Here is a 54110-nt window from a genome sequence, read left to right on the forward strand (position 1 = left end):
CCAGGTGTCGATGCCGCTGCGCCGCCAGATCGGTCCGGGCTGCAGTGCCAGGTCCTCGGCCACGAGGTCACGGACCTTCAGGTGCGCCTCGGGTTCGTTGATTTCCGGGGAGTCGACCAGCGCGCTGATGCGCCGCACCGAACGCAGGGCGGTGGTCCCGGACCAGCCCACGGTGCCCTCGCCGGGTCGCATGCGTGCGCTGAGCCCCAGGGCCAGCGCGGTGCGGGTGGGCTGGGGTTCGGCCGCCACCAGCAGGAGTTCGCCGCGCGCAACGGCGAGGCTTGTGGGGTTCAGTAGGGGCAGGTGGCGTCCGGCAATGGCCAGGTTATCGGCGATGAGCACAGCTAAAGCGTAAACCGAACTGACCGATCAGTACAAATAGCGTGGATGTCGGATTCGTCCCCTCGGCGCGTGGCGCCAACCGGGACCAACGACACGATCGGGCAACATTTCATCGCCGGCCACCACATGGGCGGGGCGGCGGGGGAGGATTGGAGGTATGGACAAGAGGTTTTGGGTCGGAGGCTATTCGCCCGACGGCGGCGGAACAAGCCTGGGCATCCGGGCCATCGGGATCCGCAACGGCGTGCTGAACGACCTGGGCCTGGCCCACGCCGCCGATTCGCCCTCGTGGCTGGCAACCCACCCGAAGCTGCCGGTGCTTTATGCGGCGCTCGAACACCGCGGAGAGGTCGCTGCCTACAACATCATCGGCAGGGATCGGCTCGAACCCCTGGGCAGGCCCGTGCCGGCCGGGGACCTGGTGTGCCACCTGGCCGTTGCCGCTGCCGCAGGGACACTGGTTGCCAGCTGCTACGGGGACGGGAAGGTGCTGGCCTACCCGATCAACCCCGACGGGTCCCTGGCGGGACCGGCCCCGGCCCCGGCCTCGGTCGACCCCTTTGCCGTGCCCGGGCACGAAAGGCGCGCCTCGCGGTCGCACCAAAGCACGGTGCTGCGCTCGGGCCGGGTCATCACCACCGACCTGGGCCACGATTCGGTGCGGATCTGGGACCTGGTCGACGGGGAGCTGCAATTGCGCCAGCAGGTCGCGTTGCGCAAGGGGGACGGTCCGCGCCACCTGGTGGAGCATCCCTCGGGACTCATCTATGTGGTCACCGAACACAGCGCCCAGGTCATCGCGCTGGGCGCCGATGCCGCCGGGGACTACCGGGAAGTCTCCCGGAGCGCCCTGGGCGAGTCGATCCGGGCCGGCGAGCATTTCCCGGCGGAGATCTCGTTGGACCTGCCCACCAACAGGCTCTACATCGGGGTCCGGGGTGCCCGGGTGATGGCGGTGCTGGGCCTGAACGCCGGGTGTCCGGTCTTCCTGGGCAGTGCCCCGTGCGCGGGGGAGTGGCCCCGGCACCACGTGCACGTCGGCAACTCCCTGTTGGTGGCCAACCAGCTCTCGAACACCATCGAGGCCATCGGGCTGGACTCCGCGGACGGGTTGCCCAGCCGGCGTCTCAGCTCCCTGGCGCTGGAAAGCCCCACCTGCATCGCCGCGCAAGTGACAGCCTGACGCATGGAGTCCGTCCGGCGCCGTGGAAGCGGGGATGGGTCCGGTCCACTGGTGCGCCCCTGGTGGTGGGCGCTGGACTATGCATACGCCGGATGGCGGCAGCTGCGGTCCGTGATCCGTCGCCTGGGCCCGGAATCGTTCAGCGACGGAGACCCGAGGCTCCCCGCCATCGTATTGCTGCCCGGCGTCTATGAGACCTGGGGGTTCCTGGAACCTGCGGCACTGCGCCTGAACGGGGCCGGGTACCGCGTGTATGCGGTCCCGGAACTGGGGGCCAACAGGCGCGCGGTTCCCGAATCCGCGCAACTGGTGCGGCGGCGCCTACGGGAGCTGTTTGAGGTCCACGGGATTGAGCAATGCATCTTGCTGGCGCACAGCAAGGGCGGGCTGATCGGCAAGCATGCGATGCTCGATGAGCTGCTGCAGCAGTCGCAGGGATCCTCCGCGGGGGAGACCGCCCGGATCAGGGGACTTGTCGCCATTGGCACCCCGTTTGGCGGATCCGTTTATGCCCGATACCTGTTCTCCCGCACATTGCGCCAATTTTCTCCCCGGGATGCGGTCCTGCTGTCGCTGCAGGCACAGGAAGACGTCAACGACCGGATCGTTTCCATCTTTGCCCAATTCGATCCGCATATCCCGGGCGGAAGTGCGCTCGCCGGGGCAACGAACGTGCGACTTCCGGTGGCCGGGCATTTCCGCACGCTGGGAGATCCTCTCGTGCTGGCTGCCGTCGAGGAAGCCGTGGCGTCCTTGGGCGGCGGCAAACGCTAGCCGGGCGGGAACCTGCGGGGAAACGACAAGAGCCGCAATCTTTCGATTGCGGCTCTTGTGCGATGTGTGCGCCCAAAGGGATTCGAACCCCTGACCTTCTGTTCCGTAGACAGACGCTCTATCCAGCTGAGCTATGGGCGCATATTTTGTTGTTGCCCCGCCTCACGGCTTGACCTCGAACAACTATACATACCTTTGGCTGGCTGGTCGATCCAGGAAAGTGAATCGTGCGCGAACTCACGCCCGGTTGCGGGGATTGGTCTTCCGTCCTGTCTCCCAGTCGCCATCGCCGCGGCCCAAACCTAGCGCGGGTTCGGTGGCGCGCCCATAATGGGAACCGTCAACGCCGGCTGCGCTGGTGCGGAAGGGGGAACGGATCCGATGTCCACTGCCGATCCCGCCTTGCCGGGCAGCCCCGCACACGAACGGCCGGATCGGGATGAGAGGCCCGTTGACTGGTATGAACTCTTCTTCGACCTGGTCTTTGTTGCAGTCATTGCCATCTCCGCCCAGGCCCTCGAGGAAGGTCCCGGCCTGTGGGTGGTGATCGAGTTCGTGCTGCTGTTCTTCCCCTTGTGGTGGGCCTGGGTCAACCTGATGATCTCCAACAACCTCTACGGAAGCCGATATCCGTCCATGGGCGTGTTCGTGGTGGCGGCCATGCCCGGCCCCGCGGCCATGGCGATAGCCATGGCCAGCGGAATCGAGGAATATGGGTGGCTGTATGCCTCCGGGGCTGCGTGGATCCGGCTGGTGCTGCTGCTCATCTGGCTCATCCCGTATGGGGCAAGGCTCGTGGCGGTTCCGCTGTGGCGCCCGCTTGGGTACAACCTCGCCACTGCCGCACTGTGGATGGGGTCGATAACGGTGGAGACGCCCTACCGCTATCTGCTGTGGGTGGCGGCGGTTGGCGCAGAAATGATCTTGTTGGTGTTTCGCCGCGGATTCGCCTTCGAGGTGTACGAGCAAGTCTCCATTTCGCATTTGCTTGAGCGCATCGGGCTGTTTGTTGTCATCGTGATCGGCGAGGCCGTCTATCTGGGCGTGACCGGCCTGGCGCGGCATCCGACCATCGGTGGTGCGGCCGCGGCGCTTTGCGGTTTCCTTGCCTGTGCCCTGTTGGCCCGCGCGTTCTTTCGCGGGGGAGTTCCCCGGACGGCGTCCGGACTGGATGCGGCCAGGCGGGCCGGTTCCTATTCGGCAATGCGCGATGTCGTCATGTACTTTCCGTTCATTGCCGTTGCCTCGCTCACGCTCATCGCAGCGGCCGTCGGCAGCGCAGTGGCCCATCCGGTGATTCCGTTGTCCGGCGGCGCCCGGACGTTGCTCGCCGTGGGTGTTTCCGGCTTTTACCTGTGCAATGCGGTGATCGGATTGCGGCTTGGGCGCAGGGTTGGCCGCGTTGCCGTCTTGTTCGGGCTGGCCATGCTGTTGCCTACGCTGGCCTGTCTGCTGACCGGAGGGCTGCAGGCGTGGGCGACCGTGGGATTCGTTGCCTTGGCCCTGCTCGCCCTGGATGTCATCAGCGGTGCACTTGGAGCCCACTGGTATGCCCGCCGATAGGGGGGGAGAAAGCAGAAAGGCCACGATTTCTCGTGGCCTTTCCTGTTGGTGCGCCCAAAGGGATTCGAACCCCTGACCTTCTGTTCCGTAGACAGACGCTCTATCCAGCTGAGCTATGGGCGCATATTCTATTTTTGGTACCAACCTTGCGGTTCGACCTCGAATAACTATACATACGATTGCCGTCGGCGCAAAATCCGGGGCACCAGCGGGTGGGTGGGTGCCCCGTCGCGTTGCGTGAAGTATACCGGTCTACGTGTCCTTCGTCACTTTTGTGGTTTGATGGGGAAAGGGCGGAGCCCGGAAAGCCGCGCTTTTCGCTGAAGCTAAATCAAATACGGGGATTTTTGGCGATCTGAGTCACAGGGGCCCGCGGGATTCGCCCCATAGCATCGAACTATTGCAAATTCAGCCCAATGGAGGGAATGGACATGAGCGAGAGCTCGGACCAGAAGGTCATCGACGCAGCACCGACCACGCACGCAAAGCTAGCCGCTTGGGTGCAGGAAATCGCGGAACTGACGAAGCCTGACCGTGTCTATTGGGTAGACGGCACGCAGGAGGAAAACGATCGCCTGACCGCCGAGCTGGTTGAAACCGGCACGCTGAAGCGCCTCACGGATCCTTCGTTCCCGAACTCCTTCGCAGCGTTCTCCGACCCCAAGGATGTTGCACGCGTCGAGGAGCGCACCTTCATCTGCTCGGAAGACGAGAAGGATGCTGGCTTCACCAACAACTGGGAAAACCCGGTCAAGATGAAGTCCATGCTTACCGGCATCTTCGACGGCGCCATGCGCGGCCGCACCATGTATGTCATTCCGTTCGTCATGGGACCGCTCGATGCCGAGCAGCCGCAATACGGCGTGGAGATCACCGACTCGGCCTACGTTGTCGCCTCCATGCGCATCATGGCGCTCATCGGCGACAAGGTCCTGCGCCAGATCGAGGCAGAGGACGCATTCTTCGTCCCCGCGCTGCACTCGGTTGGCGCCCCGCTGGCTCCCGGCCAGCAGGATGTGGCCTGGCCGTGCAACGAAGAGAAGTGGATCGTGCACTTCCCGGAAGAGCGCTCCATCTGGTCCTACGGCTCGGGCTACGGCGGAAACGCCCTGCTGGGCAAGAAGTGCTACGCGCTGCGCATCGCTTCGGTGATGGCCCGCGACGAGGGCTGGCTTGCCGAGCACATGCTCATCCTCAAGCTGACCAACCCCGAAGGCAAGAGCTACAACATTGCCGGGGCCTTCCCGTCTGCCTGCGGCAAGACCAACCTGGCCCTGCTGGATCCGACCATCGAGGGATGGAAGGCCGAGACCCTGGGCGATGACATCAACTGGATGCGCATCGGCAAGGATGGCGAGCTTCGCGGCGTCAACCCGGAATACGGCCTGTTCGGCGTGGCACCGGGCACCGGTTGGTCAAACAACCCCAACGCCATGAACGCCATCACCAAGGGCAACTCGATCTTCACCAACGTTGCTCTCACCGACGAAGGCGGGGTGTGGTGGGAAGGCATGACGGACGAGGTCCCGGCGCGCCTGACCGACTGGTTGGGCAACGACTGGACCCCTGAGTCCGGTCGCGTCGCGGCACACCCGAACTCCCGCTTCTGCACCCCGATCGACCAGGTCGATATGCTCTCGCAGGAGTACTACAGCCCGGACGGCGTGGAGATCCACGCGATCCTCTTCGGCGGCCGCCGCAAGACCACCATCCCGTTGGTCACCCAGGCCCGCAGCTGGGCCCATGGCATCTTCATGGGTTCGACCCTGTCCTCGGAGACCACTGCCGCTGCCGCAGGTGCCGTGGGCGTGGTCCGCCGCGACCCGATGGCCATGCTTCCATTCATCGGCTACAACGCCGGCGACTACCTGAAGCACTGGGATTCCATCGAGTCCAAGGCCAACCCGGCGCGACTGCCCAAGATCTTCCTGGTCAACTGGTTCCGCCGCGATGCCGATGGCGGATTCGCCTGGCCCGGGTTCGGGGACAACTCGCGCGTGCTGAAGTGGGCCATCGATCGCATCGAGGGCAAGGCCGACGCCGTGGAGACCCCGATCGGCTTCGTCCCGACCGGCGACTCGATCGACCTGACCGGCCTGGACATGACCCCGGCCGACGTCGAGGCCGCCGTGGTCGTGGACAAGGACGAATGGGCCACCGAGCTGGCCAGCATCCAGGAGTGGTACGCCAAGTTCGGCGAGGCGCTTCCCGCGTCGCTGCGTGCCGAGCTTGAAGGCCTGAAGGAGCGCTTGGGGGCATAGGCTTCCCGGCGCAGCAACCTTCGTGAAGGGCCCCGCTGCCATCACCCGCCACCCGGTCACGGGATGGTTGGGGGGATGGCCGGCGGGGCCCTTCCGTTTCCCCTTCCAGATCCCGGTGGCGGCCTCATCGCCAGTGGTCGGGCACGGTTTCGACAGGAAAATGCGTGGCTGCTGGAACAATCCCCTAGGGGATGTGTCAGGATGAAAGCATGATTCTTGCGCGTTTGATCCTCGGGCTCTTGAGTTTGGCGCCCATGACCGGGTATGAACTGAAGAAGCACTTCGACTCGTCCATCAATCACTTTTGGAATGCCGACAAGGCGCAGATCTACCGCACCTTGGCCCAATTGGTGAGGGACGGGCACGCCACCGTCACCACCGTTGCCCAGCGAAACTACCCGGACCGCCAGGAACACCACATCACCGACGCCGGGCGGGCGGCCCTGGTGGAATGGCTGGGCGGCGAGGTCACCGCGCACACGCCCCGCGAGCCGTTCCTGGCCCGCGTGTTTTTTGCCGCCGAGCTCGACCGCGAGTCGGTGCTTGACCTGATCCGCGCCCGGCGCGAGGCCACGCAGGAAGTGCTGGACGACTACCTCTCCCAGCGTGAGGACATTGACATGCGAGCAGCAGCGGACCGACGCAGCTTCCTGATGGCCGCAACCCTCGACAACGGAATCCGGCATGCGGCCGCCGAGCTTGAATGGCTGGATGCCGTGACGGAGTACCTGCCATGAGCCAGCACGAGGACACCGCCGGCGGCGACGCGGGAGCCGACGAGGAATTCGTGGACCGCTCGCTGTCCGAGGAGAACACGGAGCACGCCCAGGAACGCGGGGAAAAATCGGCGTCCAAGGCCGACAAGCCGGCCCGGCCGGCAACCCCGAAGCGAGCGCCCCAGGAACACCGGCCCCGCCCCGAACCCGGGCAAGCCAAGGACACCGCGAAGGACGAGGCGAAGCCCGCAGCCGAAGCGTCCGCGGTTCCGGCCGGCGGCTCGGCGGGCCCGAAACCCCCGGAGCACCGGCCGCAGGTTCCAACCAGGGAAAAGACCGCACGCCCGGCCAAGGCTCCACGGCAACCCCGTCCGGCCGTCCCGCACACCCGCACCGAGCAGCAGGATCCGGCGGCACCGTCGGCCACCCCCGTGTCGGCCAAGCCCGCAGGGCCGCGCGATCCGGGAGGCTACCCGGAATTCCATGCGCCCACGCGTGCCCGTCGCGACGGCAAGCCGGCCCAGACCATCGTGTTCCTGCACGGCGGAAACGTGGCTAACTGGACCTGGGACCCGCAGGTGCGGGCCTTTGGCGACTACGAGGTGCTCACCCCGCACCTTCCCGGGTTCGGTGCCCGCTCACAGGAGGACTGGGCGGGACTGGACAGCGCCGCCGACGACGTGGCCGCGGTCATTGCCGATGAGGTCTCCAACGGCGGCGCCCACCTGGTGGGCCTGTCCTTGGGCGGCGTCGTGGCACTGCGCGTGCTGGCCCGGCATCCGGAGCTGGTTGATTCCCTGCTGATCTCCGGGGTCCCGGCCGCCGGGGTCTCGGCCTCGATGCGCACCATGAGCCGGATGCAGCTGCGCCTCTTCGGCAGCGAATGGTACTGGCGCTTCCAGGCCGGCGCCTACGGCATGGTCGCCGACGAGAAGGACCTGTTCACCGAGCACGGAACGCACCTGCGGGCCGACAACATGCGCGCGATCATGGACGAGGTCGACCCCGGAGGGGTCCCGGCCAAGCTCGGGGACTACAAGGGACCGGTGCTCGTGATTGCCGGCGGCAAGGAGCCCAAGCTGGTGGCCAAGTCCTTCCCGGCCTTGGCCCGCGCTCTGCCGCAGGCCCGGTTCCGCACCGCGGCCGGCATGCACCACCAATGGAACATCGAGGACCCGATCCTCTTCAATGCGACCGTACGCGCCTGGATCGAAAAGGGCACCGCGCACCCGCGGCTGCAGGACCCCGGGGCGCTCAAGACCCCGTAGGGCACCAAGCACGAAGGCCGCCACCGAGTGATCGGTGGCGGCCTTCGCCCCCCCAAGCGGGTTCCGCTGATATGCCTATCGTCGCGGAACCCGCGGCTTGCGGTCGTTAGGCTGCGAGCCACAGGTCGGGGCCGAAGACCTCGTAGTGGATGTTCGTGGCCGGGATGCCGGCATCGATGGCCTGGGAGCGGACAGCGCGCATGAACGGCAGCGGGCCGCACAGGTACAGGCGGGCATCGGCCGGCAGCTCCAGGTTGGCCAGGGACATGTAGCCCTCGGTGGCTTCGGTGCCCTCGGCCTTGGCGTTGATGTCCTCGAGCCACAGCTTCAGTTCGGCGTTGGGCAGGGACTCGACGGATTCGAGCATCTGCTCCTTGAGCGCCCAGGCGTCCTCGGTGGCCTCGGCGTGCAGCACCATGACCCGGCGGTCGGAGCCCGCGGCGGCGAGGGTGGCCAGTGCGGAGGCGCTGGGGGTGCAGCCGATGCCCGCGGTGGCCAGGATGATCGGGGCGCCGGTGGTGTCGATGACCAGGTCGCCGTACGGGTTGGAAAGCTCGATGACGTCCCCGACGTCCAGGTGCCGGTGCATGAACGGGGAGACCTCGCCGCCGCCGTCGAACTTGGTGGTGATCACGCGCTCGGTGGTGGAGGTGACCGAATCGCTGAGGGTGTACTGGCGGCACTGGCGCAGTCCGTCCAGCAGCGGGACCCGCACCGAGACGAACTGGCCGGCCTTGGCGACCGATACCGGGGTGTCGTCGGCCGGGACGAAGCGGAAGGTGACCGAACCGGTTCCGGCGGCTTCCTTGGCCACGAGCTTCCAGTCGGTCCAGATCTTGTCGTTGGCCTGCTGCGCGTAGAGGCCCTTTTCGATCTTGACCAAGGCGTCGGCCATGAGCCAATAGACCTCGGACCAGGCCTCGGCGACCTCGGGGGTCACTGCTTCGCCCAGATCGTCGACGATGGCGGCGAAGAGGTGCTCGTAGACGATCGGGTACTGTTCCTCGACGATGCCCAGCGAGGTGTGCTTGTGGGCGATGCGGGAGAGCACCGCCTCGGGCAGGGTGCCGGGGTTGTTGACCAGGTGGGTCGCGAAGGCCGCGATGGAGCCGGCCAGGGCCTGCTGCTGCGCACCGTTTTTCTGGTTGGCGCGGGAGAAGAGTCCGTCAAGGAGTTCCGGGCGGGCCGCGAACATCCGGTCGTAGAACTTCGGGGTGATGTGGGAGATGCGCTCACCAATGATTGGCAGCGTGGCTTCGATGACCGGGCGGGACTTCTCGGAAAGCATCTTGTGGCTCCTTGACGAAGGGTGGCTCTTATCTTGCATCTGTCACGCAAGATTGATACTTCATTTCTACATGGCGTAGAAGTTGGATGCAAATCGGCCCGTCGGATTCGTGGAGGAAGGTGTCGTTTTGGGTCGTCAATCCCGGGGCCTTCGCGCCCGCGCAATGCGCCGGAAGCCGCTACAGGGCCCGGAACCCCGGCGCTTGCGGCAGTCAGGGCAAGGCGGGGAAAGGCAGCGGTGCCTTGGTGGAAACAGAGGTGAGATCCTCGACACTCAGCAGGTCCAGCTCCGCATAGAAGGCCTCGCGCGCCCGGCGCAGGGCGCTGCGCAGCTTGCACGCGGCAAGCAGCGGGCAGGGGACCCCGGCCTCGGAGACGCAGTCGACAACATCCTCGCGGAGATCGAGGTCGCGCATCAGGGTGCCCACGCGCTGCTCCAGTCCGAGGCCGGTGATCTGCGATCCGCCGTAGCGTCCGCGCGCCACGTCAAGGGCACCGCGTTTGCGCAGCTCAACGATGGCCTTGGCCACGTGGTTGTAGGGCACGCCGATCTGCTCGGCGATGTCCTTGGTGGTGACCTGTTGGCCGCGACGGGAGCCGAGAAACATCAAGGTGCGCAGGCACACGTCCGCATAGGCGCTGAGTTTCACGTGTTCCATTCTCGCAGGTGTTGGAAACTTGCGCCGTGATCCATGCCTCCGGCAGCAGGTGCCCTTCCGGTATTGCTCCGCCTTCAGCTTCGGGCGGTCTCCGTTCCCGCCGCGGGAGCCGAATACCGGCGACATCCTGCTCGGGACGGAGCGGAAACCTGGCCGGCGTGCAGGGGCCGCATCGCTGCGCCGGGAGCAGCAGTACAAGAACCTGTGGCCCGGAACCGGGGAACCGGTTCCGGGCCACAGGCCGGAAAGCAAACGGGGGGGGGTTAGGCCCAGACCTGGATCTGGCCGCCCTCGGCGCTGGGTTCGGCGAACTCCCAGATCCCGGTTTCCGGATCGGGTGCGGTGTAGGGCTGCACGATGGCGACCGAACCGCCGTGGCGGTGCTCCGCCAGTACGTGCACGGCGTCCGTGGCGTCATCCAGCAAGGTGACATCCGAGACGAAAGCCACGGCGTTGAACGAATCGCGCTGGTCCTGCAGCAGCTGGACGAGGTCGGCCATCATGACCTCGGCGTCGATGTCGGCTTCCGGGTCGTCGAGGTCCTCGGTGGGCTGGACGGCCAACAGGCGCAGTTCCGGCTCCGCGTTTTCCTCGGTGGCCGGTTCCACGGCGATGGCGAAGGGCAAAAAGACGCCCTGTTCCTCCAGCTGTTCGCGGGCCACGCCCAGAGCGGTGCCCAGGACCTTGTTCAGCTCCGCCTGGGCGGCCTCGTCGAGTTCGGCGATCTTGTTTTCGGGGGTGCTCATGCGTTGCTCCTGACGATTGAGAGGACCTGGTTGCGGATGGATTCCATGGTCGGGGTGTCTATTGCTTCCCCGTTGTAACGGAGGAAGGGTTCGGTGTTCGAGGGGCGCAGGTTGAACCAGTACGACCCGTCGGTGGCTGCCACGGTGGTGCCGTCCATGCGGGTGACCGAGACCGGGGCATCGGCGAATTCCGCCAGCACGCGGGCCACGGCCCCGGCCTTGTCCTGGACCTCGGAGTTGATCTCGCCGGAGGAGACATAGGGCTCGTACTCGGCGGCGAACTCGCTCAGCGGGGTGTCCTGGTGGCCCAGCGCCGCCAGCACGTGCATCGCCGCGAGCATGCCGGTGTCCGCGTTGTAGAAGTCGCGGAAGTAGTAGTGGGCCGAGTGCTCCCCGCCGAAGACCGCGCCTTGCTCGGCCATGACGGCCTTGATGAAGGAGTGCCCCACGCGGGTGACCACCGGGCGGCCGCCGGCCGCGGTGACGGCCTCGGGCACCGCGCGGGAGGTGATCAGGTTGTGGATGATGACCGGGGTGTCCTCGCCTGCGGCCCGCGCCCGGGCGATCTCGCGCACCGCAACCAGCGCGGTGATCGCCGAGGGCGAGACCGGGTTGCCCTTCTCGTCGATCACGAAGCAGCGGTCCGCATCCCCGTCGAAGGCCAGGCCGATGTCGGCGCCGTGCTCGATGACCGCGGCCTGCAAATCGCGCAGGTTCTCGGGCTCCAGCGGGTTGGCCGGGTGGTTGGGGAAGGTGCCGTCAAGCTCGAAGTACATCTCGATGATTTCCAGCGGCAAACCAGGCAGCAGGGTGTCGCCGAGCACCGCGGGGGTGGTGAGCCCGCCCATGCCGTTGGCCGCATCGACCACGACCTTCAGCGGGCGGATGTCCGAAAGGTCGACCAGTTTGCGCAGGTAGGCGGCGTAGTCCGCCAGCACGTCGATCTCGGCGACGATGCCCTCGGGGGCCTCGGTGGACACCGGCAGGCCCTCGTCCAGGTAGGACTGGGCCAGGTCGCGGATGTCGAAGAGCCCGGTGTCGGAGGACACCGGCACGGCGCCTGCCTTGGCCATCTTGATGCCGTTGTAGGCGGCCGGGTTGTGGCTGGCGGTGAACACCACCCCGGCGCAACCCAGCGAACCGGCGGCGAAGTACAGCTCGTCGGTGGAGATCAACCCGAGCATTCTCGGGTTGGCGCCGCGGTAGGCGGCCCCGCGCGCGAAGGCAGCGGAAAATTCGGGGGAGGAGGGGCGCATGTCCCCGCCGACCAGGACGTCCTGCCCAGCCAGGCCCAACACGTCGACGAATGCGGCGCCAATGGCCTCGACCGCCTCGGCGTTAATGGTGGCCCCGACGATGCCGCGCACGTCGTAGGCCTTGAAGGACTCTGAAAGATCGATTTCCACACTCACACCCATGAGCTTATCCGGTTGGCCCGAGGCTCCGGGGAATTGGCGCAAAGAAGGTGAGTAGTGCCATAGGGGCCGGCATTTGCCTGGTGGAGGCAAGTGTCGGTGGACACTGGAATACTGGGGGCCATGGACGCCTACACACCCAGCATTGATTCGGACTTGCGCTCCGCTGCCACTTCCATCCTGCGTTCCCTGGTCGGCCGGGACGATGCGCAGTTCCACGACGGCCAGTTCGAGGCCATCGAGGCCCTGGTGGCCGGGGGCCGCCGGGCGCTGGTGGTGCAGCGCACCGGCTGGGGAAAATCCGCAGTGTACTTCGTGGCCTCGCTGCTGCTGCGGGCCCGCGGAGCCGGGCCCACACTGATTGTCTCCCCGCTGTTGGCGCTGATGCGCGACCAGGTCGCCGCCGCCTCCCGGGCCGGGGTGCGGGCCGAGGCCATCAACTCGGCCAATGCCCTGGACTGGCAATCGATCGCCCGAAAGCTCGACAACGACGAGCTGGACGTGCTGCTGGTGTCTCCGGAGCGGCTGAACAACCCGGTCTTCCGCGACACCCAGCTGCCGGCGCTGGTGGCACGGATGGGCCTGCTGGTCATCGACGAGGCGCACTGCATCTCCGACTGGGGCCATGACTTCCGACCCGACTACCGCCGCATCAAGGACCTCATCCAGGCGTTGCCGGGCAACGTCCCGGTGCTGGCCACCACCGCCACGGCCAACGAGCGGGTGGTCCACGACGTGCAGGAGCAACTGGCCGTGGGCGGCACCGAGGTCTTCACGTTGCGCGGCTCGCTGGCCCGCGAGTCCCTGCGCCTGGGCGTGCTGCGCCTGGCCTCGCCGCGCTCGCAATTCGCCTGGCTGCTCAGCCACCTGAACGACTTCCACGGCTCGGGCATCATCTACACGCTGACCGTCTCCGCGGCCGAGGACATCACCCGGTTGCTGGCCGAGGCCGGGCACAAGGTGCTCGCGTACTCGGGTCGCACCGACACCGAGGAACGCCACCGCGCAGAAACCGCGCTGAAGAACAACGAGGTCAAGGCGCTGGTGGCCACCAGCGCCCTGGGCATGGGCTTCGACAAGCCGGACCTCGGGTTTGTCATCCACGTCGGGGCACCCAGCTCCCCGGTGGCCTACTACCAGCAGGTGGGCCGTGCCGGTCGTGGCAGCATCAACGCAGATGTCCTGCTGCTTCCGGGCCCGGAGGATCGCGAGATCTGGCGGTACTTCGCCACCAGTTCCATGCCTGACCAGCAGAAGGCAAATGCCGTGCTGCAGGAACTCGCCGCTACGTCCGGGCCGCTGTCGGTGCCCGCACTCGAGGCCCGGGTCAACATCAAGCGCACGCCGCTCGAGCTGCTGCTGAAGGTGCTGGCCGTGGACGGCGCCGTGGAACGGGTCTCCGGAGGGTGGATCGGTTCCAACGCCCAGTGGTTCTACGATGCCGAACGCTACACCCGGGTGGCTGCCGCCCGCGTGGCCGAGCAGAATGCGATGCTCGACTACGAAAACCTGAAGACCTGCCGCATGGAATTCCTCTCCCGCGCCTTGGACGACCCGGCCGCTGCCCCGTGCGGTCGCTGCGACAACTGCGCGGGCGTCTGGTTCAGCGATGACATCCAGGCCTCGGCCAAGGACTCGGCGCAGACCGCCCTGGGCCGGGTCGGTGCCCTGGTTGAGGCACGCCGAATGTATCCCGGAGGCATGGAAAAACTGGGGGTTCCGCTCAAGGGCAAGATCGCCCCCGAGTTCCAGGCCGAGGATGGACGGGCCCTGGCCCGGCTGACCGACCTGGGCTGGGGCGGCCGGTTGCGTGCCCTGCTCGAAAGCGCGGACGAGCCGGATGCACCGGTGCCCCAGGCCATGCTTGATGCCTGCGTGAAGGTGCTCAGCGAGTGGAAATGGTCGACTAGACCAGTCGCGGTGGTCTCCATGCCCTCGCGGTCCCGCCCGCAACTGGTCGGATCGTTTGCCCAAGGTATTTCCACCATCGGCCGGCTGCCTTACCTGGGACAGCTGGAATACCGGGACCACGGGCCGCGCGGCGGCTCGGGCGGCAACTCGGCCTTCAGGCTCGCCGCGGTCTGGGACCAGTTCGTGGTTCCCGCCGAAATGGCCGAGAAGCTGGCCGGCGCCCCGGGCCCGATCCTGCTCCTCGACGACCTGGCCGACAGCCGGTGGTCGATGACCGAGGCAGCCAGGATCCTGCGCGAGGCCGGGGCCCCCGGGGTGCTTCCGTTTGTGCTTGGAGTGGCCGGCTAACCGCGTTCGCAAGGCGGCACGTTTGTCGAAGGTTTCGGGCCGTGCCGGCAGAGTGGCGGCCCGCGGAAACATCCGTGGCTTGCAGCTATGTTGATGCGCCCGCGCTGCTCCTGGAATGGGGCCAACGCAGAATCATGAATGCGTTTGCCACAATCCAAGGAAGTGTTGCGATGGCTGAATACATGGATCCACAACCACATGAAAGGCTTGTCCGCGGCGGATCTCAAGGCCGCGCACGAAGCCGATCTCGCCCTCCAGGGCGAGGAAGGCGTCGAGTTCAAGAGGGCGTGGGCCGACCCGGTCAGCGGGAAGATCCTCTGCCTCCCCGAAGGCCCCTCGGCAGAGGCGGTCCAGCGGGTCCACGAGCGGGCCGGACACCTGGCCGATGAGATCTACTAACTGAAGCGAGAATGTCCGCCCCTTCGGGGGCGCGGGTGAATCGCGAGTAGACAGTTTAGGTTTCGGTGATTGCTGACCTTGGATTTGCCGCCCGACAGGGTCTGCGCCGGGCCGCCGGGGGAACCGGCCAAGCGGGTCGGTTTGCTGGCGGACGGAACGTTCACCGTCACGTGCAGGTGGTCGTGCTCGCCGTTGGATTCCGTCGACTCGGCATCGAGCGCCGAGCGGGCCTGTTCCGTGGCCCGGTGGCCTGTGCCCGGCATCGCCTGGTCGAAGAACCGGCGACGCTGCGGGGGCGAGCCACGGGCAACGCGAGGGTGCTGCGCAGGGTCCGCGCCCGAAGTGCGGAGGCTCTCCACAGTCCGCAGAGCGGTCCGTGCCGGCCGGCACCCGGGGAAAACGGGGGCATGGACTCCGGCAGGAGAAATTACCGTTTCCGGGTGTATCCCACACCCGAACAGGCCGCTGTCCTGGAACGCCAGGGCCATGCCGCACGTGCCCTGTGGAACCTTATCCACGGAGCATGGCAGGCCAACGGCTTCCGGGTCGGGCTTGACTGGTGCACCCCGGAAATCAAGAACAACAGCAAGGACGAAGGCTACGGTTGGTTCGCCGACCTCCCCGCCCACCTTCAAAAAGCGCCACGCGAAAATGGGCATCGACATCCCCCAAGCCAGCCATTTCAAGCCCACCAGGGTCAACAACAAGTACATCACCGTCAACGTTCCCTTGGCCGGGAAGCTCAAGGTCCGCCTGCACCGCAAGGTGGATTCCACGGCCGTTACCGGGGCCCGCCTGGTCCGTGACGGGCTCGGCTGGCACCTCACCTTCCGCGCCAGGACCGGGCCGATCGCCAGGCCCGCCGCCCACAAGCGAGCAGCCATTGGCATCGACCGCGGCATCACCGTTCCCCTGGCACTGTCCGACGGCACCAACTTCGAGCACCCCGACGTCCTCACCGGCACCGAAGCCAAGTCCCTGCTGCGCCTGGAGCGCCAGCTGGCCCGGCAGGAGGCCCGCCGGCGCACCTCCAACGCCCGGACCAGCAACCGGCAACGCCGCACCCAGGCCTGGATCCCCTCCATCAAGAACCGCCGGGCCCGCCGCCGCAAGGACTTCCTGGACAAGACCTCGCGCAAGATCGCCACCGACCACACCCTGATCGTCCTGGAAGAACTGGACATCGCCAACATGACCAAGCTGCCCAAGCCCAAGCCCAAGCCGGATCCCGAGAACCCCGGGTCGTGGCTGCCCAACAGGGACGCGGCCAAGACCGGCCTGGACACGGCCATCCTCAACGAGGGATCGGGCGACTTCCATCGCATGATCACCTACACGGCCGCGGCCAAGACCGGCCTGGACACGGCCATCCTCAACGAGGGATCGGGCGACTTCCATCGCATGATCACCTACACGGCCGCGGAGCACGGCGGAACGGTCACCACCGTCAACGCGCGCTACACGAGCCAAACCTGGGCCACGTGCCGGGGCATCGGAAACCGCGAGAGCCAAGCGGACTTCCGGTGCACCAACGACGCCTGCCACATGTTTGGGATCCGAGTGAACGCCGACACCAACGCGGCACAGGAGATTGAAACCCGGGGCACGGAATTGGCCTCGTCAGGCATGACCGTGGCCACCGCCGGACCGGCGCCCACCACCGTGCCGATCCCACCATCGATGGTGCGGGCGGAAGCCCACACCATCAAGTGTGGGTAATTCACGAAGTGCCGCTGGTCGTCTGAACCGGGACCCGCCAACAAGGAAAGCTTCAACGAACGCAAACTGAGTATTGGGGACTCTGGTCGCGTTGCCACTGGACATCCAGCGGCAACGCGACAAGAGTCCCCATTCAACAGATCTGGAGGCGGACACCCGCCCCCGAGCGCTCTGGTATTTGGGGAGAAGCAGCCGATGGAACATGGCCTGCGGGTCCGGGCAGGGACAATCTTTGGTCCTTGCAACTTAGCGCGGGGTCTCGCCGGGCCGTAGGCTAGAGATATGGAAATTCTGCTTTGGGTCCTCGTTCCGCTGCTCATTCTCGGACTTGCGTGGATGGGACTGAAGAAGCTGCGTATCAAGAACTCGGCCGAGGTTTCTGCTGCAATCACCCCGGAATCGGCGCAGGCCGCCGCCGCACACCTGACCGGAGAAGGACACCGAGCCGTCTACAAGTCCTTGGCCCAGGGCGATTTCATGGCAGCGGTGCAAAATTACAAGGCCATGACCGGGGAAGGCTACAAGGCCAGCATCATCGCGGTGCGAAGCCTGGAACGTTTCCCGCAGGTCCGCAAGGAACCAGACCTCGGACCCACCATTGCCCAGCAGCTCGAAGCGGAACGCGATGCGGCCAAGGCCGCGGAGCCCCAGGTCCCGCAGGTGCAGGAGCCCGGCGCGGCGGCCAGCATCCCGAGCGAGCCCGTCCCGCCCAATGACTCCGCTCCGGCTTCCGCGAATGAGCAGAACCTCGAGGACGCCTGGGTGGTGCCCAGCGAATGGGCGGAGGAATTCGGAAGCGAAGCGGAACGGACCTCGACGCAATTCAAGGTCTCGTACCTGGTGGACGGGGAATCCCGGGAATTCGCCAGCGAGGACCTGCCTCCGGCAGAGTACGACCAGTTCCTGTCGCTGGTTCGGGACGATGATCTGCCCGGGGCCGCGGGACTCATTGCCAAGCACTCGGGCCTGGAACAGGCCGAGATCCTGAAGATGCTTGCGGCTTCCCCGTTGGGTGGAGGCCAGGCCTCAACCGCAAACATTGCCGACTTCAGCTTCGAGGGGCAGGGACCGGACGGAGCGGTGAAATTCAGTATCAACGACTTGGTGGAACCCGAACGCTCGGAACTGCTGGACCACTTGCGTCTGGGTGAGCTGGACGAGGCCACCACCATCGTCGTCCGCCACACGGGCCTGCCTGATGAGATGGTGCGAACCCTGCTCAACGCTTTCGGGGACGGCGACAAGTAGTTCCCGCTGCGGGATCCCGGAGGGGACCGCTTGAGGCCGCGTGCGCTTGGCTCCCCGAAGAGGCCAGTTGCACGCGGTTTTTGGCTTTGTCGCGGCAAAGACCAGGCGACGGCGGTTCCGGCAGGTTAAACGAAAACAGCCCCGACGAATCGAGACTGTTTCAGCGGACACGGGGGGATTTGAACCCCCGGTCGAGTATAACCCCGACACTTCATTAGCAGTGAAGCCCATTCGGCCGCTCTGGCACGTGTCCATATTGCTGTTTCCAGCTCCCCTAGACTACCCAAAGCTGGCGCGCCGCACAAAACGAGACCGAAAGGGCCGCAACAACCGCGCGGGAACGACCAACTGCCGCCGCCAACCGGAGGCCTGGCAAGCTAACGTTGGCCACATGGCAAGTGCTTTCAAACTGGTGACCGTGGCGGACCTCGACTACAGCTCGCCCGACAAAAGCCGTGTTTCGGTGGCTGCCCGGCTGGGGCTGCTGCTGGACGACGGCGGCAGCGTCCTGCTGCTCGACAATCGCGGGTGGTCGAGCAGCCAGCACTGGGCGGATGCATCGGTTGACGACATCGAAAAGCGGGCATTCGATGTCATGGGACCCGATGCCCCGACGGAGGACCAGGACGAAGAAGACATGGCCACGGAGTATTGGGAATTCCTGAGTGAAATCCTGGAACAACAAGATCTCGACATCCGCCCCGCCGAGCTTCGCGAGTTGCCCCACGAAGTCCGGCTGAGCCACCGTCTGCTCAAGCGCCTCGATGCCGCATTCGACGACCCGGGCGGCAAGCGCACCGGAAGATGAATTAGTCGGCGACGTGCCGCCAGAGGAATTCGTAGCTGGTTGCCAGCATGGTCGCCGTCGCGCCGTTGTCGCTGGCCCCGGCATGTCCGCCGTCGAGGGACTCGTGGTAACGGACATTGCCGACACCCATGTCCATCATCTTCGCCGCCATCTTCCGGGCCTGCACCGGGCCGACACGGTCGTCGCTGGTAGCGCTCCAAATCAGCGAGGCCGGGTAGGTGGCACCCTCCGGGAGCGCATCGTCGAGCCGGTGGTACGGGGAGAATGTGCGAACAAACTCCCAGTCAGCTGGCACATCCGGGTCACCGTACTCGGCAATCCATGAATGCCCGGCGGCCAGCCGCGTGTACCTGCGCATGTCCAACAGGGGGACACCGCAGGAGATGGCCCCGAAAAGCTCGGGGTAGCCGGTGATCATGTTGCCCATCAGCAGCCCGCCGTTGGAACGTCCCGTCGCGGCCAGGTGTTCGTGCGAGGTGACCCCGCGGTTGATGAGATCGCGGGCAATAGCCGCGAAGTCCTCATAGGCGCGGTGCCTGTTTTCGCGCAGCGCCGCCCGGTGCCAGCGCGGCCCGTACTCGCCGCCGCCGCGGATGTTGGCCACCACGTAGCTGCCGCGCCGGCCCTGTTCCGTGCGGCGAACCAGCCAGCCGGGACCCAGCGCACCGAGGTAGCTCGGGGTCAGGCTGGCCTGGAACCCGCCATAGCCGTTCATCAGCACCGGGTTCTTCCCATCCAGCGGAAGCTCGCGCGGGGACACCTGGAAATAGGGGACGCGGGTTCCGTCATCGGAAACGGCAAAGTGCTGGGAGACCTCGAAATCGCCGGCGTCGAAACGAGCCGGTGCGCTTTTCACCGGCAGCGGGCTTGCGGCGTTGGCCGCGTCCGCACCGATGGTCCCGCGTGCCAGGGTGGTGGGCGTGAGGAAACCGGTGAGGGTCAGCCAGAAGTCCTCGCCGCATTCGGGATCCTCGTCGTCGACGGCCGAGATGCCAAAGCTGTGCAACGGGGAACCGATGTCAAGGGCACGAAGCTCGAAGTCCCGGGCGGGATCGCAGATGAGTATCTGGGACGAGACGTCTTGCAGGACGTTGAGCAGGATGTGGCTGGCGGTGAAGTCAATGGATTGCAGGGAGGTGGAGTCCGTGGGGACGAAAATCTCGCGCAGGGTACCGGTGCCGGCCATGAACGCCTCGAGTTCTGCCAGCACCAGTGAGCCGGGAATATGGGTGACACCTTCGCGGGTCCACGGGGTTTGCGGGGAGAAGATCACCCAGCCACGGTGCAGCGAGACCCCGACGTCGGTGGGGACGTCAAGGTGCACCCATTGACCGCCGCTGCGCACGTAGGTCTTGGAGTTGTAGAAATCGATGACGTCGTGGGCCACGTCGCGTTCGAAACCAGGGGTCGAATCATGGGCAACGTAGGCCAGGACGTGAGACTGGTCGATGGCGAAGATTTCCTTGGCCTCGGCCAGCTCCTGGTCGCGCGAGAGGCGTCGCACCGTGCGGGCATACGAGGACAGCGTGAGCGAGCCTTCCCCGACATCGGTGGCGACAAACAAGGTGTCCGCATCCGCCCAGGAGACGTTGGTCTTGGCAACCGGCAGGTCAAAGCCTCCGGGCACAAAGGCCAGGGTAGGCAGATCGAATTCCCGCACGCGAACCTGGTCACCGCCATCGGGGGAGAGCTTGACCAGCGCCCGGGTGTATTCCTTGCCAGCTGCCGGGCGAAGCAGCTGTGCCCCGGAGTAGACCCAGTCGATTCCCTCGGCTGCTGCCAGGGCATCCACATCCAACAGGATCTCCCACTCCGGATGCTGTTGCTGGTACGACTCCCAGCTGGTGCGCCGCCACAATCCCATGGGGTGCTGCGAATCGCGCCAGAAGTTGTAGTAGTGCTCCCCGCGCTTGGTGACCATCGGGATCCTGTCGGCGGCGTCCAGCACCGTGAGGATGGCATCCTTGGTGGCGGCGAAATCCGCGTCGAAGAGTTCCGCCTCGGTGCGGTCGTTCTGGCCCACCACCCAGTCCATGGCTCGGTCCGAATCCAATTCCTCGAGCCACAGGAAAGGATCCTCGGGCGTGTTTTCGGTGGCTTGGACGGTGTCGTTCTGCACGAGGGCATCCGAGGCCGGGGCTTCGGAACTACCTGTCGTTTCGGCGAGGCTTGTGGATGCGGGGGTTTCAAGGTGAGGGGTGCTCATATGGACAGTCTAGGGAAGCCCACTGTTTGCACACTCGGGATTCGTAATCGATTCGTTATGTGACTCTTGGTGGGATGCCCCTTTTTATCGGTGACCGTGGGTAGGTTGAGCAGAAGGTCTCAGTTTCGTCGAATAGGGGAAAACGATGCAGTTCGGAGAACGGCTAGCAGCGCTGGCGGCAAAGATTCAGCAGCAGCGCAACATCATCGAAACCGAGGAAGCGACGAAGAACGCATTCATCATGCCGTTCATTTCGACGATCCTCGGGTATGACGTGTTCAATCCGCTGGAAGTTATCCCCGAGTACACCGCCGACATCGGGATCAAAAAGGGCGAAAAGATTGATTACGCCATCATGCTCGGTGGCGAGGTGCAGATCCTGATTGAGTGCAAGCGTTCGGCCGGTGGTCTGAAGTATGAACATGCATCGCAGCTCTACCGGTACTTCGCCGCCACCACCGCAAGAATCGCGATCCTGACCAATGGGGAGGTCTACCAGTTCTATACCGACCTCGATGCCCCGAACAAGATGGATGCGAAGCCGTTCCTGATTCTCGACATGAACGACATCGACGAATCACTGATCCCGGAGCTGCGCAAGCTGTCCCGTGATGCGTTCGACCTTGAATCCATTGTCAGCGCCGCCGAGGAACTCCGCTACGTCGGGGAGATCAAGCGCGCCATCGCCGCCAATTTCCTGGAACCAACGGCGGAGTGGGTCAAGTTCCTGTCGGCTGGCGTCTACGAGGGACAATTTACGCAGCGCGTGCGCGAGCAATTCACCGTCCTCGTAGCCAAGGCCACGAAGCAGTACCTTGCGGATCAGGTGAACGATCGCCTCAAGGCGGCGCTCGGGGAACCGAACATTCCCATGATGTCGAGTGCGGAAGCTGCCGCCAGCGTAACCAGCGAACCCGTGGTCGAAGCCGACCTTGAGCCGGACGACGGCGTTGAAACGACGCTGGAAGAACTAGAAGGCTTCCACATTGTTCGTGCCATCGTTTGCAAGAACGTCAAGGTCAACCGCATTGCGCATCGAGATGCGAAGTCCTACTTTGCGGTGCTGCTCGATGACAACAACCGCAAACCAATAGCCAGGCTGCATTTCAACAGGGCGCAGAAATACCTGGGGCTGTTTGGGGAAGACAAGACAGAAACGCGCATCCCCATTGAAAGCCTCGACGAAATCTACCTGCATTCCGATGCCCTGCGCGCCACGGTGGAAAGCTATGAAGCTGCGTAGCAGCAAGGGCTGGATGACTTGAACCACCGGTTCGCTTGGGCACAACCTTCAATTCCCGTGTCCAAGCGGACCGATACGGCATGACGGCAGACTAGGCTGAAAGCGTGAGCGAGCAGCAGAATCCCGGTCGAGAACCGTACGTCATTGCCGTTGTGGGAGCCGGACCGCGGGGCACCTCGGTCCTTGAGCGCCTGGCATCCGAACTGGGGCGCACCCGGAACCATTCGCGCGCGATCACCGTGGTGGTCTTCGACGTCCACGATCCGGGTGCCGGGCATGTCTGGAGCACGGCCCAGTCCCGGCTCTTCCTGATGAACACCCCCGCGGGATTCCCCACCGTTGCCCCGGAAAGAGAAACCCCGGGCGAACCGGGATTGAGCTTTGACCAATGGCGTCTGGCCGGCGGCGACGGCGCCGTGCTCAGCAGCGTGGAAGCCGAGGAGCTGGAGAAGATGGGCCGGGGGTCCTACCCGCCGAGGGCCCTCTACGGACGGTATCTGCGCCACGTCTTTGAGCGGTCGGTGGAGGCCCTGCGCGCCAACACGGCTGTCGCGGAGGTGCGTGTGGAGCGCGCCGAAATCACCGGCCTGCACCGCGGCGAGGCCGACTACCTGCTCACTGGCCGCCGGGTTGCCGGCGCCAACAGCCGAACGCCCCAATCCGGTGATGCACTTGAACTGCGTGCCGACGCCGTGGTGTTGGCCCTGGGCCACGTTCCGGCACACCTGAACCCTGCACAGGAGGCAATGGCCCAGGCCGCCGACGACGCTGGCCTGACCTACCAGGGTCCCAACGTGCCCGGTGACGTTGCCTGGGACAAGGTTCCCGCCGGGGAAACCGTCTTGGTCCGCGGACTGGGCCTGAATTTCTTTGACGTGATGATCGCCCTGACCGTCGGGCGCGGAGGACAATTCAATGAAATCAACGGCGGGCCGGGTCGGGCCCTGGAATACTGGCCCTCGGGCCGGGAACCGCGGATCGTGGCAGCCTCCCGCCGCGGAACGCCGTACCGTGCAAAATCCTGCATCGAGGAATTCATCCCTGACTCCGTGAGCCTGCGCTACCTGGACTTCGACGTGATCGTCCAGAAGGTCGCCGAGGCCCGGGCGCTGAACCCGGACGCCGCTGTCCGCTTTGACGCGCACGTGTGGCCACTGCTGCACCGAGACGTCCTGCTGGCCTACTACCGCACCGCGGCCATGCGGCACCCGTCCCGTTTCGAGGTGGACCCTGACGAATTCGTGGACAGCCTGATCGCGGTGCTCGACGCCGAGCACCAGGCAGGCTCCCAGGTGTGGTTGCAGGGCGCTCGCCGGCTCGTGGAGGAGCAGGCGCCCGCCTTGGGATTCCTTGATGTCCCCCGGCTGGGCCACCCCTTTGCCGAACGTGGTTTTCCTTCCCTGAAGGAATACCAGAAGGCCGTCATGGAATACCTGGAGTTCGATGCGATTTCCTCGGTGGAAGGCGAGAAGGACCCGTTGAAGATGGCCATTGCCACCTTGAACGCCGGGCGCATGGTCGTCAAGGAGATGATCACCGAGCGCCTGATCTCGGACGAGTCGCGCCAGAGCGAGGTGCAGGGCTGGTTCGAACCGCTGGTCGAGGGTCTGGCCTCCGGTCCTCCGCTGCAACGCATCGAGGAACTCGCAGCATTGGCCCGGGCCAACGTAGTGGAGTTCATCGGCCCGGACCCGGAGTTCGAGATTGACAGGCCTTCCGGCGTGTTCACCGCATCCTCGCCGTGGGTCGACGCCCCGGCATATACGGCACGCACGCTCATCGAGGCCATGATGCCGGCCAACCGCGTGCTGCAGACGGCCTCGCCGTTGCTGCGGCAACTGCTAGAAGATGGCTTGGCCGCCGCGTTCCACATGCGCAACGACCAAGGCGAACCATTCCCGGGCTCGGGACTCGAGGTCAAGGGCGAGCCGTACCGGGTGGTCGATGCCCGTGGGGTGGCACACCGGGCACTTTTCGTGCTCGGACTCCAGCTTTCCTCCGCGCAATGGGGTACGGCCATCGCGGCCCAGGCCGGTGCCCCGCTCGACGGTGCAGCCCGGACCCTGGGCGACGCCCAGGACATCACCCGGGAACTGCTGCGCCTGAGCCAAGTCCAGGACCTGAACCAGCCGCGCTGAGAAACAAGCCCTGGCCATGGAACGAAATGGCCACGGTGAGAGGCCGGACGCCAAAGCCCGCGCCCTCCCCGCGCCGGGCATATCCCGGCCCTGCTACACGCCCACCAGCTTCAAGGTGGCGCCGCAGCAATCGGTGTTGGCAGCAACCCTGCCGAACTCGGAATCCTGCGGGTCTTCGGTCACGGTGCCGCCGTTGGCCACCACCGTCGCGCAGTCCGTATCCACGTCATCCGCGCCCCAGTAGGTCACCCAGAATCCGGTGAATCGGACCTCACCTGGGTGTCCCGGCCAAAGACCTTGGCGTAGAACGCCGCCGCCGCGGGATAGTCCTTGGAATACGGCTCGTGCCATGCCGGGGCGCCGTGTGCCCAGTCAACGCCGAACCCCTGATGCTCCTGCGGCTGCAACACACCGAACGCGGCGCCGCCGGCATCAAGAAAGGTGCCCATGTGCCCGTATGGTGCCAGGTGCCTCGGCGGCACCAGGACCTTGCCGCCCCTGCCCTGGACGCTGGCCTCGGTGGCAGTGATGCCATCGCTCTTCAGATACAGCAACCAGAAGTTCGGGACGCCGCCGAAATCCGGATTGTGCGGAGATATTCCCGCCACCAGCCGGCCATCGCGCCGGGCACTGAGGTAGCTGCCGTGCTCCTCGGCAACGGGCTGCTCGATTCCCGGCCGAAGAGGGCAGAGTAGAGTTTCTTGCCCGCTTCGATGTCCGAGCTCATGGTGTCTGTCCACACCGGGTTGCCGGCGGGGGCGCTTTCGCGAAGAGGCATTGGCGCGCTCTTCCAATCCTGGAATTGCTGGTGGGAGATCCCGCCGGGATCGGGCCCGGCAGGTGGGCAGCAGCCTACGCGCAACCGTTGGACCGGGGCCATGGCGGGCGAGCAAAAAGGGGCGGTTCCCGTGTGTACGGGAACCGCCCCTTTGGATTGCGCGGATGGTAAGAGATTTGAACTCTTGGTACGGGGTTACCGCACACTGGTTTTCAAGACCAGCTCCTTAGGCCGCTCGGACAACCATCCAGACCAAGAAAGTATACGCCAGCCCAAAGGTGCCCCGGGACCGCCACGCCCCTGCGCTCATAATCGGGAGCCGGTTTTTCCGGGCGGTAGAGTGGCCCCAATTGGCCCTGCCAACCATGACAAGCGAAGAAAGCTGGAAGACAAGGATGACGATGATGCGTGCCATTGAATACCGCGGTGCCGGCGGCCCGGAGGTGCTTGCCGAGGTCGATCGGCCCATGCCGGCCCCCGGGCCAGGGGAAGTGCTGATCAAGGTGGCGGCCTTCGGACTGAACCGTGCCGACGTGCAGCAGCGACGGGGCGTCTACCCGCCTCCGCCCGGGGCCAGCGACATTCCAGGACTCGAGGTTTCGGGAATCATCGAGGCGCTGGGGGAGGGCACGGTGGGACTGGCGGTGGGCCAGCGGGTCTGCGCCCTGCTGGCCGGCGGCGGCTACGCCCAATACGTGGCGGTTGCCGCGGGCCTGGTCATCGAGGTCCCCGAGGCCGTGGACCTTGTCGATGCCGCGGGCTTCATGGAAGTCGCCTGCACCGTGGTGTCCAACCTCTTCCTGGAAGCCGGGCTCACCCGCGGCGACACCGTGCTGCTGCACGGCGGAGCCGGAGGCATCGGGTCCATGGCCATCCAATTGGCCGTGGCCGTCGGGGCCAAGGTCCTGGTGACCGCCTCCAGCGAGGAAAAGATCGCCCACTGCCTGGCCCTCGGTGCGACAGCGGGCATCAACTACCGCGAAGAAGACTTTGCCGCGCGCACCAAGGATCTCACCGACGGTGCCGGGGTCGACGTGATCCTTGATGTCGTGGGCGCGAAGTACCTGGAACCAAATGTTCGCGCGCTGGCCAAGGACGGGACCCTGGTGGTCATCGGCCTGCAGGGAGGAGCCAAGGCGGAACTCAACCTCGGGGTGTTGATGGCCAAGCGCGCCCGGGTCGTGGGAACCACGCTGCGCGCCCGGCCGCTGGAACAAAAGGCGGAGATCGTCGCGGCGGTGAAGGACCACGCCCTGCCGATGCTGGCCGACGGGACGCTCACGTTGTCCATCGATCGACGTTTCCCCTTCACCGAAGCCGCTTTGGCGCACGAATACTTCGATTCGGGGCAACACACCGGGAAAATCATCGTAAAGTTCTGAAACTGTTTTTTCCGCGGACTACGGTGTAGGTAGCTGGGAGGGTGGCGTGTCCCACAGGGCCGCGCCACCGGCCAACGACCACTCGCATCCCTTATCCGTCAGTTGCGTGAGAGGAAAACATGAGTAAGACCCAACCAACGGCCCCGGGGCTTCCCCCGGCAGGAATCGACCCGCAGGTGGCGGAGGCAGAAGAAAGGAAATGGACGCCGGCGAAGATCGCGCTGTGGGTGGCCATTTCGCTGCTCGGCGGCGTCGCCTGGGCCATCCTCGCTTTCTCCCGCGGGGAAACCATCAACGCGATCTGGTTCGTCTTCGCCGCGGTGTGCACCTACCTGGTGGCCTACCGCTTCTACTCCAAGTTCATCGAGCGCAAGATCGCCAAGCCCAACGACTTCAGGGCGACCCCGGCGGAGTACAACAACAACGGCCGCGACTTCATGCCGACCGACCGCCGCGTGCTCTTTGGGCACCACTTTGCCGCGATCGCCGGTGCCGGGCCGCTGGTCGGCCCGATCCTTGCCGCGCAGATGGGCTACCTTCCGGGCACCATTTGGATCATCATCGGCGTGGTGCTGGCCGGTGCGGTCCAGGACTACCTGGTCATGTTCTTCTCGATGCGCCGGGGAGGACGCTCGCTGGGACAGATGGCCCGTGAGGAACTCGGCGTCATTGGCGGCACGGCCGCACTGATCGCGACCCTGGCCATCATGGTCATCATCGTTGCCATCCTTGCCCTGGTCGTCGTCAACGCGCTGGGCGAATCCGCCTGGGGCGTCTACTCGGTCGGCCTGACCATCCCGATCGCCCTGTTCATGGGCGTCTACCTGCGCTTCATCCGCCCGGGCAAGGTCCTGGAGATCTCCGTGATCGGCTTTGCGCTTTTGATGTTTGCCATCATCTCCGGCCGCTGGGTTGCCGAATCCGCATGGGGTGCCGAGCTCTTCCACATGGACCGCACCACCCTGGCCTGGTTCATCATCATCTACGGCTTCATCGCCGCGGTGCTTCCGGTGTGGCTGCTGCTGGCCCCCCGCGACTACCTCTCCACCTTCATGAAGATCGGCGTGATCGGCCTGCTGGCCATCGCGATCCTCGTGGTGCGCCCGGAAATCAGCGTCCCGGCGATCTCCGAGTTTGCGGGCACCGACAAGGGCCCCGTGGTCGCCGGACACCTCTTCCCGTTCCTGTTTGTCACCATCGCCTGTGGTGCCCTCTCCGGATTCCACGCACTGATCGCCTCGGGCACCACCCCGAAGATGGTGGAAAAGGAACGCCAGACCCGCTTCCTGGGCTACGGCGGCATGCTCATGGAATCCTTTGTGGCCATCATGGCGCTGGTTGCGGCGATCTCCATTGACCGCGGCATCTACTTCGCCATGAACTCCTCGGCTGCATCCACCGGCGGCACCGTTGAGGGCGCCGTGGCATTCGTGAATTCGCTGGGCCTGACCGGAGTGAACCTGACCCCGAGCATGCTCACCGACCTTGCCGCGGGCGTGGGTGAGGACTCCGTGGTCTCGCGCACCGGCGGCGCCCCGACCCTGGCCGTGGGCATCGCCCACATCATGCACCAGTGGTTCGGCGGCGTGAACCTGATGGGCTTCTGGTACCACTTCGCGATCATGTTCGAGGCGCTGTTCATCCTGACCGCGGTGGATGCCGGAACCCGGGTGGCCCGCTTCATGCTGCAGGACACCATCGGCAACTTCATCCCCAGGTTCAAGGACACCTCCTGGCGTCCCGGGGCCTGGGCGTGCACGGCCATCATGGTCGCGGCCTGGGGGTACATCCTGATCCTGGGCGTCACCGACCCGCTGGGCGGAATCAACACCTTCTTCCCGCTCTTCGGTATCGCCAACCAGCTGCTGGCCGCCATCGCGCTGGCCGTGGTGATGACGATCGTGGCCAAGCGCGGGAACTTCCGGTACCTGTGGATCGTGGTGCTGCCGCTGGCCTTCGCCACCGTCGTCACCGTGTACGCCTCGTTCCTGAAGATCTTCTCCACCGTTCCGGCCGTGGGCTACTTCGCCCAGCACAATGCGTTCAAGGGCGCCCTGGAACGCGGGGAAACCAGCTTCGGTTCCGCCAAGAACCTCGAGGCCATGGAGGCAGTGGTGCGCAACACCGGCGTCCAGGGCTGGCTCTCGGTGATCTTCCTGGTGCTCTCGGTGATCGTGATTATTGCGGCGATCATCGCCACCATCCGGGCCTACCCCACCGGCGGCGGCAAGAACACCGAGGACCCGGAGATCCCCTCAAGGATCTATGCACCGAGCGGACTGGTTTCCTCCCCGGCGGAGAAGGAACTCGAGAAGGCCTGGAAGCAGGTTGCCCCGGAGCACCGGATCGCACGCGGGGGACACTGAGCATGGACACCGCAGGCGGAACCCCGCAGGGCACCGGCACCTCCGCGCTGGCGCGCGGTCTGTGTGCCGTCGGCAACGCGGCCCGTGGCCTCGGTCGCTACCTGGAGGGGGTGCTGGGCGCGGACAAGTACCGGGTCTACCTGGAACACCAGGCCCGCACGCATCCGGGCGTCGAGCCCATGGGCGAGCGCGAATTCTGGCGCGACTACACCGACTGGCAGGAGAAAAACCCGCAAGGACGGTGCTGCTGATCCGCTTTGGGATCATGGCCTGGTGAAGGCCGGGGGCCGGTGGACAACATGTCCGCCGGCCCTTGGCCTGTGACAGGCAGGGAACCTCCGGCGAAATCTTCCAGCTGGGCGCAGGGATCACGTGGCAAGATGGAGCCATGAGCGAGCACAGCGAACAGATCCCCGATCCCCACGCCGCATCCAACGCTTCCGAGTCCGACGACACGACGTGGGCGAACCTGGCAGCGGCCGCGGCCGGAACGCGCCCCGACGCCCAGCCGGCGGGCCGCGCAGCCCAGGCCGGCGAACCCGGCGCGGATGGCAAGCACGGCCCGGGCAAGGACACGGTGCAGGTGATGAGCATCGGGGAGCCGGCCAAGCTCATGCGCATCGGCGGGATGATCAAGCAGCTGCTTGACGAGGTGCGCTCCGCGCCGCTGGACGCCGAGGCCCGCACCCGCATGGCCGACATCCACGAACGCTCCGTCCACGAGCTGGAGAGCGGGCTGTCCCCGGAACTCGCACAGGAACTGCACCGCATCCGGCTGCCCTTCGCCGACGGGGAGACCCCCTCGGCCGCGGAGCTGCGCGTGGCCCAGGCCCAGTTGGTGGGCTGGCTCGAGGGCGTCTTCCACGGGCTGCAGGCCGCGATGGCCGCACAGCAACTGGCCAACCAGCAACTGGCCCAGCGCATGGCCATGCGTCAGCTTCCCCCGGGCACCCAGGTGGCCCCGGGCATCATCATCAACGAGCAGGGCGAGCCCGAACGCATGGGCGCACCCGGCCCGGGCCCCGGACCGGCCCCGCAGGCGCCCGGCCAGGGCCAGGGGACCGAGGGCGGGTTTGGGCAGTACCTCTAGACTGGATTTGCACGAGGGAACCGGTCCAGCGGCACTAACGAAGGCACACATTCAGATGGGGTTGTTCTCCGCAGCGCGCAGCGCACGCCGCGACAACAAGGAGCTCGGCGACGGGGTCTGGCGCCGGGCCTACGACAGGTTCGGGCGCTCGCTTGACCGGGTGCACCAGATCCTCGAGGGCATCGAGGACGACGACCTGCACAATGCGCTGATCCTGATCGCCAACCACCTCGCCGACCTCCAGTCCCGGGTGCGCACGGTGTGCGTGGCCGCCCAGCTCCAATGCCCCAGCGACGGACAAAACATCCCCAACGAGCTCCATGAGGTGCACCGGCTGCTGTCCAAGGCCGCCAACGACCTGGCCACCACCGCGCAGGTCGCCGCCATGTCACGCCTGGACGGCGAGCGCTGGGGCTACGAGTCCGCGGGGTTGGAGAATGTCGCGATGCGCGCCGATCTGGTCGCCGACGGCATTGCCGCCGCCGAGGCCGAACTGGCCCGGCACTAGCCAGACAACCCCAGGGGCTGTTTGGCAACCGCCCGGAACAAGACGACCTCGCCGGAATATTCCCCGCAGGTTGCGTTCCTTGCGGTGGGGAAACCCGCGAAATCGGCCGTGGGCGTGTCCCCGGTGTCCAGGATGAACGTCGAATCGTCTCCCTCGCCGAGCCACCCGTCGCGCGGCATGAACCGCAACGGGTACCCGGCCACGGGGTCCTCCGGTCCGGCGAACTCGGCAATCGAGGCCGACGCGGTGGACCCCTCGGGGAACGACAGGATCTTGGCTCCCTGGCGCGTGGAGGCCGCAATGCAGGAACGGGCCTGCGCACCGGTGTGGGAATGGACGGCCGTGGCCTTGAAGCGTTCGGTGGTTCCCGACGGTTTGCCGGTGTGGGCGTACGCCATCTTGAAGGTCGCGAACCGGGTAAGCACCGCGCCGTTGTATTCGACGTCGGGGCGCTGCAGGTAGGTCCCGCCAAGCGTCTTCAGGCTCCTGGCCCCGCCCACGGAGCCGGCGGCGAGCCGCGCAGGATCCGAGACCATGACGCCGTAGGGCCCCGGCCCCGGGGTGACCAGGCCGGGCTTCGCATCGGTGCTGGCCACGACCACCAGGATCCCCTCCCGTGCCTCCTCGCCCGGTGCAGCGGCGTCGGAGGAGTCCAGCGCGATCGGCAGCCACGGATCGGTGGCCTGGAACAACGAGTCGCCCTGGCCCGAGACGGCGAAGGGCTGCAGCAGCCAGCCGGTGCTGCGCGCCGCGGGCGCGTCCGATGGCAACGCCGGTCTCAGCCACCCGGTGATGCGCACGCCGCCGGCTTCCGAGAACGCAGCCAGCCGCGCGTTGTCGTCCGGGTTGAAGTAGGTTTCCGACGGTGCGGGTGTCGGTGCCACTGCCGGGGGAGCAGCGGGCTGCGGGGCATTGCCCCATGGGCCAAGCACCCCGACCCCGGCAACAATCGCCCCGGCCGCGGCAACCGCGAGGATGGCCGCTGCCCGCCGATGGTTCCTCGTCCGGGGGTGCCGGCCGGTTTCCTGTGCCATTGCGGCACCTCTCGCGGTGCCCGGTGCCACGGGGGAGGGGCGTTGGGAAAACACCGGCACATGGTCGCCGTCCGGGATGGCGGCCGTGTGGGCGCGGCTGCGGGCCGGGGCCCCCTCATGTTCGGCGCCGCAGGGGTCGGAGCCACGCAGCAGCGCCGCCAGGGACGGATCGAGCTCGTCGTTGGCCGTCGGGGTTGGAAGGGCGTTCATGGCCGTGCCGCCTTTCCCAGCGGAGCGTGCCGGGTGGATTCCGCTGGGAGGGCCGCCGCAAAGGACTTGCGTGCCCGGTGCAGGCGCACCCGGATGGCCCCGGGGCTCGCGCCGAGGATGACGGCGATCTCCTCGGAGGTGAAGGAATCCCAATAGGTGGGCAGCAGCAGCTCGCGCTCGGTTTCCTTCAGTGCCGCCAGGCCCAGGGCCACCAACGGGTTCTGCACCGCGTGGCGTTGGTGTGCCAGCGACAGTGCCGTGCGCAGCTTCGTGGCCTTCGCCGAGGAGCGGTAGGCATTGCGCAACAGGTTCCGCGCAATGGCCACCACATAGGGCACCTGCAACGCCGCGCCGTCGAGCACCCTCTCCCAGACGATCACGAACACCTCACCGGTCAGGTCCTCGGCCAGATGCGCCGGAATGATCCGCCGTGCCAGGTACCTGTACACGGTGTCGTGGCAGGCAGCATGCACGGCGGCGAAACGTTCCTCGGCGCTCGGCGCCGGCCGCGGCAGTGTCACCATTCCCTCCACACTGCACCTATGTCCGCAGGTGCGCGGACTGTTACACGCATGGTGGAAATTGCCGGTTTCGCCCACCGCTGATCGCCGGGGGCCGGTGCCCTGCAACATAATGCGCGGTGGCAGGATGGGGGACATGACGAACCTTGTATCCCCAGATCTCACATTCCACGACGGCAACTCCATCCCGCAGCTCGGCTACGGGGTGTGGAAGGTCGAGGACGACGTCGCAACCGACGTGGTCGTCCAGGCCTTCGACGCCGGGTACCGCCACATCGACACCGCGCGCATCTACGGCAACGAGGAGGGCGTGGGTCGTGCCATCGCCGCCACCGACGTGCCGCGCGAGGACATGTTCATCACCACCAAGGTCTGGAACGCGGACCAGGGCTACGACCAGACGCTGGCGGCCTTCGATGCGTCCATGGAGCGCCTGGGCCTGGAATACCTCGACCTGTACCTGATCCACTGGCTCCAGCCCAAGCAGGGCAAGTACGTGGACACATGGAAGGCCCTGATCGAGCTTCAGAAGTCCGGCCGCGTGAAGTCCATCGGCGTCTGCAACTTCACCGTCGAGGCGCTCGCCGAGCTCGAGGAAGCCACCGGTGTGCTGCCGGTGATCAACCAGGTCGAGACCCACCCGTACTTCCCGCAGACCGAGCTGCGCGAGTTCGAGGCCTCCAAGGGCATCCTGCACCAGTCATGGTCCCCGCTGGGCCAGGGCAACGAACTTCTGGCCGATCCGGCACTGCTGGCCATCGCCGAGAAGCACAACGCCACCGTCGCGCAGGTCGTCATTGCCTGGCACCTGGCGCTGGGCAACGTGGTGATCCCGAAGTCGGTGACCGCCTCGCGCATCGTGGAGAACCACGCCGGCCTGGGCGTGACGCTGGACGGAACGGACCTTGCCGCGATCAACGCGTTGGACAAGGGTGCCGCCGGACGCATTGCCGCCGACCCGGCAGTCAGCGACTTCGCCTGATCCCTGCCGCGGGCCCCTGAGGGCCCAAGCACGTTCAACGACCGGTGGCCGTGGAGTTCCCCACGGAATTCCACGGCCACCGGTCGTTGCTGCAGCCCAGGGATCAGTCCAGGATGGTCCAGGGGCCTGGAACGCGGTCGTCGCCGGCGAGCAGTCCCGCTGCCCAATCGTCACGCAATTGGCCGCGCAGCGCGGCACCCAGGCGCGCGGTGCCCTCGAACCGGAAACCCAGTTTCTGGGCGACCCGGGCCGAACCGAGGTTCCCCGCATACGCGTTCCAGCCGACCCGGGCCAGGCCGAGCCCCCCGGGCACGGGTGCGAAAGCGAAATCCAGCACGGCATTGCAGGCCTCGGTCAGCAATCCCCGACCACGGAAATCCGGCGCCATCCAGTAGCCCAGGTCGGCGGAGCCGTTGGCGATCCGGTAGAGGCCCACGACCCCGGCCAGGGCTCCGGCCGAACGAATCGTCCAGGTGTGCTCGGTGCCCTCGGCCCACGTCGCCTCGGTGTGCGAGGTGACGTACTCCAGGGCGTGTTCCCGCAAGTAGGGCACCGGAATCGGCACCCAGTCCTGGATCTCGGGATCCTGGCAGGCAGCAAAAACCGCTTCGGCATCATCGGGTGCGGGGGGAACAAGTTCCAGGTTCGCGGTGGCCAGCGAGAGTTTTTCCATGGAAGAAGACTAGCCGTTCACGATGGTGAAGAAGGCGCGTTGCCAGGCCCACGTCGCGCTCGCGCTCTTGTTCAACCCGGTGTCCCACGGGGTGTAGAGCCGGAACCCGCGTTTTCCGGGCAGGTCGCCGGTGGCCAGGATGCCGCGGTCGGCCAGGTCGGCGGCCGAGAAGGTGAAATACCCGTATCCGGCGGGCACGGAGGCCGCAATGACGAAGTTCCCGACGTCGTCGGCGAGCGAATACGGCCGCGTCGCCCCGTTCTCGTCGCGTGTCCACAGGGGTGCGAAGAGGCCCGCCTTCGTGGGAGTCACCTTGGCCGAACGGAAAACCGTCCGGGTGCCGACCCCGTCGGTTCCCGCCATCACGAAGCTGCAGCCGGCGTAGGCGCGTGCCTCCGGGTTCGGATCGGGCGCGTAGGCAGAGATCCGGCCGGCCGCCGGGGAGACGCCGGCTTCAAGGAACCGCGAAAGTTCGGGAACGTATTCCTCGGGATCGAAGGTCTCGGGTGGCATGCGGGATCTTCCGGGGCTGCGGGCGTCGTCAACGCGGTGGTCGTTAACGTTCGGGGGCCCGCCACCTGGTGGTGACGGGCCCCCGAACGGAAAACGAGCCTCCTGCCAGAATCGAACTGGCGACCTTCTCATTACGAGTGAGACGCTCTACCAACTGAGCTAAGGAGGCACCGTGGCGCGCAAGCACCACAAGTGAACACTTTATAGGAGTGTATCGGCAGCGGTCAAAACGGACCGGCGCCGATCCTGGCTCAGCAGCGCAATCCGTCGGCCGGAACCGTGCCGTCAAGGAAATAGGATTCCACGGCGTCGGAGATGCAGCCGTTGGACCGGCCGTAGGCGGTGTGCCCGTGGCCCTCGAAGGTGACAAGCGAAGCGGACTCGAGCTGCTCGGCCAACGACTGGCTCCAGGCGTACGGGGTGGCAGGATCCCCGGTGGTGCCGATGACCACGATGGGGGCCGCGCCCGTGGCTGTCAGCTCGCCGGGCTTGCCGGTGGCCGGGTACTTCCAGTCCTGGCAGCCGACCGGGCCGTAGGCCAGGTACTTGCCGATGGTGGGGGCGGCCTCCACCAGGGCCTTGGCCTCGGCGCGCATGGCCGGGATGTCGGCGTCCATGGGGTAGTCAAGGCAATTGATGGCGGTGAAGGCGGCGGTGCCGTTGCCGGTGTAGCTGCCATCCGATTCGCGCCCGGCGCTCAGGTCGGCGAAGTACAAGACGTCATCGACGTGCCCGGCAATCGCGTTGCGCAGCCCCTCGGTGAGCGTGGGCCAGGAGGAATTGTCGTAGAGCGGGATGATGAACCCGTTGACGAAGTCGATGATCGGAACCCGGCGCCCGTCGCTGGAGACCATCGGTTCTGCCTCGACGGCGTCGAAGAGGTCCCGCAGCTGGCCCAGGGCGTCCTCGAGCTCGCCGGTGAACGGGCAGTCCCCGGAATCCAGGCAGTCCTGCATGTAGGCGCGGATCTCATGCTCGAACCCGACGGCCTGGCCCATGGTGATTTCGTCGTTGTCCAGCGTGGGGTCCAGGGCCCCGTCCAGCACCAGGCGCCCCACGTTCTGCGGGAAGAGCTGGGCGTAGTGCGCACCCAGCGAGGTGCCGTAGGAATAGCCCAGGTAGTTCAGCTGCTTGTCCCCGAGGGCCGCACGCATCACGTCCATGTCGCGGGCCGCCGAGATCGTGTCCACGAAGCCCAGGGCCTTCCCCGTGCGCTCGGCGCAGAGCGTGGCATACCCGGCGCTGGCCTTGCGCATGGCTGCCAGGCCCTCATCGGTGTTGGAGCCGAACTGCTCCGCGCGGCTGGCGTCCTGTTCCTCGGGGTTCTCGCATTTCACCGGCGTGGAGGTGCCGACCCCGCGCGGGTCGAAGCCGATGACGTCGAAGCCGCGCTGCAGCTTCTGCCCGAACATCGCCGGGACAGCGTCGCGGACGATCTCGAGCCCGGAGGCGCCGGGACCGCCGGGGTTCACCAGCAGCGAGCCTGCAGCGTTCTTGGAACCGGGGCGCTTGTTCAGCGCCAGGGTCATGGTGTCCCCGCCCGGGTTCGCGTAGTCCATGGGAACGCTCAGCTCGGTGCATTGCAGCACCCCGCCGCAGGACTTCCAGTCCAGTTCCTGTGCGTAGAACTTCTCCAGGCCGGCCGGAACCGCGTCCACCGGTGCACCGGAGGAAGGCTGGGCTGCCGAAGCGGGGGCCGGGGCCGGTGCCTCGACGGTGGCCGTGGAGCAGGCGCCCAGCAGCAGCGCCACCGACCCCAGGACGGCAATCACGGACAGGCGGCGGGGTGCTCTCATGCGGGCTTCGGGCTCCTTGGTGGCGGATCTGGGATCGCGGGGGCGGGAAAGGTGGGTCATGTCGCTACTTGGTTGGGCGCAACGTGACCATCATGGCCTCGATGGCCAGCAACGGGGCCACGTTGGCGCCGATGCGCACCCTGGCTTCGGCAATGGCATCGATCTTCGCCACCGTGGCCTCGGGCCGCGACGCGTTGGCGTAGGCATGCAGGTTGTCGCCCAGGTACTCGTTGACCAGCTCGGTGCCGCTGCGCAGCTGCAGCAGCAGCACGTCGCGGAAGAACGTGGTCAGGTCGATCAGCGAACGATCCAGCGCATCGTGGGTGGAGCGCCGGGCGCGGCGCTTGGCGTTTTCCTCCAGGGCCTTGAACTGGCTGCGTTGCTGGGCCGGGATGGGCGAATCGGCATCCATGCCCAGGGCGGTGCGCAGCGCGGCGGCTTCCGTTTCGGCGCGTTCGGTGGACGAGGCGGTGGCTTCGGCGGTGGACAGTTCCACCAGCTCGGCCGCGGCCATGACCGCGTCGGAGACCGAGCGGATGCGCAACGGCATCCGCACGGTCCGGTCCCGGCGGCGACGTGCCTCCTCGTCGCGGGCCAGCCGGCGGGCAATGCCGATGTGCGACTGGGACACCCGGGCGGCGAAGTCGGCCTGTTCGGCGGTGAGCCCGTCGCGGCGCACCAGCAGCTCGGCGACGGCCTGGCGCGTGGGCACCGCCAGCGAGACCGAGCGGCAGCGCGAGCGGATGGTCACCAGCACGTCGGCGGGGGAAGGCGCACAGAGGATCCAGATGGTGTGCGGGGGCGGCTCCTCGATGGACTTGAGCAGCACGTTCGTGGTGCGCTCGGTCATCCGGTCGGCGTCTTCCACGATGATCACCCGCCAGGGGGCGGTGGAGGGCCGGTCCTGGGCCTTGGTGATCAGTGTCCGGACGTCCTCGATCTGGTAGTTGACCTTCTCGGTGGCGATCAGCGCGACATCCGGGTGGGTCCCGGCCAGCACCGTCACGCAGGCCTTGCATTGCCCGCAGCCGCGCTGCGCCGGATCGGGCAGCTGGCATTGCAGGGCCGCGGCGAAGGCGCGGGCAGCATTCGAGCGCCCGGAGCCCGGGGGACCGGTGAACAGCCATGCGTGCGCCGGGGTGCCCTCGAGCACCGCGCGGCGCAGTGCGGTGATGGCCTTGTCCTGCCCCGGCAAATCGTCCCAGACCTCCATGGCTAGGCTTCTTTCCCTTCCGGCAGGCCCAGCACCGCAGCGGAAACGGCGGCGGCCAGGGACGGGACATCGGCGGCGGCATCCAGCACCAGATAGCGTTCCGGTTCGCGGGCGGCGAAGCGCACGAAGGCGTCGCGGATGCGGGAGTGGAACTCGTCGGGCTCGGATTCCAGGCGGTCCTCGGCCACCGGGGCCCCGTCGGCACCCGTGGTGCGCCGGGACCGCCCGTCGGCTGGTGCCACATCCAGCAGCACCGTCAAGTCCGGGACCAGCCCGCCGGTGGCAAAGTCGTTGATGGAGCGAACCGCGTCCTCGCCCAGGGCGCGTCCGATGCCCTGGTAGGCCAGGGAGGAGTCGACGTACCTGTCGCAGACGACCATGGTGCCGGCCGCCAGGGCCGGGCGGATGACCTGCTCGACGTGGGCGGCGCGGGCCGCGGCATACATCAGCGCCTCGGTGCGTGCATCGACGGTGCCCTGTCCGTGGTCAAGGACCAGGGAGCGCAGCTTCTCGCCGATCTGCGTGCCGCCGGGCTCGCGCGTGTGCAGCACCGTGTGGCCGGCCGCGCGCAGGGCATCGGCCAGCAGGGAGGCCTGGGTGGACTTTCCGGCACCGTCGCCGCCCTCGAAGACGATGAAGCGGCCGGCGATCTTGGGGTTCAGCTGCGTGTCACTCACGGCCACTAGCCTATCCGCCCCGGGCACCGGGTTCCCCATCGGCGAACCCGCACGGCGTGCGTCACCAAGCCGTGGATCGACACGGGCAGGGAGTAACCTGAAAAACATGACTCGCCCCGCTTCTGCTCCGTGGGCCCCGGACACCGTCGTGGTGGCCGCCGGGCGCCCGCCGCACGCCGTTGACCAGCCCGTTAACCCGCCCATCGTGCTTTCCTCGACCTTCCACTCCCTGGGGTCGCCGGGAGCCGGGGAGAAGGTCTACGGGCGCTTCACCAACCCGACCTGGGATCCGTTGGAGGAAACGATCGCCACCCTCGAGGGGTGCGAGCTTCCGGCCCTGGCCTACGCCTCTGGCATGGCAGCGGTGGCCGCGGCGCTCTCCCTGCTGCCGGCCGGCGGCACCATCGTGATCCCGGCCCACGCCTACAACGGCTCGCTTTCCCTGGTCACCGAGCTGCAGGGGACCCTGGGGCTTGAGGTGCGCCACGTGGATCTGGCCGACACCGAGGCAGCGGTCGCCGCCTTCGCCGGGGCCGACATGGCCTGGCTGGAATCGCCGACCAACCCGATGCTCGAGGTCGCGGACCTGCCGGTGCTGCTGGCCGCCGCCCGCGCCGCCGGCGTGCTGACCGTGGTGGACAACACCTTCTCCACCCCGCTGCGCCAGCGCCCGCTGGCCCAAGGGGCCGATGTGGTGGTGCACTCGGCCACCAAGTACATGGGAGGGCACTCGGACGTGGTCCTGGGTGCCGTGGTGACCGGGAATCCGGAGCTGCGCACCCGCCTGCACACCATGCGGACCCTGCACGGGGCGATCCCCGGGCCCTTCGAGGCCTGGCTGACGCTGCGCGGCATCCGCACCATGGCCCTGCGCCTGGACCGGGCCGAAGCCAACGCGATGGAACTGGCCGTGCGCCTGTCCTCCCACCCGGCGGTGTCCAGGGTGCGCTATCCGGGGCTGCCGACCGATCCCGGGCACCAGCGTGCCGCGGCGCAGCTTGACGGGTTCGGGGCGATCCTGTGCCTCGAGGTCGAAGGCGGCGCGGCAGCGGCCGACGCCATGCTCGCTCGCCTGGAATTGTGGACCCCGGCAACCTCGCTGGGCGGGGTCGAGTCGCTGGCCGAGCGGCGCCGGCGCCACCAGGGGGAACCGGACACGGTCCCGGAGAACCTGGTGCGGCTGAGTGTGGGAATCGAAAACATCGAGGACTTGCACGCAGACCTGAGCGCGGCGCTGGGCGTTGGCGGCTAAGCTGAATCCCATGGTCTATGCGCACTTGTTTGAGTACTATCTCCTGTTCGCCCTTGGCATCGTTGCCGCGGTGCTGGCCCTGTTGGCGCTTGTCGACGCGGTGCGGCATCCGGCGGCCAACTACCAGCGCGAGAACAAGCGCACCAAGTCGTTCTGGATGGGCATGACCGCCGCCGCGACCCTGGTCTGCGTGCTCTCGGTGCTTTCCGGCGGCGGCGGCGGAATCTTCCAGCTCATCGGCGCCTGCATCGCCTGCGTGTACCTGGCGGACGTCAAGCCGGCGGTGTCCGGCAAGGGCGGCTACTACAACTACTGAGCATCCGGCGGGTTCCGCAGCCGCCGCACCGGTACCTCGAACGCGGCCGGCACGCCCCTCGCGGGAGCGTGCCGGCCGCGTTTCCTGGTTTCCGGCGCTCGCGGCTAGTGCGGCGTGTCCGCCTCCAGCTCGATGGCCTCGACCCGGTCCCCGGGCCCGGCCAGCAGCAGCACGCGCCCGGCCGACAGGCCTTCCAGTGCCGGAAGCACCGCCTCGAGGGCCGTGGTGCCGCCGTCGGCACGCGGCAGCACCGTGACCACGCCACCGGTGTGCGCCGCGATGGCCGCGGCCAGTTCCCGGGCGTTGGATCCGGCGACCAGCAGCACCTCCCCGATGGCCGGTGCCGTCCGCCTGGCGGACGGCACCGGGGCCGCGGCGCGGTCGTGCCGCCAGAGCGCGAAGTGGTACCCGGCCACCAGCCCGGTGGCCACCAGCAGGCCCAGCGGTGCGCGGACGCGTTCGAGCAGGCCGGCGTCGCCGGCGTCCCCCAGCATGTACTCGAAGAGCCGGAAGCCGATCACCAGCAGCGTGACCAGGGCAACCACGGCGCTGATCCCGAAGACCAACACCAGGTAGATGCGCCGGCCGTGCGGTTCCGCCGGACGGGTCGGACGCCAGAAGAACCACCACAGCGGCCCGCCGATGGCCAGCGAGCTCAGGCCCGCCAGCAGCAGCGTCGTGGCGTCGGTGCCGCCCAGCCGCGTGGTGCCCGTGGCCAGGGCGGCGTTGATGATGATCCCGTTCCCCGAGGCGGCGGCTGCCAGGGCGATTCCAGAGATCGCCAGCTGCGCCGCAGCCGGAACCGGCTCGGGCCGGGCCCGAGCGATCCGGGCGTGATACAGCCAGGACAGCGTGCCAAGCAGCGCGGCGGCCAGCGCCTCGGGCACCGGTTCCACGATCGCCGGCACCGGGTCGGTGCGATCAAAGCCAAGGCGCAGCAGCACGTAGAGCAGCACGCCGGCTCCGCCCAGGGCCAGGAGCGCGGACCCGGCAACGCCGATCGCCACCAGCCCCACCCCGGCAAGCCTGGTGTGCAACTTGCGGGCGCCCTCGCGGACCCAGTGCCACCACCAGATCAGGACGCCTCCGGTGGCCCATACCAGCAGGCCGAGCCCGGGTCGCCACCACGGAACCCCGATGGCCGCCAGTTCCCCGTCGGCCCCCAACGCATGCTCGAAGAGCACCGCCAGCGCGTTGGTGCCGGCGCCCAGCCCGATCACCAGGCCCAGGACGGTGCCCAGCACCAGCGGGAGGGTCGCCAACGCCTCCGGGCCCCGGCTGCGGTGGCCCAGGATCCACCGGTGCCACACCCAGACCCCTGCCCAAGGGAGCGCCTTGGCCAGGGAGGACTTCCAGAAAACGGTGTCCCCGCCGGCCAGGGAGGCCAGGGCGCCGATGCCGAAGCTGGTCGCCGTCACCAGGGAGGTGACGTACATGGCCGAGACGTAGATGCCCCACGCGGTGGCGCGGCGTTCGGCCGGATCCGCCAGCAAGCGCCAGGAGGCCCAGAACACCACGGCACCCAGCGGCCCGCCAACCAGGGTCAGCGCCAGCCAAAGCGCCAGCGACGAGGAATCATTGAACGCGATGGTCTCGGCCGCAGTGAACAACCTGCCCAGCAGCCCGCCCACGCCGGAGGCAGCCAGGGACACGAGGGCGAACAGGAGCACGAAGAGGATGATGCGGCGCAGCGTGCCCAGCGCCGGGGCGCTCGGGCGGCCGGCTGCCGCGGAGGGGGCGCTCATGGCTCGATATCCGTGTCATGGCAGGTGAGCAACGGCCACGGGGCACTGGAAATCAGCCACTTCCCATCCACGAGGGACAGGCCGAAGGATTCCTCGCTGGCGTATTCGGGGCTGGAGAAGGGACCGTCCACGTTGGTATAGGAAATGGAAACCGCAACATCGGCGGTGGTCTCGCGCTGTGTCGTGGAGATGAGCGCAACGCGGATATTCCGCTCCGGGGCGATGGATTCGAACCCCTTGCACCGGGTGTCCGCCCCGGGCTCGAGGAAGCGTTCGGCGCCGGCCTCGTCCCCGGCGACGAAGGCGGTGACATAGCCCTGCACGACCCCGGCGGGGCTGGAGGCATCCAGCGGTTTCGGTGTTCCGCGGGTAAGCACGACGACAACGGAGACGAGCACGAGTGCGGCTATCACGCACAGCAGCACCAGAAGTGTCTTCCCGGGCCGCCCAACACCTTTGACCATGGCTCAAGTATGGGGCCAAGGACGATGTTTTGCACACCCCTCTCGGGGAGCGTGAAATCCGGGGCTGGCTAGTTGAGTTCTGCCAAGGCCAGGGCGCCGGTGCGCGGGGCCACTGCCTCCCACTTCACGGTCAGCTCGCCCAGCCGCCAGCGCGCGGCCGAGTCGCAGATCGGCCAGCCATTCTCGCGCAGGGCCCGGCACATGGCCACGAAGCGCTGTTTGTTGCCGAAGGAGGCCAGCGGTGCGGCGGAAAGCCATGCGGCATCGGCCGCGGCGAGGAATTCGTGGATGCGTTCGCCGTCGATGTTGCGGTGGATCAGCGCCTTGGGAAGACGCTCGGCGACATCGGAGGGGCGGGTGAAGGCACCGAAGCGCAGGGAGATGCTCAGGGTCTGCGGACCGTTTTTCGTCACGGCGACCCAGGAGCTGCGTCGGCCGATCTCATCGCACGTGCCCTCGATGAGCACGCCGTTCTCGGTCAGCCGCCCGGCCATGGTTTCCCAGATGCCGGCCACGTCCGCCTCGTCGTATTGCCGCAGCACGTTGAAGGCGCGGATCACGGTGGCCTGGGAATCGATGGGGATCTCGAACCCGCCCAGGCGGAAGTCCAGGCCATCCAGGTGCAGGGCGGTGCCGCGGGCGACGCGTTCGGGTTCGATCTCGATGCCCACCACTTGGGCCAACGGGGACACGGAGCGCACACGGTCGAAGAATTCGACGGCGGTGGCGGGAGACGCTCCGTAGCCAAGGTCAACCGCAATGGGCGGGGCCCCGGTGGTTCCGGGGCGCAGGCGCCAGGCCTGGGGGCCTGTCATCCAGCGGTCCACGCGGCGCATGCGGTTGGGATTGGTCGTCCCACGGGTCGTATTGCCCAGCGGGCGACCGGTCAGCGACCGTCCGCCGAGCCGAGTCGCTTTCTGAACCATTGGCTTAAGCGTAAAGTGCCCGGCACCCCGACCCGCGCGTGTCACGGAATAAAGTAAGGCACTTCACGCGTCCTAGAATGGGTTTCATGACTTACACCCTGATCCTGCTGCGCCACGGGCAAAGCGAGTGGAACGAAAAGAACCTGTTCACCGGTTGGTACGACGTCACGCTCACCGAGCAGGGCCGTGCCGAGGCAACCCGCGGCGGAAAGCTGCTCACCGAAGCCGGCCTGGCCCCGGCCGTGCTGCACACCTCGCTGCTCAAGCGCGCCATCATCACCGCCAACCTGGCCCTGGAGTCCGCGGACCTGTCCTGGATCCCGGTCAAGCGCAGCTGGCGCCTGAATGAACGCCACTACGGCGCGCTGCAGGGCAAGGACAAGGCTGCAACCCTGGCCGAGTACGGCGAGGAGCAGTTCATGGAATGGCGCCGCAGCTACGACACCCCGCCGCCGCCATTGGCCGACGATTCGGAATTCAGCCAGATCAACGATCCGCGCTACGCCAACCTCGGGGACGATGCCCCGCGCACCGAATGCCTCAAGGACGTGCTGGTGCGGATGCTTCCGTACTGGGAGGACGAGATCAAACCGGACCTGGCGGCGCACAAGACCGTTTTGGTCACCGCGCACGGCAATTCGCTGCGCGCCCTGGTCAAGCACCTTGACGGCATCAGCGACGAGGACATCGCATCGCTGAACATCCCCACCGGCATCCCGCTGGTCTACGAGTTGAACGAGGACTTCACCCCGGTCACCCGCGGCGGACAATACCTGGATGCGGACGCCGCGGCGGACGCCATCAAGGCCGTGGCCAACCAGGGCCGCTAAGCCAAGCACGCTTCCCCCCGAGAGGGGGATTTTCGGGGCCGTGCCCCCTGCCCTCTCCGGGCAGGGGGCACGGCCCCGATCCGTTGGCCGGAAGGCGCCTTTTTGGCGGTTTGCGGGGGCGGCAGGCAACCTCGCCCACTGTGTCCGGCGCCATGCGGATGCGGCGGACCGAGACGACCTGAATGTGCGTCTGATCACAAAATGTGCGCGACGGGCTTAAAAAGAAGAATTGGCACTTGCGCACACGGCTTCATGCTGTACTGTGTCGTCTCGACGTACCCCTGAATCACGTAAGGATTGCATTTCGTGGCAACTGATTATGACGAGGTCCGGCCAGACGTAGCCGAGGCCCGTAAGGCCTCCCTTGAAGCGGTCAAGTCCGCAAACGCTCCCGACGCACGCAGCGTGTCCCGAGACCTGGATGAGGAAGACACCTCCGACGGTGTCGAGCTGGCGGGTGCCGACCTGTCAAACGAGGAACTGACGGTCACCGTCGTTCCGCAGAAGGAAGACGAGTTCCTTTGTGGCTCGTGCTTCCTGATCCGCCACCGCACGCTGCTGGCGCGCGAGGCAAATGGCGTGGCATACTGCCGCGACTGCGAAGGCTAAATAAGCCAACGCCCACCAAGCTCTGCCGCTGCACTTTTCCGCGCAACGGCGCCCGCCCACCGACGACCAACTGTCTTCGGTGCCAAGGGTGCCCGCGTGCGGGATGGATGTGGCGGTTTGGCGTTTAATCGCGCATCCCGCACCACGCAAAACGCGCCGGCCCGGCCCCGTGGGGCCGGTCCCGGCGCGTTTTCGCGTCATGAAGCCTAGAAACCGGTGATGTCCGGATCCCATTCCCCGGTGACCAGGTAGGAGACCTTGCGTGCCACCGAGACGCCGTGGTCGCCGAAGCGCTCCAGGTAGCGGCTGGTCAAGGTGACATCGGCGGTCATCGGCCCGGAGTGGTTCCACTCCGGGGCGGCGACGGCCTTGAAAATCGAAACATGCAATTCGTCGATCTTGGTGTTCAGTTCGATGATTTCCCTGGCCACGGCCAAATCGCGGCTGTCCAGCAATTCGCCGACCTTCTTCGCGATCGCGATGTCCAGCTCGGCCATGGCCTTGAAGGTGGGGGCGATGGAATCGGGGACCACCTGCTGCGGGAAACGCAGGCGTGCCAGCTGGGCCACGTGGCGGCCCAAATCGCCCATGCGCTCCAGCGAGGCGCTCATGCGCAGGGACCCGACGATCATGCGCAGGTCCGAGGCCACCGGGCCCTGGAGTGCCAATACGTCGATGGCCCGCTCGTCGAGCTGGGTCTGCAGGAAGTCGATCTTCGCGTCCTCGGCAATGACTTCCTGGGCCAATTCGATATCCGCATTGGCAAACGACTCATAGGCCCGCTCCATGGCCGTGGCCACCAAACGCGACATCTCAATGAGCTCTTCTCCGATTTGCTGCAGATCGGCCTGGAAAACCTTACGCACGCGGGCGTCCTTTCACTACGGTGGGGCACCGCGTCCGGCACGGACGACGGAACTGTTCATGTCCATTGTTACAGCACCGGGTGAACCATCCGGGGGAACAAGGTGAACGTTTGGTGAATGAGTCGCCGATGCCCCCGCTTTGACACGGGTCGGGCTTCGAACCCCGGCTAGGCTAGGAAGCGTGAATGATGTCTTGCTATCGGTGGTTGCGGGCCTCGTCGGGTTGGCCTTGGGCATTGTGGGCATCATGGCGTACCGCGGCTCGATGCTCTCCCGCGGCGGATTGCCCGTGGTCGGCGAACCAACGCTGCCCGAAGGTTCCGCCGAAGTGCTCTCGGTCATTGGTCGCGCCTTCGTGATCCTCGATGAGGTCGACGGGGTGGTGCGCGCCAACCCGGCCTCCTATGCCTACGGTCTGGTGCGCGGGCACACGCTGATCCACGAGGAACTGCGCACCCTGGCCCGCAAGGTCCGCGCCGACGGCGTGATCGCAGAGCGCGAGTTCGAGCTGCAGCGCGGCACCATGGGTGCCACCAGCATGTTCGTGCACGTGCGGGTCGCCCCGCTGGGCGAGGAATACATCCTGCTGCTGGCCGATGACCGCACCGAGATCACCCGCACCGCCGCGGTGCGCAACGACTTCGTCGCCAATGTGTCCCACGAGCTGAAGACCCCCGTCGGGGCGATCTCGCTGCTGGCCGAGGCCATCGACGGCGCGGCCGACGACGAGGTCGCCGTGCGCCGTTTCACCGCCCGGCTCTACAAGGAATCGGCCCGGCTGGCCGCGTTGGTCCAGGACATCATCGAGCTCTCCCGCCTGCAGGGCACCGACGTGGTGCTGGCCGGCGAATCCATCGACCTCAACGAGGTGCTTGCCGAGGCGGTGGACCGCAACAAGCTCCCGGCCGAGGAAAAGCGCATCAAGATCTCCGTGGGCGGCACCGTTGACCACGCGGTCTTCGGGGACCGCGACCTGCTGATGACCGCCCTGCGCAACCTCATCGACAACGCGATCCGCTATTCCCCGGAAGACACCACCGTGGGTGTGGGGCTGCGGGAGCGCGACGGATTGATCCAGATCTCCGTCACCGATCAGGGCCCGGGCATCGCCCCGGACGAGCAGGAACGGATCTTTGAACGTTTTTACCGCATCGACGCGGCACGCTCCAGACACACCGGGGGCACCGGGCTGGGCCTGAGCATCGTCAAGCACGTGGTGGCCAACCACGGCGGAGAAATCACCTTGTGGTCGCAGCCCGGACAGGGCTCGACCTTCACGGTGCGCCTGCCAATGCTCGAGGAATCCAGCGAACAAGACAAATCGCTTCCCTCGCGGAACGATCACACACAACACGGTGCGCGCCCTTCGGGCGCGCTGCCGGAAGGAGGACGGGGATGACCCGTATTTTGCTGGTTGAGGACGAGGAGTCGCTCTCCGACCCGTTGACGTACCTGCTGGAGAAGGAGGGCTTCGAGGTCCGCGTGGCCGACAACGGCCTGGATGCCGTCACCGAGTTCGAGCGCCACGGCGCCGACCTTGTGCTGCTTGACCTGATGCTTCCGGGCCAGCCCGGGACCGAGGTGTTCCGCCAGATCCGCACCACCTCCCAGGTGCCGGTGATCATGCTGACCGCCAAGGACTCGGAAATCGACAAGGTGGTCGGCCTGGAGCTGGGTGCCGACGACTACGTCACCAAGCCCTACTCCTCCCGGGAACTGGTGGCCCGCATCCGTGCGGTGCTGCGGCGCCAAGGCGAGGGCGACGAGCTGGTATCCAACATCGTGGCCGCGGGCCCGGTGCGCATGGACGTGGAACGCCACGTCGTCTCGGTGGGCAGTTCGGAGGTTCCGATGCCGTTGAAGGAATTCGAGCTGTTGGAAATGCTGCTGCGCAACGCCGGCCGGGTGCTGACCCGAGGGCAACTGATCGACCGGGTCTGGGGGTCGGACTACGTGGGGGACACCAAGACCCTGGATGTGCACGTGAAGCGCCTGCGGACAAAGATCGAGCCGGAGCCGGCTGCCCCGGTGCACCTGGTCACGGTGCGCGGACTGGGCTACAAGTTCGAGGCCTAATCGACCTGCGCGACGGCACCCTGCTTGGCATTGCCAAGCAGGGTGCCCTCGCGCGCCCTGCCCGGGCGGCCCGGGCCAACGACGCTTAACGCCAAAAGCGATGGGCCCGGAGGAATCCTCCGGGCCCATCGCTTTTGAAGCGTGAAGCTTCCCGTCGGCGCCGTGGCGCCCGCGCCGCCTAGTGTTCGGCAGGCTTCGGGGACGGGGTCAAGTGGTTGAGAACGCTCGGGTCAAATCCGCCCGGAACGTACTGGCGGTATTCCTCAAGGGTGCCGTCGATTACCGGGACACCGACCTCATCGGAGTTGGATCCAACAGTCAGCGTTGCCTTGGCGTGGGCCCCGGGGGCCACTCCGGTGGAAGGCAGGAGCTTTTCGTTCTCCTTCTTTTCCAGCTGGACGACGCTCTTGGCAGGGACCGCAATGGTGACCGAGCCGGTCGACAGCTTCAGTTCCAGTGACTGGGCGGCGTCGGTGTCGTTGACCAGGGAGCCGAGTACGCGGGCCTCGTCGGTGGCGCTCTTGGTGATGAGCATCAGGTTGCGGACGTCAAGATCGCCGACGTTGAGCACGATTCCATCGGATGCGGCGTACTGGAAGGTCGTCGCTTGTTCGTTGATGGCGCCACAGCTGGTAACACCAAGGGTCAACATGGCAAGTGCGGCTGCTGCAACGACGCGGCGTCCACGGTTCTTCTGTGCGGTCATCACGGCACAAACTCCTCAATCAGGTTCGAGTTCGGGTGAGCTCGTGGGCACACGGGTTGCACCCGAGGGAGCCACTCTCGTCCCCTAGCCTAATGGGTTTTGTCCCGAATGTATGATTCGGCCCCCGGCGTAAGTGTCATCAATGTGCTGATCAAGGCACTGAAACGACCCGAAATGACCGCTTGACATAGCACTAGATCGGTCGCTTGGGAAGGGCCAAAACCGCGCCATTGCTAGGGAGTAGGGCAGGACCCCGAATCGTTTTGACCAATTATCGTGATAAACTGGTTAACGGGAAAGGGGTTTATCCACATGGTTTTTGAGGTTGGCGAGACAGTTGTCTACCCGCACCACGGTGCAGCAATGATCGAAGAGATCAAGATGCGCACCATCAAGGGCGAAGAGAAGATGTATCTCAAGCTTAAGGTTGCCCAGGGTGATTTGACCATCGAGGTTCCGGCAGAAAATGTCGATCTCGTTGGTGTGCGCGACGTAGTTGGGCAGGAGGGCTTGGACCACGTATTCGAGGTATTGCGTGCCGAGTTCACAGAAGAGCCTACCAACTGGTCACGCCGTTACAAGGCGAACCTGGAGAAGCTTGCTTCCGGCGACGTGATCAAGGTGGCAGAGGTCGTTCGTGACCTGTGGCGCCGTGACAACGACCGCGGTCTTTCCGCAGGCGAAAAGCGCATGCTTGCAAAGGCACGCCAGATCCTGATCAGCGAACTTGCGCTGGCCAAGAAGCTCGACGAAGAAAAGGCAGAAACCGTCCTCGACGAGGTCTTGGCTTCGTAGCAGCTTCCAAGCACAAATTGATTTGAACCCCGGTGGGGATCCGGACTTCCGCAAGGAGTCCCGGATCCCCACCGGCATTTAACCCCACAGGCCGGCCATCGCCGAGCGGGAAACGAACACCGCTAGGCTTGGGTGCGTGAATTCCCCCATTTCCCTGAGCCAGCCAGAGATCCAACAAACGGCGATCATTGTCGTCGCAGCCGGCTCCGGAACCCGGCTGGGCTTCGGAATCCCCAAGGCCCTGGTTCCATTGGCCGGGCGGTCGCTGCTTGAGCACGCGCTGGACCGCATCCAGCTGGCAGGCTGCGCAGCCCACGTCATTGTCGTGCTGCCCCGCGGTGATAAGGAACTGGCGGCCCGCGCCGCCGACCATCCGCTGAAACCACGCTGCGTCGATGGAGGCGCAACGCGCAACGACTCGGTTCGTGCCGGGCTGGCGGCCATGGATGCTGGAACCGCACGGGTCCTGATCCACGATGCGGCCCGCGCCCTGACCCCGCCGGAGGTCTTCCGCCAGGTGGCCGCGGCGCTGGTTGCCGGGGCCCGCGCGGTGATTCCGGTGCTGCCGGTGGTGGACACCATCAAGCAGGTCGCCACCGACCCGGGCCACGGGCAGCCGCACATCACCGGCACCCCGGCCCGCGAAACGCTGCGCGCGGTCCAAACCCCGCAGGGCTTCCACGCCCCCACGCTGCTGGCCGCGCACCGGCGCGCCGCCGGCTGGGACCGGGCCCAAGCCGAGGCGATCACCGATGACGCGATGCTCATGGAGATGCTGGGCGAGCGCGTGGACACCGTTCCGGGCGCGGCCGCGGCACTGAAGATCACCACCAAACCGGACCTCGTCCTGGCCGAATCCATGCTGCCGCGCCATCCAGAGAAGGAATCCCCGATGACCGAGCCCACCGGCGACCCGGCCCCGCTGTTGATCCCGCGCACCGGAATCGGGATCGACGTGCATGCCGTAGCCGATCCGTCCGAGTCCCGGCCCATGTGGTTGGCCGGGCTGCATTTCCCCGGGGACCAGGGCCTGTCCGGGCACTCCGACGGGGATGCCGTGGCCCATGCCGCCTGCGACGCACTCTTCTCCGCGGCCGGGATCGGGGACCTGGGCACGCACTTCGGCACCGACCGGCCCGAATACGCCGGGGCCCCGGGCGCCACGCTGCTGGCCGAGGCCGCCCGCCTGGTGCGCGAGGCCGGATTTGAGATCGGCAACGTGGCCGTCCAGTTTGTGGGCCGCCGACCCAAGTTCGCCGCCCGCCGGCTGGAGGCCGACGCCGTGCTGAGCAAGGCGGCCGGCGCCCCCGTCACCGTCACCGCCACAACCTCGGACGGACTGGGCTACGAAGGGACGGGCGAGGGCCTGACCGCCTACGCCACCGCACTGGTGTACTCGGTCCGCCCCTGATTCCCCTCACGACCTCGCACCGGGCGTTTGACCGCCTCGGATAACCTGTACTGGTGAGCATCCGTTTTTACGACACCAAGCAGGCAGCGACCCGGGACTTCGTTCCCCTGATCGAAGGCAGGGTCGGGCTGTACTATTGCGGCGCGACAGTCCAGGGCATGCCGCACGTGGGTCACGTGCGCAGCGCCATCGCCTTTGACATCCTCACGCGCTGGCTGGAAAACCGCGGCTTCGAGGTCACAGTGGTCCGCAATGTCACCGACATCGACGACAAGATCCTTGAAAAGTCCGCGGCCTCCTTCTCCGAGGACTTCGAGGGTGACGAGGACTACTTCGCCAACGAAGCCTGGTTCGCCCTGGCCTACCGCTTCGAGCAGGAATTCGCCTCCGCGTACGACACCCTGGGTGTGCGCCGGCCGACCTATGAGCCGCGCGCCACCGGCCACATCACCGAGATGCACCAGCTGATTGCCACGCTGATCGAGCGCGGCCACGCCTACCCGGCGCTTGACGACTCCGGCGACGTGTACTTCGACGTGCGCTCCTTCCCCGCCTACGGCTCGCTGACGCACCAGAACGTCGACGACATGCAGGGCGCCCCGGACGCCGATCCACGCGGCAAGCGCGACCCTCGCGACTTCGCCCTGTGGAAGGGCCACAAGCCCACGGACCCGGAAACCGCCTCCTGGCCAAGCCCCTGGGGCGCAGGCCGCCCGGGCTGGCACCTGGAATGCTCCGCCATGGTCACCAAGTACCTGGGCACCGCCTTCGACATCCACGGCGGCGGCCTGGACCTGCGCTTCCCACACCACGAAAACGAGATGGCCCAGTCGATGGCGGCGGGCCACGACTTCGCGAACTTCTGGATGCACAACGGCATGGTCACCTACCAGGGCGAGAAGATGTCCAAGTCGATCGGCAACACCATCTCCCCGGCGCAGATGCTGGAACTGGCCACCCCGCGCGTGGTCCGATATTTCCTGGGCCAGGCGCACTACCGCTCGCAGCTGGACTACCGCCCCGACTCGCTGGCCGAGGCCACGGCCGCGGTCGAGCGCATCGACACTTTCGTCGCCAATGCGCTTTTGCGCATCCACAATGTCGGACCGAACGACGACTTCTCCATCGACATGCACCACTTCGAGGTCACCGAGGCGTTCGCCAACGCCATGAACGACGACTTGAACGTGCCCCAGGCGCTGGCAGCCCTGCACGAGACCGTGCGCCGCGGCAACACCGCGCTGGCCGCTGGCGAGATGGATACCGCGGATGAAGCAATGCAGCAGGTCATGGCCATGACCTACGCGCTGGGACTGGATGACACCATCGAGGCCGGCGGCGGTGCAGACTCGGCCCTGAGCTCGGCCCTGGGCGTGTTGGTTGCCGCGCAATTGGCCGACCGGGCCGCCGCCCGCGAAGCCAAGGACTGGGCACGTTCGGATGCCATCCGGGACACCCTGGCAGCGGCGGGAATCGTGGTCGAGGATTCCGCCGACGGTGCCCGCTGGAGCCTGAAAGCGTAAGTTGCCCCACAAAGGGCAAGGAATCGACGTTCTTTGTCGCTAAAATGGGCGGGGCGGTGTGTGAAATCGCCGTGCCGTCCGCCCCGATCCTAGGAATACACCATCATGTCTGCTGCACAGAAGCGTTCCGGCGCCATACGCAAGAGCAAGAAGGGCCCCTCCGTCGGAACTGGCGGATATGGCCGCAAGGCACTCGAAGGCAAGGGCCCCACGCCCAAGGCCGAGGACCGCCCCTACCACAAGGCCTACAAGAACAAGGAGCTCGCCGAGCGCTCCGCCGCCAAGCGCGGCCCGGCCAAGGGCCCTGCGCCCCGCGGACGCAGCACCGGGGGACGTTCGAAGAACAGCGAAGAGCTGGTCACCGGGCGCAACTCCGTCGTCGAGGCACTTCGCGCCGGCATTCCGACCAAGGCCCTGTACATCGCCATCCGTATCGACGTGGACGAGCGTGTCCGCGAAGTCTTGAAGATCGCTGCCGAGCGCAGCATCCCGGTGATGGAAACCGGCAAGCCGGAATTGGACCGGATGACCGACGAGGCCATTCACCAGGGCTTGGTTCTTCAGGTTCCGCCGTACAACTACGCCGATGCGCTGGAAACCGTCAACGCCACCATCTCCAAGTTCAAGAAGGGCCATATCAAGAACGCCCCGCTGTTCATCGCCTTGGACGGGATCACCGATCCACGAAACCTCGGTGCCATCATTCGTTCGGCCTCGGCTTTCAACGCCCACGCGGTAATTGTTCCCGAGCGTCGCTCGGTGGGCATGACCGCTTCGGCGTGGAAGACCAGCGCCGGTGCCGCGGTGCGTGTCCCGGTTACCCGCGCTCCGAACCTGACCTCCACTCTCAAGGGCATCAAGGAAGCCGGCGTGTTTGTCATCGGACTTGATGGCGAAGGCGACGTTTCGCTTCCGGATCTTGGCTTGGCCACCGATCCCCTGTGCATCGTTGTGGGTTCCGAGGGCAAGGGCCTCTCCCGCCTGGTGCGCGAGAACTGCGACTTGATCGTCTCGATCCCGATCAACTCCAACATGGAGTCGTTGAACGCATCGATGGCAGTTGGCATCACCCTCTACGAGGTTTCGCGCAAGCGCAGCAAGTAGGGCAACACCGTGCACCGGGCACTGCCCGGAAGGCGCTAGGCTTTCATGAAAGTGGTTCGACGTTTCTGGCAAGGATTCGTCGGACCACTTTCTTCGTTAACGCGGGTCCCGGTGCCCCGGGGCGGCCCGGCGGGCTATTCCCAAGCCCGGCGATTCTCGATAGCGTGAGACACAAGGGAACCCCGGGCTCCGGAATGCAGCCGGGGGAACATCTCGTCGCAGCGAAGGGATGGAGAAACACCATGGGTCCAACGCAGCCAGACGCCGATGACTATGCACCGCAACGGCTTGAGGAATCCTTGGGTGCACCATTGCATGTGCGGCCCGAGGTCTTGGAAGCGGTTGAACGCGGCGAAGACAAATCCCCGCATGCGGTCCTCGGCCCGCACCTGAACCGCTTGGGTCACGTGAGCGTCAGGACCCTGCAACGCGATGCCCTGGCCATCAACATCCTCACCAAAAGCGAGACCGTTCCGATGGCACGCGAACACGGGGACATCTGGATGGGCCTGCTTGAAGCCAAGGAGATCGGGCGGGTGCCCGATTACCGGATCCAACGCATTGAGCCCGACGGGGTACGTGTGGTCGACGATCCGTACCGGCACACACCGCGCCTTGGCGAGATGGAGCTGCATCGAATCAGGACCGGGGGAGTACAGGTGCAGGAGCTCCTGCTTGGTGCGCACCCCCAGCACTACTCTTCACCCATGGGGGAGGTGGAAGGCACCGGTTTCGTGGTCAAGCAGGACGACGCCGTGGCCGTACGGGTGTGCGGCGACTTCAATATCTGGAACGGTTCCTCCCACGCCATGCGCAAGCTTGGAAACAGCGGGATCTGGGAGATCTTCATCCCCGGTGTGGCCATCGGGGCCAAATACCGTTTCGAGTACCTGGAGCCCACAGGTACATGGGTCGAGTACGCCGACCCGGTTGGCCATTATTCGACCGAGGATCCGGACACCATCTGTGTGGTCCAACCCGAGGGATTCGAAGCCTAGAAATGCGGATTTTTTCAATGCAATGAAACCCCGCCCTTGACCGGTAAATACTGTGGGCCAGTTCACAGAAATCCAATTTGGCAATTTTCGTTGGTTTTGGACCGTTATATGACCGAGATTCCCCGTGATTCTGCGGTTTGCGCGCTTCGGAGGGTGGAGGAAGCCCGCGTTTGGACATTCGGGCGGGTTGCGCGTAGAGTTGTTTCTCGCACCGAGCCCCGCAGCCTAGCCCGAAAGGGAGAGCCGCGGAAGGCGGATGCAAAGAATTCCAAATGAATTTCGGAAGTCGATTTGACTCCGGGTTTGAATGGGACTAAGCTTGAAAAGTTGCTCCAGAGCGAAGCGCCGGCAGGAAACATCAGCCCGGGTCGTGGAAGTTGGAAGCGTCTGTTGTTTGAGAACTCAATAGTGTGCCAAATTTGTTGATACCAATTTATTTATTTTATTGGTGAATGGTTTCAGGGTCCGCACCCCCGTGTGGATTCCTGGGGCAATTTGCCGGGATTTTTTTA

Annotated in this window: 50 protein-coding genes, 5 tRNA genes and 1 pseudogene (1 of these 56 only partly in view); 31 read left to right on the plus strand and 25 right to left on the minus strand. The window is 66.3% G+C overall.

Annotated features, from left to right (window positions below):
- Window positions 1-342 carry the 5' end (the start) of an ABC transporter ATP-binding protein gene (locus tag DQ353_RS12980; RefSeq protein WP_113763168.1) on the minus strand. It extends 558 nt beyond the left edge of the window, so 342 of the gene's 900 nt are visible here — the first part of the coding sequence; the start codon lies at window positions 340-342; its stop codon lies off the left edge, out of view.
- A 157-nt stretch (window positions 343-499) separates the two neighbouring features.
- Between DQ353_RS12980 and DQ353_RS12985 the strand changes: the two genes are divergently transcribed.
- Window positions 500-1525, plus strand: a complete 1026-nt coding sequence (locus tag DQ353_RS12985) for a lactonase family protein (RefSeq protein WP_113763169.1) — start codon at window positions 500-502, stop codon at window positions 1523-1525.
- Window positions 1526-1576: 51 nt separating this feature from the next.
- Window positions 1577-2299 (plus strand): esterase/lipase family protein, encoded by a 723-nt coding sequence (locus DQ353_RS12990; RefSeq protein ID WP_286166806.1) that lies wholly within the window; start codon window positions 1577-1579, stop codon window positions 2297-2299.
- 67 nt (window positions 2300-2366) lie between these two features.
- Here the strand turns inward: DQ353_RS12990 and DQ353_RS12995 are convergent.
- Window positions 2367-2440: transfer RNA gene (locus DQ353_RS12995), tRNA-Arg, on the minus strand.
- Window positions 2441-2680: 240 nt separating this feature from the next.
- Here DQ353_RS12995 and DQ353_RS13000 point away from each other — a divergent pair.
- Complete coding sequence (locus DQ353_RS13000; RefSeq protein WP_181578383.1) at window positions 2681-3862, plus strand: low temperature requirement protein A; 1182 nt, start codon at window positions 2681-2683, stop codon at window positions 3860-3862.
- A gap of 46 nt (window positions 3863-3908) precedes the next feature.
- Here DQ353_RS13000 and DQ353_RS13005 read toward each other — a convergent pair.
- Window positions 3909-3985 (minus strand) — tRNA-Arg (locus DQ353_RS13005).
- A 308-nt stretch (window positions 3986-4293) separates the two neighbouring features.
- Here DQ353_RS13005 and DQ353_RS13010 point away from each other — a divergent pair.
- From DQ353_RS13010 to DQ353_RS13020, 3 genes are all read left to right on the plus strand, one after another.
- On the plus strand, window positions 4294-6123 hold the full coding sequence (locus tag DQ353_RS13010) for a phosphoenolpyruvate carboxykinase (GTP) (RefSeq protein ID WP_113763210.1): 1830 nt from the start codon (window positions 4294-4296) through the stop codon (window positions 6121-6123).
- 209 nt (window positions 6124-6332) lie between these two features.
- On the plus strand, window positions 6333-6860 hold the full coding sequence (locus DQ353_RS13015; RefSeq protein WP_113763172.1) for a PadR family transcriptional regulator: 528 nt from the start codon (window positions 6333-6335) through the stop codon (window positions 6858-6860).
- Entirely contained in the window at window positions 6857-8107 is a 1251-nt protein-coding gene (locus DQ353_RS13020; protein WP_181578384.1) for an alpha/beta fold hydrolase, read from the plus strand. The genes DQ353_RS13015 and DQ353_RS13020 overlap by 4 nt, the downstream gene beginning before the upstream one ends.
- 106 nt (window positions 8108-8213) lie before the next feature.
- On the opposite strand, the gene DQ353_RS13025 is transcribed toward DQ353_RS13020, so the two are convergent.
- From DQ353_RS13025 to DQ353_RS13040, 4 genes are all read right to left on the minus strand, one after another.
- A complete protein-coding gene (locus DQ353_RS13025; RefSeq protein ID WP_113763174.1) occupies window positions 8214-9395 on the minus strand; it encodes a globin domain-containing protein in 1182 nt (393 codons plus the stop codon).
- 211 nt (window positions 9396-9606) lie between these two features.
- The gene (locus tag DQ353_RS13030) at window positions 9607-10053 is read right to left on the minus strand and encodes an RrF2 family transcriptional regulator (RefSeq protein WP_353616693.1); all 447 of its coding nucleotides are present in this window, start codon (window positions 10051-10053) and stop codon (window positions 9607-9609) included.
- A 263-nt stretch (window positions 10054-10316) separates the two neighbouring features.
- Window positions 10317-10799: a hypothetical protein gene (locus DQ353_RS13035; RefSeq protein WP_113763175.1), complete on the minus strand. Its 483-nt coding sequence runs from the start codon at window positions 10797-10799 to the stop codon at window positions 10317-10319.
- The gene (locus DQ353_RS13040) at window positions 10796-12217 is read right to left on the minus strand and encodes a phosphomannomutase/phosphoglucomutase (RefSeq protein ID WP_113763176.1); all 1422 of its coding nucleotides are present in this window, start codon (window positions 12215-12217) and stop codon (window positions 10796-10798) included. Before DQ353_RS13040 ends, DQ353_RS13035 begins: the two co-directional genes overlap by 4 nt.
- A 120-nt stretch (window positions 12218-12337) precedes the next feature.
- On the opposite strand from DQ353_RS13040, the gene DQ353_RS13045 reads away from it, so the two are divergent.
- From DQ353_RS13045 to DQ353_RS13060, 5 genes and pseudogenes are all read left to right on the plus strand, one after another.
- A complete protein-coding gene (locus DQ353_RS13045) occupies window positions 12338-14473 on the plus strand; it encodes a RecQ family ATP-dependent DNA helicase (protein ID WP_113763177.1) in 2136 nt (711 codons plus the stop codon).
- A 198-nt stretch (window positions 14474-14671) separates the two neighbouring features.
- Complete coding sequence (locus DQ353_RS13050) at window positions 14672-14872, plus strand: nickel-binding protein (RefSeq protein ID WP_220094013.1); 201 nt, start codon at window positions 14672-14674, stop codon at window positions 14870-14872.
- 407 nt (window positions 14873-15279) lie between these two features.
- Window positions 15280-15369 (plus strand): annotated as a pseudogene (locus tag DQ353_RS22615) (helix-turn-helix domain-containing protein); the annotation flags it as partial.
- 154 nt (window positions 15370-15523) lie between these two features.
- Complete coding sequence (locus tag DQ353_RS13055; RefSeq protein ID WP_181578385.1) at window positions 15524-16591, plus strand: RNA-guided endonuclease InsQ/TnpB family protein; 1068 nt, start codon at window positions 15524-15526, stop codon at window positions 16589-16591.
- A 282-nt stretch (window positions 16592-16873) separates the two neighbouring features.
- On the plus strand, window positions 16874-17839 hold the full coding sequence (locus DQ353_RS13060) for a hypothetical protein (protein ID WP_113763180.1): 966 nt from the start codon (window positions 16874-16876) through the stop codon (window positions 17837-17839).
- A 164-nt stretch (window positions 17840-18003) separates the two neighbouring features.
- Here DQ353_RS13060 and DQ353_RS13065 read toward each other — a convergent pair.
- A tRNA-Ser gene (locus DQ353_RS13065) sits at window positions 18004-18092 on the minus strand.
- Window positions 18093-18230: 138 nt separating this feature from the next.
- On the opposite strand from DQ353_RS13065, the gene DQ353_RS13070 reads away from it, so the two are divergent.
- Complete coding sequence (locus DQ353_RS13070) at window positions 18231-18647, plus strand: hypothetical protein (protein ID WP_113763181.1); 417 nt, start codon at window positions 18231-18233, stop codon at window positions 18645-18647.
- A gap of 1 nt (window position 18648) precedes the next feature.
- Here the strand turns inward: DQ353_RS13070 and DQ353_RS13075 are convergent, their stop codons facing one another.
- The gene (locus DQ353_RS13075) at window positions 18649-20853 is read right to left on the minus strand and encodes a prolyl oligopeptidase family serine peptidase (protein ID WP_113763182.1); all 2205 of its coding nucleotides are present in this window, start codon (window positions 20851-20853) and stop codon (window positions 18649-18651) included.
- Between the two features lie 145 nt (window positions 20854-20998).
- Here DQ353_RS13075 and DQ353_RS13080 point away from each other — a divergent pair, with 145 nt between their 5' ends.
- Window positions 20999-22096, plus strand: a complete 1098-nt coding sequence (locus tag DQ353_RS13080; protein WP_113763183.1) for a type I restriction endonuclease — start codon at window positions 20999-21001, stop codon at window positions 22094-22096.
- 104 nt (window positions 22097-22200) lie between these two features.
- Window positions 22201-24234: an FAD/NAD(P)-binding protein gene (locus DQ353_RS13085; RefSeq protein WP_113763184.1), complete on the plus strand. Its 2034-nt coding sequence runs from the start codon at window positions 22201-22203 to the stop codon at window positions 24232-24234.
- Between the two features lie 93 nt (window positions 24235-24327).
- Here DQ353_RS13085 and DQ353_RS21710 read toward each other — a convergent pair whose 3' ends face one another.
- The 3 genes from DQ353_RS21710 to DQ353_RS13095 form a co-directional block, all read right to left on the minus strand.
- Window positions 24328-24483 carry a VOC family protein gene (locus DQ353_RS21710; RefSeq protein WP_181578386.1) on the minus strand — a complete coding sequence of 52 codons (156 nt, stop codon included), beginning with the start codon at window positions 24481-24483 and terminating at the stop codon, window positions 24328-24330.
- Window positions 24480-24842: a VOC family protein gene (locus tag DQ353_RS13090; protein WP_113763185.1), complete on the minus strand. Its 363-nt coding sequence runs from the start codon at window positions 24840-24842 to the stop codon at window positions 24480-24482. Before DQ353_RS13090 ends, DQ353_RS21710 begins: the two co-directional genes overlap by 4 nt.
- A 331-nt stretch (window positions 24843-25173) precedes the next feature.
- Window positions 25174-25261, minus strand: a tRNA-Ser gene (locus tag DQ353_RS13095).
- A gap of 155 nt (window positions 25262-25416) precedes the next feature.
- On the opposite strand from DQ353_RS13095, the gene DQ353_RS13105 reads away from it, so the two are divergent.
- The 5 genes from DQ353_RS13105 to DQ353_RS13125 all read left to right on the plus strand — a co-directional run bounded on the left by DQ353_RS13105 (window position 25417) and on the right by DQ353_RS13125 (window position 30358).
- The gene (locus DQ353_RS13105; protein ID WP_113763187.1) at window positions 25417-26394 is read left to right on the plus strand and encodes an NAD(P)H-quinone oxidoreductase; all 978 of its coding nucleotides are present in this window, start codon (window positions 25417-25419) and stop codon (window positions 26392-26394) included.
- 119 nt (window positions 26395-26513) lie between these two features.
- Entirely contained in the window at window positions 26514-28760 is a 2247-nt protein-coding gene (locus DQ353_RS13110) for a carbon starvation CstA family protein (protein WP_113763188.1), read from the plus strand.
- Between the two features lie 2 nt (window positions 28761-28762).
- Window positions 28763-29011, plus strand: coding sequence for a YbdD/YjiX family protein (locus DQ353_RS13115; protein ID WP_181578387.1), 249 nt, complete (start codon window positions 28763-28765; stop codon window positions 29009-29011).
- A gap of 137 nt (window positions 29012-29148) precedes the next feature.
- Window positions 29149-29850: a proteasome activator gene (locus DQ353_RS13120; RefSeq protein ID WP_113763189.1), complete on the plus strand. Its 702-nt coding sequence runs from the start codon at window positions 29149-29151 to the stop codon at window positions 29848-29850.
- 55 nt (window positions 29851-29905) lie between these two features.
- Window positions 29906-30358: a hypothetical protein gene (locus tag DQ353_RS13125; protein ID WP_113763190.1), complete on the plus strand. Its 453-nt coding sequence runs from the start codon at window positions 29906-29908 to the stop codon at window positions 30356-30358.
- Here DQ353_RS13125 and DQ353_RS13130 read toward each other — a convergent pair.
- Window positions 30355-31602: a hypothetical protein gene (locus tag DQ353_RS13130; RefSeq protein ID WP_113763191.1), complete on the minus strand. Its 1248-nt coding sequence runs from the start codon at window positions 31600-31602 to the stop codon at window positions 30355-30357. The two genes, DQ353_RS13125 and DQ353_RS13130, sit on opposite strands and share 4 nt — an antisense overlap.
- Window positions 31599-32123, minus strand: coding sequence for an RNA polymerase sigma factor (locus tag DQ353_RS13135; protein WP_181578388.1), 525 nt, complete (start codon window positions 32121-32123; stop codon window positions 31599-31601). The genes DQ353_RS13130 and DQ353_RS13135 overlap by 4 nt, the downstream gene beginning before the upstream one ends.
- Window positions 32124-32250: 127 nt before the next feature.
- Here DQ353_RS13135 and DQ353_RS13140 point away from each other — a divergent pair, with 127 nt between their 5' ends.
- Window positions 32251-33105 carry an aldo/keto reductase gene (locus DQ353_RS13140; RefSeq protein ID WP_502696400.1) on the plus strand — a complete coding sequence of 285 codons (855 nt, stop codon included), beginning with the start codon at window positions 32251-32253 and terminating at the stop codon, window positions 33103-33105.
- Between the two features lie 103 nt (window positions 33106-33208).
- On the opposite strand, the gene DQ353_RS13145 is transcribed toward DQ353_RS13140, so the two are convergent.
- The 6 genes from DQ353_RS13145 to tmk form a co-directional block, all read right to left on the minus strand.
- Entirely contained in the window at window positions 33209-33778 is a 570-nt protein-coding gene (locus DQ353_RS13145; protein ID WP_113763193.1) for a GNAT family N-acetyltransferase, read from the minus strand.
- A 9-nt stretch (window positions 33779-33787) separates the two neighbouring features.
- Window positions 33788-34291: a MepB family protein gene (locus DQ353_RS13150; RefSeq protein ID WP_181578389.1), complete on the minus strand. Its 504-nt coding sequence runs from the start codon at window positions 34289-34291 to the stop codon at window positions 33788-33790.
- A 96-nt stretch (window positions 34292-34387) separates the two neighbouring features.
- Window positions 34388-34460 (minus strand) — tRNA-Thr (locus DQ353_RS13155).
- 82 nt (window positions 34461-34542) lie between these two features.
- Window positions 34543-36087, minus strand: a complete 1545-nt coding sequence (locus DQ353_RS13160) for an alpha/beta hydrolase (RefSeq protein WP_113763195.1) — start codon at window positions 36085-36087, stop codon at window positions 34543-34545.
- A 64-nt stretch (window positions 36088-36151) separates the two neighbouring features.
- On the minus strand, window positions 36152-37300 hold the full coding sequence (locus DQ353_RS13165; RefSeq protein WP_113763196.1) for a DNA polymerase III subunit delta': 1149 nt from the start codon (window positions 37298-37300) through the stop codon (window positions 36152-36154).
- Window positions 37301-37302: 2 nt separating this feature from the next.
- Window positions 37303-37962: a dTMP kinase gene (gene tmk, locus DQ353_RS13170; protein ID WP_113763214.1), complete on the minus strand. Its 660-nt coding sequence runs from the start codon at window positions 37960-37962 to the stop codon at window positions 37303-37305.
- Window positions 37963-38083: 121 nt separating this feature from the next.
- Here tmk and DQ353_RS13175 point away from each other — a divergent pair, with 121 nt between their 5' ends.
- Together DQ353_RS13175 and DQ353_RS13180 are read left to right on the plus strand one after the other, a co-directional pair.
- Window positions 38084-39229: a trans-sulfuration enzyme family protein gene (locus DQ353_RS13175; RefSeq protein WP_113763197.1), complete on the plus strand. Its 1146-nt coding sequence runs from the start codon at window positions 38084-38086 to the stop codon at window positions 39227-39229.
- A gap of 10 nt (window positions 39230-39239) precedes the next feature.
- A complete protein-coding gene (locus DQ353_RS13180) occupies window positions 39240-39545 on the plus strand; it encodes a DUF2516 family protein (RefSeq protein ID WP_113763198.1) in 306 nt (101 codons plus the stop codon).
- A 104-nt stretch (window positions 39546-39649) separates the two neighbouring features.
- On the opposite strand, the gene DQ353_RS13185 is transcribed toward DQ353_RS13180, so the two are convergent.
- The 3 genes from DQ353_RS13185 to DQ353_RS13195 form a co-directional block, all read right to left on the minus strand.
- The gene (locus DQ353_RS13185; protein WP_286166807.1) at window positions 39650-41290 is read right to left on the minus strand and encodes a DUF5671 domain-containing protein; all 1641 of its coding nucleotides are present in this window, start codon (window positions 41288-41290) and stop codon (window positions 39650-39652) included.
- Window positions 41287-41754, minus strand: coding sequence for an LpqB family beta-propeller domain-containing protein (locus DQ353_RS13190; RefSeq protein ID WP_113763199.1), 468 nt, complete (start codon window positions 41752-41754; stop codon window positions 41287-41289). Before DQ353_RS13190 ends, DQ353_RS13185 begins: the two co-directional genes overlap by 4 nt.
- Before the next feature lie 68 nt (window positions 41755-41822).
- A complete protein-coding gene (locus DQ353_RS13195) occupies window positions 41823-42680 on the minus strand; it encodes a class I SAM-dependent methyltransferase (RefSeq protein WP_113763200.1) in 858 nt (285 codons plus the stop codon).
- Window positions 42681-42766: 86 nt separating this feature from the next.
- On the opposite strand from DQ353_RS13195, the gene DQ353_RS13200 reads away from it, so the two are divergent.
- Together DQ353_RS13200 and DQ353_RS13205 are read left to right on the plus strand one after the other, a co-directional pair.
- Entirely contained in the window at window positions 42767-43510 is a 744-nt protein-coding gene (locus DQ353_RS13200; protein ID WP_113763216.1) for a phosphoglyceromutase, read from the plus strand.
- Between the two features lie 306 nt (window positions 43511-43816).
- Window positions 43817-44119, plus strand: a complete 303-nt coding sequence (locus DQ353_RS13205) for a DUF4193 domain-containing protein (protein ID WP_071214863.1) — start codon at window positions 43817-43819, stop codon at window positions 44117-44119.
- A gap of 206 nt (window positions 44120-44325) precedes the next feature.
- On the opposite strand, the gene phoU is transcribed toward DQ353_RS13205, so the two are convergent.
- Window positions 44326-44985 carry a phosphate signaling complex protein PhoU gene (gene phoU, locus DQ353_RS13210; protein WP_113763201.1) on the minus strand — a complete coding sequence of 220 codons (660 nt, stop codon included), beginning with the start codon at window positions 44983-44985 and terminating at the stop codon, window positions 44326-44328.
- A gap of 181 nt (window positions 44986-45166) precedes the next feature.
- On the opposite strand from phoU, the gene DQ353_RS13215 reads away from it, so the two are divergent.
- Window positions 45167-46384, plus strand: a complete 1218-nt coding sequence (locus DQ353_RS13215; protein ID WP_286166808.1) for a sensor histidine kinase — start codon at window positions 45167-45169, stop codon at window positions 46382-46384.
- On the plus strand, window positions 46381-47061 hold the full coding sequence (locus DQ353_RS13220; RefSeq protein ID WP_113763202.1) for a response regulator: 681 nt from the start codon (window positions 46381-46383) through the stop codon (window positions 47059-47061). The genes DQ353_RS13215 and DQ353_RS13220 overlap by 4 nt, the downstream gene beginning before the upstream one ends.
- Window positions 47062-47239: 178 nt before the next feature.
- Here DQ353_RS13220 and DQ353_RS13225 read toward each other — a convergent pair whose 3' ends face one another.
- Window positions 47240-47770, minus strand: a complete 531-nt coding sequence (locus DQ353_RS13225) for a hypothetical protein (RefSeq protein ID WP_181578390.1) — start codon at window positions 47768-47770, stop codon at window positions 47240-47242.
- Window positions 47771-48079: 309 nt separating this feature from the next.
- On the opposite strand from DQ353_RS13225, the gene DQ353_RS13230 reads away from it, so the two are divergent.
- The 5 genes from DQ353_RS13230 (at window position 48080) to DQ353_RS13250 (ending at window position 53598) form a co-directional block, all read left to right on the plus strand.
- Complete coding sequence (locus DQ353_RS13230; protein WP_071214867.1) at window positions 48080-48562, plus strand: CarD family transcriptional regulator; 483 nt, start codon at window positions 48080-48082, stop codon at window positions 48560-48562.
- Window positions 48563-48698: 136 nt separating this feature from the next.
- Window positions 48699-49973, plus strand: coding sequence for a 2-C-methyl-D-erythritol 4-phosphate cytidylyltransferase (gene ispD / locus DQ353_RS13235; RefSeq protein WP_286166809.1), 1275 nt, complete (start codon window positions 48699-48701; stop codon window positions 49971-49973).
- Between the two features lie 53 nt (window positions 49974-50026).
- Window positions 50027-51496, plus strand: a complete 1470-nt coding sequence (gene cysS / locus DQ353_RS13240) for a cysteine--tRNA ligase (protein ID WP_113763204.1) — start codon at window positions 50027-50029, stop codon at window positions 51494-51496.
- Between the two features lie 105 nt (window positions 51497-51601).
- Window positions 51602-52600: a 23S rRNA (guanosine(2251)-2'-O)-methyltransferase RlmB gene (gene rlmB, locus DQ353_RS13245; RefSeq protein ID WP_113763205.1), complete on the plus strand. Its 999-nt coding sequence runs from the start codon at window positions 51602-51604 to the stop codon at window positions 52598-52600.
- 242 nt (window positions 52601-52842) lie between these two features.
- Window positions 52843-53598 carry a GlgB N-terminal domain-containing protein gene (locus DQ353_RS13250; RefSeq protein ID WP_181578391.1) on the plus strand — a complete coding sequence of 252 codons (756 nt, stop codon included), beginning with the start codon at window positions 52843-52845 and terminating at the stop codon, window positions 53596-53598.
- Window positions 53599-54110 lie beyond the last annotated feature (512 nt).

Origin of the sequence: Arthrobacter sp. AQ5-05, from assembly GCF_003287975.1 — a bacterium.
GTDB lineage: Bacteria > Actinomycetota > Actinomycetes > Actinomycetales > Micrococcaceae > Paeniglutamicibacter.

Excerpts from the sequence above, each read along its gene's own strand:
- DQ353_RS12985 (WP_113763169.1), top strand. The coding sequence starts at position 500 with ATGGACAAGAGGTTTTGGGTCGGAGGCTATTCGCCCGACGGCGGCGGA.
- DQ353_RS13000 (WP_181578383.1), top strand. The coding sequence starts at position 2,681 with ATGTCCACTGCCGATCCCGCCTTGCCGGGCAGCCCCGCACACGAACGG.
- DQ353_RS13010 (WP_113763210.1), top strand. The coding sequence starts at position 4,294 with ATGAGCGAGAGCTCGGACCAGAAGGTCATCGACGCAGCACCGACCACG.
- DQ353_RS13015 (WP_113763172.1), top strand. The coding sequence starts at position 6,333 with ATGATTCTTGCGCGTTTGATCCTCGGGCTCTTGAGTTTGGCGCCCATG.
- DQ353_RS13020 (WP_181578384.1), top strand. The coding sequence starts at position 6,857 with ATGAGCCAGCACGAGGACACCGCCGGCGGCGACGCGGGAGCCGACGAG.
- DQ353_RS13025 (WP_113763174.1), bottom strand. The coding sequence starts at position 9,395 with ATGCTTTCCGAGAAGTCCCGCCCGGTCATCGAAGCCACGCTGCCAATC.
- DQ353_RS13030 (WP_353616693.1), bottom strand. The coding sequence starts at position 10,053 with ATGGAACACGTGAAACTCAGCGCCTATGCGGACGTGTGCCTGCGCACC.
- DQ353_RS13035 (WP_113763175.1), bottom strand. The coding sequence starts at position 10,799 with ATGAGCACCCCCGAAAACAAGATCGCCGAACTCGACGAGGCCGCCCAG.
- DQ353_RS13040 (WP_113763176.1), bottom strand. The coding sequence starts at position 12,217 with ATGGGTGTGAGTGTGGAAATCGATCTTTCAGAGTCCTTCAAGGCCTAC.
- DQ353_RS13045 (WP_113763177.1), top strand. The coding sequence starts at position 12,338 with ATGGACGCCTACACACCCAGCATTGATTCGGACTTGCGCTCCGCTGCC.
- DQ353_RS13050 (WP_220094013.1), top strand. The coding sequence starts at position 14,672 with ATGAAAGGCTTGTCCGCGGCGGATCTCAAGGCCGCGCACGAAGCCGAT.
- DQ353_RS13055 (WP_181578385.1), top strand. The coding sequence starts at position 15,524 with ATGGGCATCGACATCCCCCAAGCCAGCCATTTCAAGCCCACCAGGGTC.
- DQ353_RS13060 (WP_113763180.1), top strand. The coding sequence starts at position 16,874 with ATGGAAATTCTGCTTTGGGTCCTCGTTCCGCTGCTCATTCTCGGACTT.
- DQ353_RS13070 (WP_113763181.1), top strand. The coding sequence starts at position 18,231 with ATGGCAAGTGCTTTCAAACTGGTGACCGTGGCGGACCTCGACTACAGC.
- DQ353_RS13075 (WP_113763182.1), bottom strand. The coding sequence starts at position 20,853 with ATGAGCACCCCTCACCTTGAAACCCCCGCATCCACAAGCCTCGCCGAA.
- DQ353_RS13080 (WP_113763183.1), top strand. The coding sequence starts at position 20,999 with ATGCAGTTCGGAGAACGGCTAGCAGCGCTGGCGGCAAAGATTCAGCAG.
- DQ353_RS13105 (WP_113763187.1), top strand. The coding sequence starts at position 25,417 with ATGCGTGCCATTGAATACCGCGGTGCCGGCGGCCCGGAGGTGCTTGCC.
- DQ353_RS13110 (WP_113763188.1), top strand. The coding sequence starts at position 26,514 with ATGAGTAAGACCCAACCAACGGCCCCGGGGCTTCCCCCGGCAGGAATC.
- DQ353_RS13115 (WP_181578387.1), top strand. The coding sequence starts at position 28,763 with ATGGACACCGCAGGCGGAACCCCGCAGGGCACCGGCACCTCCGCGCTG.
- DQ353_RS13120 (WP_113763189.1), top strand. The coding sequence starts at position 29,149 with ATGAGCGAGCACAGCGAACAGATCCCCGATCCCCACGCCGCATCCAAC.
- DQ353_RS13125 (WP_113763190.1), top strand. The coding sequence starts at position 29,906 with ATGGGGTTGTTCTCCGCAGCGCGCAGCGCACGCCGCGACAACAAGGAG.
- DQ353_RS13130 (WP_113763191.1), bottom strand. The coding sequence starts at position 31,602 with ATGAACGCCCTTCCAACCCCGACGGCCAACGACGAGCTCGATCCGTCC.
- DQ353_RS13140 (WP_502696400.1), top strand. The coding sequence starts at position 32,251 with ATGGGGGACATGACGAACCTTGTATCCCCAGATCTCACATTCCACGAC.
- DQ353_RS13145 (WP_113763193.1), bottom strand. The coding sequence starts at position 33,778 with ATGGAAAAACTCTCGCTGGCCACCGCGAACCTGGAACTTGTTCCCCCC.
- DQ353_RS13150 (WP_181578389.1), bottom strand. The coding sequence starts at position 34,291 with ATGCCACCCGAGACCTTCGATCCCGAGGAATACGTTCCCGAACTTTCG.
- DQ353_RS13160 (WP_113763195.1), bottom strand. The coding sequence starts at position 36,087 with ATGAGAGCACCCCGCCGCCTGTCCGTGATTGCCGTCCTGGGGTCGGTG.
- DQ353_RS13165 (WP_113763196.1), bottom strand. The coding sequence starts at position 37,300 with ATGGAGGTCTGGGACGATTTGCCGGGGCAGGACAAGGCCATCACCGCA.
- DQ353_RS13175 (WP_113763197.1), top strand. The coding sequence starts at position 38,084 with ATGACTCGCCCCGCTTCTGCTCCGTGGGCCCCGGACACCGTCGTGGTG.
- DQ353_RS13180 (WP_113763198.1), top strand. The coding sequence starts at position 39,240 with ATGGTCTATGCGCACTTGTTTGAGTACTATCTCCTGTTCGCCCTTGGC.
- DQ353_RS13185 (WP_286166807.1), bottom strand. The coding sequence starts at position 41,290 with ATGAGCGCCCCCTCCGCGGCAGCCGGCCGCCCGAGCGCCCCGGCGCTG.
- DQ353_RS13190 (WP_113763199.1), bottom strand. The coding sequence starts at position 41,754 with ATGGTCAAAGGTGTTGGGCGGCCCGGGAAGACACTTCTGGTGCTGCTG.
- DQ353_RS13195 (WP_113763200.1), bottom strand. The coding sequence starts at position 42,680 with ATGGTTCAGAAAGCGACTCGGCTCGGCGGACGGTCGCTGACCGGTCGC.
- DQ353_RS13200 (WP_113763216.1), top strand. The coding sequence starts at position 42,767 with ATGACTTACACCCTGATCCTGCTGCGCCACGGGCAAAGCGAGTGGAAC.
- DQ353_RS13220 (WP_113763202.1), top strand. The coding sequence starts at position 46,381 with ATGACCCGTATTTTGCTGGTTGAGGACGAGGAGTCGCTCTCCGACCCG.
- DQ353_RS13230 (WP_071214867.1), top strand. The coding sequence starts at position 48,080 with ATGGTTTTTGAGGTTGGCGAGACAGTTGTCTACCCGCACCACGGTGCA.
- rlmB (WP_113763205.1), top strand. The coding sequence starts at position 51,602 with ATGTCTGCTGCACAGAAGCGTTCCGGCGCCATACGCAAGAGCAAGAAG.
- DQ353_RS13250 (WP_181578391.1), top strand. The coding sequence starts at position 52,843 with ATGGGTCCAACGCAGCCAGACGCCGATGACTATGCACCGCAACGGCTT.